This window comes from Myxococcus sp. AM010 (assembly GCF_013372585.1).
Classification (GTDB): Bacteria; Myxococcota; Myxococcia; order Myxococcales; family Myxococcaceae; genus Myxococcus; species Myxococcus vastator.
This window is the reverse complement of the sequence record NZ_JABXEO010000005.1, coordinates 55787-110662: the sequence shown is the minus strand read 5'-3', so window position 1 is coordinate 110662 and position 54876 is coordinate 55787. Positions and strand designations below refer to the sequence as shown.

General features: G+C 70.6%; 54 protein-coding genes (2 of these 54 only partly in view). 30 read left to right on the top strand and 24 right to left on the bottom strand.

Annotation, left to right across the window (positions count from 1 at the left end):
• A protein-coding gene (locus HV826_RS37840) for a DUF4105 domain-containing protein (RefSeq protein ID WP_176415845.1) crosses the window boundary here: on the top strand, positions 1–2760 show its 3' portion. It extends 27 nt beyond the left edge of the window; the window shows 2760 of its 2787 coding nt (coding positions 28–2787); its start codon lies beyond the left edge, outside the window; the stop codon is at positions 2758–2760.
• Here the strand turns inward: HV826_RS37840 and HV826_RS04955 are convergent.
• Positions 2702–3226 carry a hypothetical protein gene (locus HV826_RS04955; RefSeq protein WP_176415844.1) on the bottom strand — a complete coding sequence of 175 codons (525 nt, stop codon included), beginning with the start codon at positions 3224–3226 and terminating at the stop codon, positions 2702–2704. The genes HV826_RS37840 and HV826_RS04955 overlap by 59 nt on opposite strands.
• Before the next feature lie 268 nt (positions 3227–3494).
• On the opposite strand from HV826_RS04955, the gene HV826_RS04950 reads away from it, so the two are divergent.
• On the top strand, positions 3495–3992 hold the full coding sequence (locus tag HV826_RS04950) for a hypothetical protein (RefSeq protein WP_217918501.1): 498 nt from the start codon (positions 3495–3497) through the stop codon (positions 3990–3992).
• A 26-nt stretch (positions 3993–4018) separates the two neighbouring features.
• On the opposite strand, the gene HV826_RS04945 is transcribed toward HV826_RS04950, so the two are convergent.
• Positions 4019–4693: a dienelactone hydrolase family protein gene (locus tag HV826_RS04945; RefSeq protein WP_176415842.1), complete on the bottom strand. Its 675-nt coding sequence runs from the start codon at positions 4691–4693 to the stop codon at positions 4019–4021.
• 50 nt (positions 4694–4743) lie between these two features.
• Entirely contained in the window at positions 4744–5460 is a 717-nt protein-coding gene (locus tag HV826_RS04940; RefSeq protein ID WP_176415841.1) for a class I SAM-dependent methyltransferase, read from the bottom strand.
• A 126-nt stretch (positions 5461–5586) separates the two neighbouring features.
• Between HV826_RS04940 and HV826_RS04935 the strand changes: the two genes are divergently transcribed.
• From HV826_RS04935 to HV826_RS04915, 5 genes are all read left to right on the top strand, one after another.
• Positions 5587–6018 (top strand): hypothetical protein, encoded by a 432-nt coding sequence (locus HV826_RS04935; protein ID WP_255207736.1) that lies wholly within the window; start codon positions 5587–5589, stop codon positions 6016–6018.
• A 121-nt stretch (positions 6019–6139) separates the two neighbouring features.
• On the top strand, positions 6140–6865 hold the full coding sequence (locus tag HV826_RS04930) for an SDR family oxidoreductase (protein WP_176415839.1): 726 nt from the start codon (positions 6140–6142) through the stop codon (positions 6863–6865).
• Positions 6862–7701 carry a dihydroneopterin aldolase gene (locus HV826_RS04925; RefSeq protein ID WP_176415838.1) on the top strand — a complete coding sequence of 280 codons (840 nt, stop codon included), beginning with the start codon at positions 6862–6864 and terminating at the stop codon, positions 7699–7701. The genes HV826_RS04930 and HV826_RS04925 overlap by 4 nt, the downstream gene beginning before the upstream one ends.
• A 30-nt stretch (positions 7702–7731) precedes the next feature.
• Entirely contained in the window at positions 7732–8511 is a 780-nt protein-coding gene (locus HV826_RS04920) for an SDR family NAD(P)-dependent oxidoreductase (protein ID WP_176415837.1), read from the top strand.
• A gap of 40 nt (positions 8512–8551) precedes the next feature.
• Entirely contained in the window at positions 8552–9301 is a 750-nt protein-coding gene (locus HV826_RS04915; RefSeq protein WP_176415836.1) for a queuosine precursor transporter, read from the top strand.
• A gap of 17 nt (positions 9302–9318) precedes the next feature.
• Here the strand turns inward: HV826_RS04915 and HV826_RS04910 are convergent, their stop codons facing one another.
• From HV826_RS04910 to queD, 6 genes are all read right to left on the bottom strand, one after another.
• The gene (locus HV826_RS04910) at positions 9319–10227 is read right to left on the bottom strand and encodes an alpha/beta fold hydrolase (RefSeq protein ID WP_176415835.1); all 909 of its coding nucleotides are present in this window, start codon (positions 10225–10227) and stop codon (positions 9319–9321) included.
• Positions 10224–11348 (bottom strand): alpha/beta fold hydrolase, encoded by a 1125-nt coding sequence (locus tag HV826_RS04905; RefSeq protein WP_176415834.1) that lies wholly within the window; start codon positions 11346–11348, stop codon positions 10224–10226. Before HV826_RS04905 ends, HV826_RS04910 begins: the two co-directional genes overlap by 4 nt.
• Position 11349: 1 nt before the next feature.
• Complete coding sequence (locus HV826_RS04900; protein ID WP_176415833.1) at positions 11350–11787, bottom strand: hypothetical protein; 438 nt, start codon at positions 11785–11787, stop codon at positions 11350–11352.
• Between the two features lie 60 nt (positions 11788–11847).
• Positions 11848–12402, bottom strand: coding sequence for a Uma2 family endonuclease (locus HV826_RS04895; protein WP_255217048.1), 555 nt, complete (start codon positions 12400–12402; stop codon positions 11848–11850).
• A 138-nt stretch (positions 12403–12540) separates the two neighbouring features.
• The gene (ydfG, locus tag HV826_RS04890; RefSeq protein ID WP_176415831.1) at positions 12541–13290 is read right to left on the bottom strand and encodes a bifunctional NADP-dependent 3-hydroxy acid dehydrogenase/3-hydroxypropionate dehydrogenase YdfG; all 750 of its coding nucleotides are present in this window, start codon (positions 13288–13290) and stop codon (positions 12541–12543) included.
• Positions 13291–13332: 42 nt separating this feature from the next.
• Positions 13333–13695: a 6-carboxytetrahydropterin synthase QueD gene (gene queD, locus HV826_RS04885; protein WP_176415830.1), complete on the bottom strand. Its 363-nt coding sequence runs from the start codon at positions 13693–13695 to the stop codon at positions 13333–13335.
• A gap of 400 nt (positions 13696–14095) precedes the next feature.
• Here queD and HV826_RS04880 point away from each other — a divergent pair, with 400 nt between their 5' ends.
• Genes HV826_RS04880 through HV826_RS04870 form a run of 3 tightly spaced genes read left to right on the top strand, consistent with a single transcriptional unit; the run spans position 14096 to position 19712 of the window.
• Positions 14096–15769 carry a nitrous oxide reductase family maturation protein NosD gene (locus HV826_RS04880; RefSeq protein WP_255217044.1) on the top strand — a complete coding sequence of 558 codons (1674 nt, stop codon included), beginning with the start codon at positions 14096–14098 and terminating at the stop codon, positions 15767–15769.
• Positions 15770–15787: 18 nt separating this feature from the next.
• A complete protein-coding gene (locus tag HV826_RS04875; protein ID WP_176415828.1) occupies positions 15788–17806 on the top strand; it encodes a PAS domain S-box protein in 2019 nt (672 codons plus the stop codon).
• Positions 17796–19712 carry an ATP-binding protein gene (locus HV826_RS04870; RefSeq protein WP_217917064.1) on the top strand — a complete coding sequence of 639 codons (1917 nt, stop codon included), beginning with the start codon at positions 17796–17798 and terminating at the stop codon, positions 19710–19712. Before HV826_RS04875 ends, HV826_RS04870 begins: the two co-directional genes overlap by 11 nt.
• An 8-nt stretch (positions 19713–19720) precedes the next feature.
• On the opposite strand, the gene HV826_RS04865 is transcribed toward HV826_RS04870, so the two are convergent.
• Positions 19721–20764, bottom strand: coding sequence for a bifunctional methionine sulfoxide reductase B/A protein (locus tag HV826_RS04865; protein ID WP_176415922.1), 1044 nt, complete (start codon positions 20762–20764; stop codon positions 19721–19723).
• A 121-nt stretch (positions 20765–20885) separates the two neighbouring features.
• Entirely contained in the window at positions 20886–21773 is an 888-nt protein-coding gene (locus HV826_RS04860; RefSeq protein WP_176415827.1) for a general secretion pathway protein GspE, read from the bottom strand.
• 329 nt (positions 21774–22102) lie between these two features.
• Between HV826_RS04860 and HV826_RS04855 the strand changes: the two genes are divergently transcribed.
• From HV826_RS04855 to HV826_RS04825, 7 genes are all read left to right on the top strand, one after another.
• Complete coding sequence (locus tag HV826_RS04855; protein ID WP_140795753.1) at positions 22103–22840, top strand: MotA/TolQ/ExbB proton channel family protein; 738 nt, start codon at positions 22103–22105, stop codon at positions 22838–22840.
• 122 nt (positions 22841–22962) lie between these two features.
• A complete protein-coding gene (locus HV826_RS04850; protein WP_140795752.1) occupies positions 22963–23451 on the top strand; it encodes a biopolymer transporter ExbD in 489 nt (162 codons plus the stop codon).
• 25 nt (positions 23452–23476) lie between these two features.
• Positions 23477–24061, top strand: a complete 585-nt coding sequence (locus HV826_RS04845; RefSeq protein WP_163783763.1) for a biopolymer transporter ExbD — start codon at positions 23477–23479, stop codon at positions 24059–24061.
• Positions 24062–24148: 87 nt separating this feature from the next.
• Positions 24149–24808 (top strand): HAD family hydrolase, encoded by a 660-nt coding sequence (locus HV826_RS04840; protein WP_176415826.1) that lies wholly within the window; start codon positions 24149–24151, stop codon positions 24806–24808.
• A gap of 15 nt (positions 24809–24823) precedes the next feature.
• Positions 24824–25411, top strand: a complete 588-nt coding sequence (locus HV826_RS04835; RefSeq protein WP_176415825.1) for a putative glycolipid-binding domain-containing protein — start codon at positions 24824–24826, stop codon at positions 25409–25411.
• 177 nt (positions 25412–25588) lie between these two features.
• The gene (locus tag HV826_RS04830; RefSeq protein ID WP_368670838.1) at positions 25589–26764 is read left to right on the top strand and encodes a tetratricopeptide repeat protein; all 1176 of its coding nucleotides are present in this window, start codon (positions 25589–25591) and stop codon (positions 26762–26764) included.
• Positions 26761–27876, top strand: a complete 1116-nt coding sequence (locus HV826_RS04825; RefSeq protein WP_176415823.1) for a HupE/UreJ family protein — start codon at positions 26761–26763, stop codon at positions 27874–27876. The genes HV826_RS04830 and HV826_RS04825 overlap by 4 nt, the downstream gene beginning before the upstream one ends.
• Positions 27877–27888: 12 nt before the next feature.
• Here HV826_RS04825 and HV826_RS04820 read toward each other — a convergent pair whose 3' ends face one another.
• The gene (locus tag HV826_RS04820; RefSeq protein ID WP_176415822.1) at positions 27889–28164 is read right to left on the bottom strand and encodes a hypothetical protein; all 276 of its coding nucleotides are present in this window, start codon (positions 28162–28164) and stop codon (positions 27889–27891) included.
• A gap of 77 nt (positions 28165–28241) precedes the next feature.
• On the opposite strand from HV826_RS04820, the gene HV826_RS04815 reads away from it, so the two are divergent.
• Positions 28242–30761 carry an MASE1 domain-containing protein gene (locus HV826_RS04815; protein WP_176415821.1) on the top strand — a complete coding sequence of 840 codons (2520 nt, stop codon included), beginning with the start codon at positions 28242–28244 and terminating at the stop codon, positions 30759–30761.
• A gap of 13 nt (positions 30762–30774) precedes the next feature.
• Here HV826_RS04815 and HV826_RS04810 read toward each other — a convergent pair whose 3' ends face one another.
• Positions 30775–31764: an alpha/beta hydrolase family protein gene (locus tag HV826_RS04810; RefSeq protein WP_176415820.1), complete on the bottom strand. Its 990-nt coding sequence runs from the start codon at positions 31762–31764 to the stop codon at positions 30775–30777.
• A 161-nt stretch (positions 31765–31925) separates the two neighbouring features.
• Here HV826_RS04810 and HV826_RS04805 point away from each other — a divergent pair, with 161 nt between their 5' ends.
• From HV826_RS04805 to HV826_RS04780, 6 genes are all read left to right on the top strand, one after another.
• Positions 31926–32582 carry an LON peptidase substrate-binding domain-containing protein gene (locus HV826_RS04805; protein WP_176415819.1) on the top strand — a complete coding sequence of 219 codons (657 nt, stop codon included), beginning with the start codon at positions 31926–31928 and terminating at the stop codon, positions 32580–32582.
• Between the two features lie 78 nt (positions 32583–32660).
• The gene (gene nadE / locus HV826_RS04800; protein ID WP_176415818.1) at positions 32661–34553 is read left to right on the top strand and encodes an NAD(+) synthase; all 1893 of its coding nucleotides are present in this window, start codon (positions 32661–32663) and stop codon (positions 34551–34553) included.
• Between the two features lie 64 nt (positions 34554–34617).
• Complete coding sequence (locus HV826_RS04795; RefSeq protein WP_176415817.1) at positions 34618–35859, top strand: hypothetical protein; 1242 nt, start codon at positions 34618–34620, stop codon at positions 35857–35859.
• Between the two features lie 154 nt (positions 35860–36013).
• A complete protein-coding gene (locus HV826_RS04790; RefSeq protein ID WP_176415816.1) occupies positions 36014–36337 on the top strand; it encodes an FKBP-type peptidyl-prolyl cis-trans isomerase in 324 nt (107 codons plus the stop codon).
• A gap of 13 nt (positions 36338–36350) precedes the next feature.
• A complete protein-coding gene (gene trxA / locus HV826_RS04785) occupies positions 36351–36728 on the top strand; it encodes a thioredoxin (protein WP_176415815.1) in 378 nt (125 codons plus the stop codon).
• A gap of 186 nt (positions 36729–36914) precedes the next feature.
• Entirely contained in the window at positions 36915–38150 is a 1236-nt protein-coding gene (locus HV826_RS04780) for a hybrid sensor histidine kinase/response regulator (protein ID WP_176415814.1), read from the top strand.
• 7 nt (positions 38151–38157) lie between these two features.
• On the opposite strand, the gene HV826_RS04775 is transcribed toward HV826_RS04780, so the two are convergent.
• Entirely contained in the window at positions 38158–39045 is an 888-nt protein-coding gene (locus tag HV826_RS04775) for a hypothetical protein (RefSeq protein ID WP_176415813.1), read from the bottom strand.
• 116 nt (positions 39046–39161) lie between these two features.
• On the opposite strand from HV826_RS04775, the gene HV826_RS04770 reads away from it, so the two are divergent.
• Both HV826_RS04770 and HV826_RS04765 read left to right on the top strand, forming a co-directional pair.
• The gene (locus tag HV826_RS04770) at positions 39162–41750 is read left to right on the top strand and encodes a TonB family protein (RefSeq protein ID WP_176415812.1); all 2589 of its coding nucleotides are present in this window, start codon (positions 39162–39164) and stop codon (positions 41748–41750) included.
• A complete protein-coding gene (locus HV826_RS04765) occupies positions 41747–42586 on the top strand; it encodes a hypothetical protein (protein ID WP_176415811.1) in 840 nt (279 codons plus the stop codon). Before HV826_RS04770 ends, HV826_RS04765 begins: the two co-directional genes overlap by 4 nt.
• A 7-nt stretch (positions 42587–42593) precedes the next feature.
• Here HV826_RS04765 and HV826_RS04760 read toward each other — a convergent pair whose 3' ends face one another.
• Entirely contained in the window at positions 42594–43868 is a 1275-nt protein-coding gene (locus HV826_RS04760) for a sterol desaturase family protein (protein WP_255208376.1), read from the bottom strand.
• Positions 43869–43906: 38 nt separating this feature from the next.
• On the opposite strand from HV826_RS04760, the gene HV826_RS04755 reads away from it, so the two are divergent.
• Both HV826_RS04755 and HV826_RS04750 read left to right on the top strand, forming a co-directional pair.
• Positions 43907–44494: a Crp/Fnr family transcriptional regulator gene (locus tag HV826_RS04755; protein WP_176415810.1), complete on the top strand. Its 588-nt coding sequence runs from the start codon at positions 43907–43909 to the stop codon at positions 44492–44494.
• A gap of 43 nt (positions 44495–44537) precedes the next feature.
• Positions 44538–45857 (top strand): MFS transporter, encoded by a 1320-nt coding sequence (locus tag HV826_RS04750; RefSeq protein ID WP_176415809.1) that lies wholly within the window; start codon positions 44538–44540, stop codon positions 45855–45857.
• A 1-nt stretch (position 45858) separates the two neighbouring features.
• On the opposite strand, the gene HV826_RS04745 is transcribed toward HV826_RS04750, so the two are convergent.
• The 5 genes from HV826_RS04745 to HV826_RS04725 form a co-directional block, all read right to left on the bottom strand.
• Complete coding sequence (locus HV826_RS04745) at positions 45859–46830, bottom strand: hypothetical protein (protein ID WP_217918500.1); 972 nt, start codon at positions 46828–46830, stop codon at positions 45859–45861.
• Positions 46831–46944: 114 nt separating this feature from the next.
• On the bottom strand, positions 46945–47646 hold the full coding sequence (locus tag HV826_RS04740) for a hypothetical protein (RefSeq protein WP_176415807.1): 702 nt from the start codon (positions 47644–47646) through the stop codon (positions 46945–46947).
• Between the two features lie 115 nt (positions 47647–47761).
• Positions 47762–48397 carry a hypothetical protein gene (locus HV826_RS04735; RefSeq protein WP_176415806.1) on the bottom strand — a complete coding sequence of 212 codons (636 nt, stop codon included), beginning with the start codon at positions 48395–48397 and terminating at the stop codon, positions 47762–47764.
• 134 nt (positions 48398–48531) lie between these two features.
• Positions 48532–49137 carry a hypothetical protein gene (locus HV826_RS04730; protein WP_255217042.1) on the bottom strand — a complete coding sequence of 202 codons (606 nt, stop codon included), beginning with the start codon at positions 49135–49137 and terminating at the stop codon, positions 48532–48534.
• A 45-nt stretch (positions 49138–49182) separates the two neighbouring features.
• Positions 49183–49827 (bottom strand): hypothetical protein, encoded by a 645-nt coding sequence (locus HV826_RS04725; RefSeq protein WP_368670837.1) that lies wholly within the window; start codon positions 49825–49827, stop codon positions 49183–49185.
• Between the two features lie 273 nt (positions 49828–50100).
• On the opposite strand from HV826_RS04725, the gene HV826_RS04720 reads away from it, so the two are divergent.
• Together HV826_RS04720 and HV826_RS04715 are read left to right on the top strand one after the other, a co-directional pair.
• The gene (locus HV826_RS04720) at positions 50101–50964 is read left to right on the top strand and encodes a deoxyribonuclease I (RefSeq protein ID WP_176415804.1); all 864 of its coding nucleotides are present in this window, start codon (positions 50101–50103) and stop codon (positions 50962–50964) included.
• Positions 50965–50969: 5 nt separating this feature from the next.
• Positions 50970–52682: a carboxypeptidase-like regulatory domain-containing protein gene (locus HV826_RS04715; RefSeq protein ID WP_176415803.1), complete on the top strand. Its 1713-nt coding sequence runs from the start codon at positions 50970–50972 to the stop codon at positions 52680–52682.
• A gap of 51 nt (positions 52683–52733) precedes the next feature.
• Here HV826_RS04715 and HV826_RS04710 read toward each other — a convergent pair whose 3' ends face one another.
• From HV826_RS04710 to panD, 4 genes are all read right to left on the bottom strand, one after another.
• Complete coding sequence (locus HV826_RS04710; RefSeq protein ID WP_176415802.1) at positions 52734–53318, bottom strand: MarR family winged helix-turn-helix transcriptional regulator; 585 nt, start codon at positions 53316–53318, stop codon at positions 52734–52736.
• Positions 53319–53472: 154 nt separating this feature from the next.
• Entirely contained in the window at positions 53473–54105 is a 633-nt protein-coding gene (locus HV826_RS04705) for an EcsC family protein (protein WP_176415801.1), read from the bottom strand.
• Between the two features lie 3 nt (positions 54106–54108).
• Positions 54109–54552 (bottom strand): hypothetical protein, encoded by a 444-nt coding sequence (locus tag HV826_RS04700; RefSeq protein WP_176415800.1) that lies wholly within the window; start codon positions 54550–54552, stop codon positions 54109–54111.
• Positions 54553–54654: 102 nt separating this feature from the next.
• Positions 54655–54876, bottom strand: partial view of an aspartate 1-decarboxylase gene (gene panD, locus HV826_RS04695; RefSeq protein ID WP_163781340.1) — the 3' portion only. Its footprint extends 171 nt past the window's final position; 222 of the gene's 393 nt are visible here — the last part of the coding sequence; its start codon lies off the right edge, out of view; it ends in the stop codon at positions 54655–54657.

Here is a 54876-nt window from a genome sequence, read left to right as displayed (position 1 = left end):
GTCTTCGCGCTGCCGGTGCACGCCGAAGAGGCCCTGTCCGCGCGCGTCCATGCGCTGAACCAAGCGGGCGTGGTGCTGCGGGGCGCCGCCGCGACCAGCGCGGACCTGGTGACGGAGGTGGAGGCGGGGCTGGCGGCCCTGCCTCCGGCGATGCGGCGTCCACCCGGTGGCCCCCTGGAGCTGGTGCTGCACGCGGAGGCCGCGCCGCTGGGCCTGGGCGATGGCTCCCCCGCGCGCCCGGACTGGACGGAGGGCCGCGCGCGGTTCCACCTCTACCAGTACGCCCCGTCGGACGAGCGCCGGGCCACGCTGCGCCTGTCTCGGCTGACGGACGCGGAGTCAGCGCGGCTGTGGCGCCGGCGCGCGGTGGTGCACGCGGTGATGCAGCGCTGGGATGACGCGAAGGGCTGGAGCGGCACCCCGGCCTGGCGCCGGCTGTCGGGTTGGCTGAAGCCCTTCGAGCGGCCCCTGGTGTGGAAGGAGGAGGTCCGCCTGCGCTACGCCGGCGCCTTCAGCCGCGCCATGGGCCAGCGCAGCGCCTCGTTGGATTGGGTGACGTTCGCGGAGGAGCTGCTCGTGCCCGTGGAGTCCCTGCGCGCGGACGCGCTGCCGGTGGATGACCACGTCCGCTGCCAGGAGTTCTCCAAGGCCCGCGCGCTGACGGAGCAGTTGGAGGCGTCGGGCCTGGGCACGCTGCCCCCGCGCGGTGACTGCCCCGCCTTCGACGCCTGGGCGGAGCTGGAGTCCCTGTCGCACTTCGAGGTGCTGCTGGTGGCCTCCACCGGCCGCCAGCCGGAGTCCCTCTTCGGACACCTGCTGCTGCGCCCCGTGTGGCGCGAGGGCGAGGTGCCACGCGGGCCCACCTTCGAGCGGGTGGTTCAGCTGGTGGCGCTGACCGGCATGGAGTCCAAGGGCCTGGGCTACGTGGTGAAGGGAATGACGGGGGCCTACGACACCGTCTTCCTCACGGGGACGATGGGCGACCTGTCCCACGAGGCGCTGGAGCTGGAGCAGCGCTCCATCCGCCGCTTCCGCCTGCGCCTGAAGCCCGGCGAGGACGCGCGGATGCTGGAGCGGGTGTGGGAGCTCGAGCGCCGTGGGTACATGGGCTACTACTTCTTCACGGACAACTGCGCGAGCGCGCTCGTCTTCCTGCTCAACGGCGCGCTGGAGGGCGGGCGGCAGCTTCGTCCTCCCGGCACGCTCTGGGTCCTGCCCACCGCGACGCTGGACACCCTGGCCCGGGTGCAGGTGGAGGGACCAGGGGGCGAGACCTCCTCCCTCCTGGAGCACATCCCGGATGCGTTCGAGTCCACGGGGGACCGCGCGGTGCGCGCGCACTCGGCGCAGCAGGAGGCCCTGGACGCGCTGGCCGGGCATGTCGGCGCCGATGAACTCGCGCGTCTTGGGGGCGTGCATGCCCGGCTGGCGTCGCCGGAGCCACAGGTTCGCGCCCGGGCCTATGACGACCTGCCCGGCGTGGTGGCCGCGATGATGCACTCGGCGAAGACGGCGTCTCGCGACACGGTCCGCGCGCACCTGCATGCCTTCGTGGCGCACGCGGTGCGGGTGGAGCGTGCCGCGGTGGACCGGGCCGACGGCGAGCGGCTGCGTATCGAGCGCGAGCGGCTGCTCGCGGTGAAGGTGCCGGTGGCGGGCTCCGCGCGGGCCGGTATCGCCGAGCGCCAGCGCGTCTTCGAGACCGAGGACGCGCTCCAGCGGCGGCTCGCGGTGCTGGACCGCGTCACCCTGCTGAAGGACGCGCTGGCCTCCGCGGAGCGCCGTCCACCCACGCCCGAGGAGCTGCGGACGCTGGTGTGGGCCGAGCGCACCGAGGCCACCTTCCACCGGGCCACGGAGGTGCAGGGCACGCTCAATGATGGCGTGCTGGCGACCGTGGACCCGGTGGCCTTCCTGCACGAGGACCGGCGCCGCAAGGTGGCGGCGGAGGCGGCGTGGGCGGAAGGCGCGCTGAGGGAGTCCGGGGCGGGGCGGATGATGGTGGCCCTGGGCGTGGACTTTCCCGAAGGGGCCGCGGCCCGGCCCCTGGTGGGGCTGCGCACGGCGGGCATGGCCGAGGCCCTGGGCGATGCGCGGCTCCACGGCTTCCAGCCGAGCAGTGAGCTGCGGGTGCTCGATGGCGAGCTGTTCCTCCTCCCGCGCTGGGGGCTGCCGAAGGTGGTGGCCTCGGACCTGACGCTGTTGGGCTACCGCACGCTGCTGCGCGAGCTCCCCCAGTTCCGTGACTCCGTCTGGGATTCGCTCGGCTGGGGTGCCGAGGCCCGCGTGGCGTCGAGCGACGCGCGCCTGCTGCGCTATCGCGCATCGGTGCAGGCGGAGGCGTTGATGGTGCTGGACGAGGACGCGCGCTTCTCTCGCTTCACCACGGTGGGCGTGGGCGGCCTGGCCGCGGTGCACTGGAACCGGGAGGGGCTGACGCCGGCCGCGGGGCCGCGCCTGTCCCTGGCGCATCGGATGGGGCTGTTCGGCTCGGGCGCCAACGCGGTGCGGCTGGAGGCGGCCTACGCGCCCACCTGGCGGGTGGGGGACACACACTTCACCCATGAGGCGGGCGCGGCGCTTCAATTGGAGGTGTGGTTGGGCCGCGCGGGGCCCTTCGGCGTGCTCCTCACGCCCCGCGCGCAGGTCCGGTGGGAGGGGGCGATTGCGCCCACGCCCCACTGGGAAGCCCTGTCGCCTTCTACGTGGTTGGCCGGCTCGGCGGAGCGGCGTCTGGCGCTCGGGTTCGAGGTGCGCTGACGGAGGCGGGCTCGCCGATGCTGTAGCGCGTCCAGAACGGGTGGCTGATGGCCCCCGTCACCGCGCCGATGAAGAGTCCGATGACGTAGAGCGCCGTGTACCCCCAGAAGCCCAGGCCATAGAAGAGGTGGCTCTGGGTCGCCATACCGATGAAGATCAAGAAGGCGAGGGCGGTGGGCACCGCGACGGCGGAGAGGGCGGCCGCGCCGAGCGCGCGCGGCAGCCTGCGCGCGTGGAAGCCGCCGAAGGTGCCGGCCATGAGCCCGTTGAACAGGGGCAGGAAGAACAGGGCCAGGCTGGTGAGCGCCATCACCAGCGTGCTCACGATGAACCGGTTGTGGACCGGATTGATGGTGTCTGGCTTGAAGGTCAGGTCCGCCGGTATCTCCCGGTAGATGTATTCGTAGCGCGGCTTGGGACCGGCGAGGGCCTTCTCCGGGTCCTGTGTCAGGATGCGCTCGGGCATGTCTGGCTCCCTTCCTCGGGGGCGAATCAACGTGTGCCTGATGGTCATGAGGTTGTGACGCCAGCGGGGATGCGGAAGGGCCGCTGGCCGCATCGAGGGGCGGGCCACCTGCCGGGCGCTGGAATCCCCCCCTCCGGAATACTCGCGGAGTCCCTGGATACCGGAGCCAAGGGGAGCCGAAGATGCGCGCCGGACTTGGCGGACGGTGGCCTCCGGCTATGCTGCCGCGCCCGGCTGCACCCCCATCCCTGCCCGTACGGAATTTCCCATGAGCTTTCGCCGCAAACTGCTGACCCTCGCCCTTGCCTCTTCCTCCCTGCTGGCCGCCTGCGTCGTGCAGCGTCCGTTCTATCGCGACGTCGTCCAGCCCGCGGGCTCCTCGGTGACGGCCGGCACCCCGGTGGACCTCATCGTCCTGGACTCGGACACCAACCAGCCCGTGAAGGGCGCCAAGGTGCTCTGGGGCGAGGACTACCGTTCGCGCGAGTCCTACGTCACGGACGAGGAGGGCCGGGTGTCCTTCGACGTGACGCCGGAGCTCCTGAAGGAGAACCCGCTGGTGGAGGTGGTGCTGCCCAAGGGCGTTCAGGGCTACCGCCTGCAGGTGGTACCGGCGGTGGATGCCGCCGCGCCCGAGGCGCCGGAGGCCCCTGCTGCTCCCGCGGCCCCTGCTGCTCCCGCGGCCCCTGTCGCTCCCGAGGCTCCCGCCGTGCCGGAGACGCCGGCGACGGAGGCTCCCGCCGCGGCGCCTGAAGCCGGCAACTGAGTCCGTTCCCTCCTTCCGCGCGAGGCTCAGCCGAGCTTCGCGTGGAGGAAGTCCACGGTGCGCTGCCACGCCTTCGCGGCGTTGTCCGGTGAGTAGACCTCCGGACGCGTGTCATTGAAGAAGGCGTGCTGGGCGTCGTAGCGGTGAAGCTCCACGGGGACGCCGCCGCTCTTCAGCTTCTTCTCCAGCGCGTCCACCCGCTCCGGCGAGCACCAGTCGTCATTCGTCGCGAAGTGCCCCAGCACGGGCGCGCGGATGCGCGACACGTCCGCTGCCTCCTCCGGTGGAATGCCGTAGAAGGGCACGGCGGCGTCGAGCCCCGGCTCATTCGCGGCGGCCAGCAACGTCAGCGCGCCGCCCATGCAGAAGCCCATGATGGCCACCTTGGTCCCGGGCTTTCGCGCGCGCAGCGCCTCCACCGCGGCGCGCAGGTCCGCCGTGGCCTTGCCCCAGTCCAGGGACTTCAGCATCGCATTCGCCTCGTTGGCGTCCTTCGTCACGCGGCCTTCGTAGAGGTCCACCGCGAAGACGGTGAACCCTTCGCGCGCCAGCCGGTCCGCCACGTCGCGCGTGTGCCCGTTGAGGCCCCAGTACTCGTGGATGAGCACCACCGCTCCGGGCGCGTCGCCCTTCGGGGCTTCACTCAGATAGCCCGCCAGTGACTGGCCCTGCTTGCCGGTGAGCTGCGTCTGTCCTGTCATGGCTTCATCCTCGCGAGAGAGTGGAAGGGGGGCGCAGCTTAACGGCCGATTCAGCGTTTGGTGGCGATGACGGTGCTCAGCACGGAGAAGGGCTCTGGCATCAGGCCGTCGCGCACCTCGACGGTGAAGCCCTCCGCTTCGAGCAGCGCGCGGGCCCGGGGCACCAGGAACGTCAGGTAGTACATGACGAAGGGCGGCTTCCACAGCGCGTTGCGCGCGCGCATGGCGGCGTTGAAGCCCTTGGCCATCCAGTAGCCCGGGCGGAGCTTCGACGGCGGGTGCGCGGTGACGAAGAGGAAGCGGCCTCCGGGACGCAGCGCGCGGGCGATGCCACGCACGAGCCTGGGCTCGTCCTCTTCGAGGATGTGCCCGAAGGCGCCGAAGCTGGTGACGACGTCGAACACGCCGTCGAAGGGAAGCGCCAGCGCGTCGCCCTGGATGAACTCCAACGCAGCGGTGCCCGGCGCCTGCGCGAGCTGCAGGCGGGCCTCGTCGAGCATGCCCTGGCTGAGGTCGAAGCCCACCACGCGCTCCCGCGCGAGCGGGCGCAAGAAGCGCATGGCCGCGCCGGTGCCGCAGCACACGTCCAGCGCGCTGCCGACGCTGCCGGGCGCGCCCAGCTGGGCCATGGCGGCCTCGAGCACCGCATCTGGCGTTCGAAAGGGCGTGTACTCGAACTTGGGCGCGAGCAGGTCGTAGCCGTGCTCGATGGACGTGAGGGCCTGCGCGGCCAGCTCCCGGAGGGTGGGGCCCTTGCGGTGGAACATGGTGTCTGGGGGTGTATCGCACCCACACCGGCCCCTCCCTCTGAAAATGCGGCTGGTATCGGGCATTGAATGTTCCGCCGGGTGCCCCGTCAGAAGGTTCAAGCAGGACGACGGAGGAGGACGACAATGGCGCTCAAGACGGGTCTCGCGGTGCTGGCTTTCGGAATGATGTTCCTCGGCTCCACGGCCGCGCATGCGAAGGACGACCACGAGAAGTCGCGGTTCTCCCAGCAGCACCGGCATGACGGCCGCGGCGGCAACTTCGGTGTCCACGTCGACGTCCGCCGCCACCCGGGGCCCGCGCCGCTGCCGCCGCCGCACGCTCGGGGCCGCTACGAACTGCAGACGGTGAACCGCTGGGTGCAGGGCCGCAACGAGCGCGTGTGGGTCCCCCAGGTGTGCCGCGAGCGCAACAACCGCCGCTCGCGGGTGACCCGGTGCACCGGTGGCTTCTACGAGCAGCGCTGGGTGCCGGCCCGCTACGAGCCGGTCCAGGAGTGGGTGTGGGTGGCCTACGCGCCGGGCCGGGTGCACATGGCCAGCGCCGGCCGCCGCTAGACGCTTCGAGTATCGGGGGACCGCGCCGCGGGCGCGCCGGGATACGGGGGTAGCCCGGCGCGCTTCGCGGCAGCAGGTCCGCAGTGCCTTTCCTCGCAGGGCCTGTTAGTGAATGCGCCGCATGGCGACCGCATTCATCACCGGGGCTGGCATCCGCATCGGCGGCGCGGTGGCTCGGGCGCTTGGGTGCGCGGGCTATGACCTGGCGCTCCATGCGAACCGCTCCCTTGAGCCGCTGGAAACACTGGCGGATGAACTCCGAGGCCTCGGCCGCCGCGTCACCCTGCACGCCGCCGACCTGAGCCGCCCGGAGGCCGTGGACTCCCTGGCCGCGCAAGTGCGTGAAGCGTGGCCCGCGCTGGACGTGGTGGTCCACAACGCGGGCCTCTTCGAGCGCACCGACTTCGCCGCCATCTCCCGTGACCAGTACCGCGCCATGATGGCGGTGAACCTGGACGCGCCCTTCTTCCTCACCCAGGCCCTGCTCCCCGCGCTGCGCGCTGGCAAGGACCCGTTGGTGGTGCACCTCACCGACGTCGGTGGGGAGCGGCCGGTGAGCCACTACGCGCACTATTCGGTGAGCAAGGCGGGCCTCATCATGCTCACCCGCGCGCTGGCGGTGGAGCTGGCCCCGCACATCCGCGTCAACGCCGTGTCACCCGGCACCGTGGCCTTCCCCGAGGACTTCGACGCCGAGGCCCGCGACGCGGTGCTGCGCCGCATCCCCATGGGGCGCGAGGGCACCGTCGAGGACATCGCCCGCACCGTCGTCTTCCTCGCCCGCGAGGCGCCGTACATCACCGGGCAGGTCATCGCCGTCGATGGCGGCAGGAGCGCACAGCTATGAGCGCGGAGCACGCATTCCATCCTCCCGTCGTCACGACGCCGGACGGCCGGCCGCTGGACGTCATCGAGATGCGGGGACTCACGGTGGACTGCATCGTGGGCATCTTCAACCGGGAGCGCCTCGCGGCCCAGCCGCTGCGGCTGGACGTGGCCCTGTTCCTGGACACCCGCGCCGCCGCGGTGGGCGGCAGGCTGGCGCACACGGTGAACTACGGCCGGCTCGCGGGGGAGCTGCGCTTCCTTCTAGAGGCTTGTCGCTTCGAGCTGCTGGAGTCCGCCGTCGAGACGGTGTGCCGCTACGTGCTGGCGCCGCCCACCGACGATGTCCCGCGCGCGCAGGTCCACGCGGCCACGGTGCGGGTGACGAAGCCGCTGGCGCTGGGGGGGCTGGCGGTGCCGTCGCTCCAGATTCACCGCACGGCCGCGGAGATGGTGTACGGCCGGGAGGAGAAGGGCTTTGGCCGCGTGGACATCATCCATGAGGGCGCGGGCTATGGCGTCTACCGGCTGCGGGTGAAGCCGGGAGGCTGCATCCCCACGCACGTGCACCAGCAGATGGAGGAGAGCGAGCTGGTGCTGGGCTCGGGGCTGCTGCTCCAGTTCAAGCCGGTGGTCCGGGGCATGGCCTTCAACTGGCCGCGCGGCTTCCTGCACCGCTACGACAATCCATCATCCACGGAGCAGACGGTGCTCTGTGTGGACAGGCCGGGCTTCATCCCGTCGGACGAGGTGGAGACCGAGCCGCCGCCGGAGGGGCTGCTGCCCATCACCGGCCACTCCTATTACCCGCTGGATGAGCCCGCGGCGCCGGGCTCTCCCGCGGAGCGCCAGCCGTGAGCGGGGCGGTGCCTCCTGGGAGCGCCCGCCATGAGTGAGGTGGGCACGCGCAAGGTGCTCGTCACGGGCGGCGGGACAGGCATTGGCCGCGCGGTGGCGGAGGCCCTGCTTCGCGCGGGGGGCCAGGTGGTGGTGTCGGGCCGGCGCGCGGAGGTGCTGGAGTCGCTGACGCGGGCGTGGCCGGGACAGGCCTTCGCGCTGCCGTGTGATTTGGCCTCGTCGGAGGCCCGCGAGGGGCTGCTGCGCCGTGCCGCAGGACTGCTGGGGGGGCTGGACGGCTTCGTCCACAGCGCGGGGCAGGTGGTGCACCAGCCGCCGGGCCACATCGGCGAGGACGCGCTGCGCGCGCAGCTCGAGGTGAACCTCATCGCGCCGCTGCGGCTGGGAGAGCAGGCGCTGGAGGTGTTGGAGGCGGGTGGAGCGCAGGTGTTCATCGCGTCCACGCTGGCCACGCGGCCCGTCGTCACCAGTGCGGTGTACAGCGCGGCGAAGGCGGGGCTCCTTCAGGTGATGAAGGTGCTGGCGTTGGCGGGCGCGGCGCGAGGCGTGCGGGCCAGCGCGGTGCTGCCGGGCGTGGTGGAGACGGACATGGTGCGCGAGGTGCGCCTGGCGCCTGGCGAGGGGCCGCTGTCCGAGCCCGAGTACGCGCGGCGGCAGGAGGCCCAGCTCGCGGGGCTGCGGGCGCTGCATCCACTCGGACGGCTGGGGCGCCCCGAGGACGTGGCCGAGGCGGTGCGCTACCTGCTGGGCGCGACGTGGATTTCCGGTACCGAATTGGTGCTGGATGGGGGGCTACTGCTGCGGGAGTGAGGCGCGGTAAGACGCGGCCTCGGCTCACAAGGACGATGGAATGCTCATCGACAGACGGCTTCAGCTCTTCGTGGTGTTGGCGGGGGTGTTCGTCACCTCGCTGGTGGTGGGCGACATCATCGGCGTGAAGCTGTTCGAGGCGAAGGTGGGGCCGGTGGTGGCGGTGATGTCCATCGGCATGCTGCCCTTCCCGGTGACGTTCCTCCTCACGGACATCCTCAACGAGTTCTACGGGAAGAGGGCGGCCCGCTTCGTGACGTGGGTGGGCTTCTTCATGGCCATCTTCGCGTTCGTGGTGATTGCCATCGCCGTGCAGGTTCCGTGGGCGCCGCTGACGCGTGCGCCGGACTTCACGGGCGCGGTGGAGGGCTCGTTCAACAACGTCTTCGCCGGCTCGCAGCGCATCCTCGTCGCGTCGATGATTGCGTACCTGGTGGGCCAGTTCTGCGACATCGCCATCTTCAACGGGCTCAAGCGCCTGACGCGCAACCGGCTCTTGTGGGTGCGGGCGACGGGCTCCACGCTGGTGTCGCAGCTCATCGACACGGTGGTGGTGCAGTACGTGGCGTGGACGGGCGTGCTGCCCAACTCCACCATCGTCGACATCATCTACACGTCCTACGTGGTGAAGCTGCTGGTCGCGGTGGGCCTGACGCCCTTCATCTACCTGGGCCACGCCTTCGTCGAGCGCAAGCTGGGCATCGCCCCCGTGGTCCTGGGTGAGAATGGCGAACCCATTGTGCCGCCCGCGCAGCCTGTCACTCCGGAGGAGCAGCCCCGCGCCGCCTGAGCGCGGGGCTCAGCGGCTCAGCTTCCCTGCCGCGCCAGCGGCGTGAGGATGTCCGTCCAGTGGGAGAAGAGGGAGAAGTGCCCGCCGCCCGGGAAGAAGCGGGGCACCGCGCGCGGGAGCCGGTTCGCCAGGTACCGTCCCATCTGCGGCGGGACGATGCTGTCTCCTTCCCAGTACCAGAGGTCCACCTCCGTCCGAATCTCCTCCAGGGGGACGTTCCACGGCTGCGCGAGGATGTGGGCCTCGCGCCGCATGCCCGCCACCCCGTTGCGCGTGGCCTCGTACCGCCAGCCCTGCACCTGCGCGGCGATGCGCGGGTCCGCGAGCACCGCGCGGTCATCCGCCGACGCCTGGGCGCGCAGGCCCGCCAGCGCCCGCGCGGGATTGGCGCGCACCTGCCGGTCATGCATGGCCATCAGCGGATGCAGCAGCCACTCCGGCCACGCGGCCATGGTGTACGCGTTGCGATAGTCCCGGTTCACCCCCGCCATGGCGCCCGGCCGAGCCAGCGGCGCCGCGCCAGAGACCACCGCCGCGCGGGTGATGCGCTCGCCCAGCTTCCAGGCGGACGCGGCGACGTAGGGCCCGCCCGCGGACACGCCGAAGAGGGCGAAGCGGCCAATCCTCAGCGTGTTGGCCAGCTGCTCCAAATCATCGGGGAAGTCGAGCAGCGTGCGCCCGGGCTGGTAGTCCGACAGGCCATAGCCCGGCCGGTCCGGAGTGATGAGGCGCACGCCCAGCGCGTGGGTGAGCCGGTCATCCGGGTGGCGCATGTGGCGCGAGCCCGGGTTGCCGTGGATGAAGAGGACGGGGAGGCCGCTCAAGTCTCCAGACTCGACGTACGCGAGCCGCCGGCCGTCCCGCAGGTGGACGGTGCCTTCGCGGACCTGCACGCCCACGGCTTCGGTTTCGGACGAGACGTTCATGGCTCCATCGGCTTCGAGCGCGCGCCAATCCACGCGGAAATGGAGGGCCACACCTTCGTCGCGCCCTTGCTGGAGGCGGACAGGCCGATGTGGCCCACGGGGTAGCGCCGCGTCTCACAGTCCTGCGAGCTGACCAGGGAGGGCAGCGGCTCGCTCATCGCGGGCGGCGCGATGGTGTCGTGCTCGGCGATGACGTTGAGGATGGCGCACTGGATGCGGCGCAGGTCCACGCGCTCGCCGCCCACTTCCATGAGGCCCTGGGCGAAGAGGTTCTGCTGGTAGCAGTCCTTGATGTACTGCCGGTACACCTCGCCCGGGAAGGGCACGGGGTCCGCGCCCCAGCGCTCCATGGCCAGGAACGTGGTGACGAACTCCGGGTCGTCGATGCGGCGGCACACCTCCAGCCAGCGGGTGAGGCGCTGCACCGGCGCGGCCATGAGGAAGCCGCTCTCCAGCACCGGCGTGGGCACGTTGCCGTAGGCGTCCACCAGCGAGTCCACGTCGAAGTGGCTGGCGGACGTCCACAGCGTGTAGAGGCCGCCCTTGCTGAAGTCCACCGGCGTGGCCTGCGCCACCAGGTTGCGAACGCCCTGGGGGTACAGGGCCGTGTACGCCAGGGCCATGGTGCCGCCCATGCAGTAGCCGTAGAGCGTCAAATCCCGGCTCTTGCTCACGCGCAGCGTCCACCGCACCGCCGTCTGGATGAGCCCGCCGAGCAGGTCATCCCAGGTGAGCCGCTCCTCGTCCTGGCCCGGCACCCCCCAGTCGATGGCGTAGACGTCGTAGCCTTCGCGGGTGAGGTGCTCGATGAGGCTGCGCCCCGGCAGGAAGTCGAGGATGTACCAGCGGTTGATGAGCGAATAGACAATGAGGATGGGCGTGCGGTGGCGCCGGCGCGGGGCCGCGTAGCGCAGCAGCCGCATGCTGCCGCGCGTGTACACGACGGTGTGCGGCGTGGCGCTGATGGGCGGCTCGCGCACGCCCGAGGCCCTCTCGATGAAGGGCTTGAGGTACGGATACGGATTGAAGGGCCGCGACTTGAGCGCGTGCGCGACGGCGCGAGTCAATTCGACCTGGCCGGTGACGAAGGAGCGAAGACGCTGGGGCGTGGACGCGGTCATGTCAGCGGCGGCGCTTGGAGGGCGCGCGCTCCTTGGGCGTGGGCGCGGGGGACTCGGGCTCCGCGCCTTCCTGACGGTGGAGCAGGTCCACCACCAGCTCCAACTGGGTGCCGAGCGCCTCCACCTGGTCATTCATCCGGCGGAGCTGGTCGCGCAGGGTCTCCACCTCGGAGGTGGTGGGCAGGCGCAGGGTGCGCAGCGCGCCTTCCACCAGGCCATTGCGGCGGACGCGGGCGTTGAAGCCCTGCCGCATGAGGGAGCCGCTCACGCGCAGGTACGAGGGGCTCTCGGTGAGCCTGGCGGCTGCGCGGGTGAGGCCCTGCTCGGCGCGGGTGAACACCTTGCCGGTGCGCGTGCCTGGGTGGGTGAGGTGGCCCAGCAGCTTCAGGCCGCGGGCCAGGAGCCCCTGGGACGGCGGCGGTCGTTCCGGATGACTCATGGGCGGACAGGTTAGCCCAACACGCGGCGTTGGGGACGCCGCGGCCAGGGCTCAGCGCTGTCAAAGTGAACCGAGATTCAACTTTTGTGCCTCGAAAGGTTCGGCATGGACAGTGGCGTCGCCGGTGTAGGCGCCCAGCCGCTGCCAGCGCTCGCCCTCCCGCCGGTAGATTTCGAGGAGCTGGATGCGCGGGTCCACGAGCCACAGATGGTTCACGCCCTCGCGGGCGTAGAGCGTCATCTTCCTGGAGCGGTCCATGGCCTCGGTGGAGGGGGACAGGACGTCACAGAGCCAGTCGGGGGCGAGTTCCACACCCGTTACGTCTGGGAGTTCCGGCATGTGTTCGCGCCGCCACCCGGCGAGGTCTGGCACGAGCACGTTGCCTCCGAGGTGAAGCTCCGGCTCCGGGAGGAAGACCCAGCCTCCGGGCCCCTCTGTGTCAGGCTCCTGGTCGAACGGCCCGAGCTTCTTGCCGAGCCGGAAAGCGGCTCTGCCGTGCATCGTTCGCGGCCGGGGGCTGACGTGCAGCTCACCTTCGATGATTTCCCCGACGACGTTCGGAGGGAGGCGCTCCAACGCCTCGTACACGCGCTCCGGAGGCGACTTGTTACCCATGTCCCCAGAATGCGGCCAGACCGGGGACCTCTCAAGCCGCGCCTCTTCCCGCCCATGGATGGCTTCGCTCATGTGTCGAGCATGCGCCATACCTCTGGCATCATCCGGAGACTAGAGGACCCTGGAGGTTCACCCGGCTCAGCTCTGCCGCTTCACCGGCAGGGGCCCGAAGGACTGGGACACGGGCATCAGCGACATGACGTTGATATTCACATGCGCGGGGCGCGTGGCCACCCAGTGCACCGCGTCCGCGATGTCCTCGGGCGTCAGCGCCTGGGTGTTGGCGTAGACGGACGCGGCGCGCGTGTCGTCACCCTTGAAGCGGACGTTGGAGAACTCCGTGCCGCCCACCAGCCCTGGCTCGATGTCCGTCACGCGCACGGCGGTGCCATGCAGGTCCGCGCGGAGGTTGAGGCTGAACTGGTGCACGAAGGCCTTGGTGGCGCCGTATACGTTGCCGCCCGGGTAGGGCCACTGCGCCGCCACCGAGCCCATGTTGACGACGTGGCCCTGGTTGCGCGCCACCATGCCGGGCAGCACCGCGTGCGTGCAGTACAGGAGGCCCTTCACGTTGGTGTCCACCATTGTGTCCCAGTCCTCCACGCGCGCCGACTGCGCCAGGTCCAACCCCAGCGCCAGGCCCGCGTTGTTGACCAGCACGTCCACCTCGGCGAAGTCCGCTGGCAGCGAGCGGATGGCCCGCTCCACGGCCTCACGGTCCGTGATGTCGAGCGTCAGGGGGAGCACCCGCTCGCCCAGCTCCGCGCGCAGGGCCTCCAGCCGCTCGGTGCGCCGCCCGGAGGCGATGATTCGCGCGCCGTCCTGGATGAAGCGGCGGGCAATGGCCAGGCCGAATCCCGCGGTGGCCCCGGTAATCAGAACGTTCATGGCAGTCCCCTCGTGGAGCCAGCCCCGCGAGGGCTCGGCTCGTCAGTCGTCTTCGCCTTGATAGATGCAGCCGCTGGTGCACGTCTCGCGGACTACTACCCGGCTGAGCTGGGGCAGGCCCGGACGCAGGCGCTTCCAGATCCACCGTGACAGGTTCTCACTGGTGGGGTTCTCCAGGCCCTCCACCTCATTGAGGTAGTAGTGGTCCAGCTTCAGCCGCACGGGCTCGAAGGCCTCCTTGATGTCCGTGAAGTCCATCACCCACCCGGACTGCTCGCCCACCGGGCCACGCACGTGGACCTCCACCCGGTAACTGTGGCCGTGCAGCCGGCTGCACTTGTGCCCGGGCGGCACGTTGGGAAGCCGGTGCGCGGCTTCGAAGGTGAATTCCTTGAAGATGTCCAAGGTGTCTCCTGACAGCGGGTGGAAGCCGGCTCATATCCCGCGCGCTCCTCCCGACGTCAAGGTACGCCCGCCTCCCTGAAACACCGGCATGTCTCGCCCCGCCGCGCGCCCACGCACCCGGGGACGCCCGGCGCGACCCTTCGCTCCGCGTGAAAAATCCCCGGGAATATTCCCGCGCGCGTTGCACACATCACACTTCAGCACCCCGCGAAGGCCCACCTGTCGGTGAAGCGGAGCATCCGTCCCAACCCCGCGAAACCACGTTTCCTGTCTCCTCCCTCTACGTCCCGGCAGGCAGGGGTTGCCGCGCTCGGAGGGAATGAACAGCGCGGGGCTCGGAATTGGCGGCCGTCCTCGCGAGCGCCTCCCGCGCCGCGACCCACACCAGGAGTCCGCCAGGATGCGCAACCGCTCGCCGTGGTCCACGGCCCTCTGCTCCGCTGCCCTGCTGTCCGTGTTGGCCTGCAATGGGAAGGCGGAGCTCACCCAGGAAGGTGGCGCACCTCCGGGCTCCAGCGAGACGCCGTCCACGGGCAACCCCTCCGTTCCCGGCACACCGCCCTCCCACGACGATGACGACACGAACAACCCGGGGCCGTCGGAGCCTCCGCCCGTCATCATCGACATCCCGCCCCCCTTCCCGAATCCGGAGCCGCCGCCTCCCGAGCCGGAGCCTGAGCCCCAACCGGAGCCCGAGCCTCCGCCTCAGTACTCGCGCATCCTCTGGGTGGCGCCCAACGGCAGTGACAGCGCCTCCGCCACGGAGACGGCGCCGCTGCGCACGGTGACGCGCGCGCTGGAGCTGGTGCGGCCGGGCGAGGCCATCTACCTGAAGACGGGCACCTACTCCGAGCGCCTCAAGCTGGAGGAGAAGGGCGGCTCCGCGTCCCACCTGCTCACGCTGCGGGCCGCGCCGGGCGCGAAGCCGGTGCTGAAGCCGTCCGGCAGCGGCTCCTCCATGGTGGACGTGCGCGGCGCGTACTGGAGCCTCGAGGGGCTCACCCTCGACGCTGCGGGCCATGCCTCCTTCGCGGTGATGTTCCGCGGCGCGGGGGCCCACCACGGCGTGCTGCGCGGCTCCACGCTGAAGAACGGCACCGCGGGCGCGGGCGTCAACGTGTGCGAGAAGGCCAGCGACGTCCTCATCGAGGGCAACACCATCTCCCACTTCAACCGCAACGGGGACGACAGCCACGGCGTCATCGTCCAGACGACGGCGCGCAACGTGGTGGTGCGTGGCAACGACATCCACCACAACTCCGGGGACGCGGTGCAGTGCATCGGCCCCGAGGGCGGCGCCACCATCTCCGGCACGCCCTTCGACAACCTGCTGGTGGAGGACAACGAGTTGCACGAGAACCGGGAGAACGGCGTCGACGTGAAGACGTGCACCCGCGTCACGCTGCGCGGCAACATCATCTGGGGCCACAAGATGTCGTCCACCTCGCGCGGCGAGGGCGTGGTGGTGCACCTGTCCGCGAGGGACGTCACCCTGGAGGACAACGTCTTCTACAACAACGGCCGCGCCATCAGCATCGGCGGGGTGCGCCAGGGCGCGCCGCCCACCAACGTCGTCATCCGCCGCAACCTGGTGCGGGACGGCCTGGGCGGCGCGGAGGAAGGCAGCGGCATCCGCGTGGACACGTCCTCGAACGTGAAGGTGCACCACAACACCCTCTGGAACATGCCCGGGCCGTGCCTCACCTTCGGCCAGGGGGACACCGGGGCCAGCGCCAGCCTGGATGTGCGCAACAACGTCTTCTCCGGCTGCGGGGTGGCGGTGCGCGGCGGACCCGGGCGCTCGGGGGCGGTGGTGGACGCCAACCTCTACTTCCGCACCGCGGGCGCGGCCGTCTACCGCCTCAACGGCGTGGACATGGGCTTCTCGCAGTGGCGCTCGCAGAGCGGGCTGGACGGCCGCTCCCAGGAGAAGGCCCCTGGCTTCGTCAACATCGACACCGGGGACTTCCGCCTGGGGTCGGGTTCGCCCGCCCTCAACGCGGGGCTGTCGCTGGGGCTGACCTGGTGCGGGCCAGGCCCGGACCAGGGCGCCTTCGAGTCGGACTGCCCCTGAGCCATCAGGGCGTGTAGAGTGGGGGCCCCTTCTGCCCTGGACCCCACTCCCCACGTGCCGTCCTCGCTGGAATTCGTATCAGGCATCTCGCTGGTGCCCTCGGACTCACCCGCGCGGGACCTGCTCGCCGCGGCCGCCGCGCGTGCGGGTCTCCGCATGGTGGACGGCCTCGAAGAGGCCTCCCTGGCGCTGGTGGACCTCACCGCGCCGGGAGGGCTCGCCGCGGGGCAGGCCCTGCTGGACGCCGCCCTCGCCGCCCACCTCACGTTGGTGGTGCTGGTGGCGCCGGGCGAAGGCCACTTCGCCACGGCGCAGTCCCTCAAGCCCGCGGACGTCCTCACCGCGCCGGTGGCCATGCACGAGCTGGCCTGGCGGCTCCAGTGCGCCGCCGAGCGCCACGTGGAGCGCGAGGAGCAGGCGCGCAGCCAGGAGGACCTGGCGCTCCTGCTGGAGCTGACGGCGGACTACGCGGAGACGTCCGACGTGGAGGTGCTGCTCCACGGCGTCACCCGGCGGCTGGCGGAGAAGCTGGACATCGCGCGCGCCACGCTGGTGATGCTGGGGCGCAGCGCGGAGGAGGGCGTCATCGTCGCCGCCAGTGATGACCCCGCGCTCAAGGACCTGCGCATCGACCTGTCGCGCTACCCCGAGATTCGCGAGGTGATGCGAACGGGCAAGCCGGTGGTGATGCAGGAGGCCTCCACCCACCCGCTGCTGGGGGACGTGGAGCGGCGCGCGGTGGCCGCCCGAGGCATCCACGCCATCGCCGCGTTGCCGCTGCCCATCCGCGGGCAGGTGCGCGGCGTGCTGCTGCTGCGCGCGGCGGGACGGCGGCGCACCTTCACGCCTCGGGAAATCGACTTCCTCACCACCGTGGCGCACGCCACCGCGGTGGCCCTGCGCAACGCGTCTGTGCTCCAGTCGGTGCGCGGGCAGACGGAGGCGGAGAAGACGGCCCGCCTGGCCGCGGAGGAGCAGGCGGCCTCGTTCAAGCCGTACCAGCTCTTCTTCGCGCACGTCAGCGAAGGCGTGGCCATCCTCGACGACAAGGCCTGCGTGCTGTCGCTGAATCCGTCCGGCGCGGCCATGCTGGACGTGGACGCCGCCGACGTGCGGGGCCGCCACCTGCACCAGGTGACTCAGCCGGTGGATGAAAACGTGCTGATGGAGCTGGTGACCACCGCCGCGCGTGGCGAGGCCCGCTCCGGCACGGACGTGGAGGTGCGCACGCGCACGGGCCGCCGCCTGACGCTGTCCATGTCCGCCGCGCCGCTGCGCGACGAGGAGGCGGCCACCATCCTCTCCTTCCGCGACGTCACGGACGCGCGGAGGCTGGAGGACGAGCTGCTCCAGACGAAGGACTTCCTGGAGCGGCTCATCGACTCGTCGGTGGATGGCATCATCGCGGCCGACCTCAAGGGGCGCATCATCCTCTTCAACAAGGGCGCGGAGGCGCTGTGCGGCTACACCGCGCAGGAGGCCCTGGGCGGCGGCTTCTCCGTCCACCAGCTCTATCCGCCGGGCGTGGCGAAGCGGGTGATGGCCATGATTCGGGCGCCCGAGCACGGCGGCAAGGGCCGGCTGTCCCTCATCCGGGAGGAGCTGATGCACCGCTCCGGTGAGCGGGTGCCGGTGAACATGACGGCCTCCATCGTCTACGAAGGGGGCCGCGAGGTGTTCAGCGTGGGCATCTTCACGGACATGCGCGCGCGCATGCAACTGGAGCGCAAGCTGTCCGACGTGGAGACGCGGCTGGAGGAGAGCGAGAAGAGCGCGGTCATCGTCGCGCTCGCCGGCACCGCCGCGCACGAGCTGAACCAGCCGCTCACCTCGGTGATGGGCTATGCCGAGCTGCTGAAGCGGAAGCTGAAGGAAGACGACTTCGCCTGGAAGCCGGTGGACATCATCTACCGCGAGGCGGAGCGCATGGCGGAAATCGTCCGGAAGATTGGCAAGATTACCCGCTACGAGACGAAGTCCTACATGGGGGCGCAACAGATTCTCGACCTGGACAAGGCCACCTCCCATGAAGACTGAGCCCCGCGCCGTGCGCATCGCCGGCGGCCCTGCCCCCGAGTCCTTCCAGGCCCTGTTCGAGGCGCTCGATGCCCCCGCGGCCCTGTGTGACCCGGCCCTGCGGCTGGTGGCCGTCAACGCCGCCTTCCGCCGCTTCTGCGCCGAACAGCACGCGTCCGTGGAAGGGGTGGCGCACACCCTGGCCGGCGCCAGCGTGCCGGCGGATGGCGCCAGCTGCGACGTGGAGCTGCTGCCCGACCTGCCCGGCGTGGTGCTGACGCTGTCCCGCCGGGGCGACGTGGTGGCCGTCCGCGCGCGCAATGAGCCGGAGCTGTCACGCAACCGGCTGGTGGTGGCGGAGCGGGCCCTGCTGGAGCAGGCGCGCACCGAAGGCGTGCTGCTGGATTTGGGCCGCAGCGTGGCCGAGGCCGGCGGCGAGGAGGAACTGGTCGCCGCGGTGGCGCGCGGCGTGAAGGAGCTGTTCCCCGGGCGCTCGTTCTGCATCCGCATCACCGACTCGCGGACGGGCGGCCTCACGTCGCTCTACGCGGAGGGGCGACTGAAGGAAGGCGCGCACGAGCCGCTGGTGCTGATGGCGCGCGCGGTGGACAAGACGAGCCTGGACCGCGCGTCCCTGCCCGTGGACCGCGTGGTGGTGCTGGGCGAAGTCCCGCTGCTGTTCCAGGACAGCACCCATGGCGTGAGCGCGCCGCTGGTGGCCAGCGGGCAGCTCTTCGGCGCCATCAACATGGAGTACCCGGCGGACTTCGTCTCCGACGTGCCGCACGACGAGCGCGTGCTGCTCCAGCTCGCCAACCAGGTGGCGGTGGCGGTGAAGAACGCGAAGCTCATCGACGAGCTGACGTTCGTCCGCAAGTACCTGGAGGACCTGCTGGAGAAGGCCAACGCCCTCATCCTGGTGGCGAACCGGGACAAGCAGGTCGTCGTCTTCAACCAGGCGCTCAGCGCGCTCACCGGCTTCGGCAAGGAAGAGGTGCTGGGCCGCGACTTCTTCTCACTCATCCCGGAGAGCGAGCACCTGCGGCTCAACCAGCTCATCGCCGCGGCCATTCGCGGCGAGCCGGTGAACAGCTTCGAGACGCAGCTGCTGACGAGCAGCGGCGCGGAGGTGCGCGTCTCCTTCGCGACCTCCTCCAAGCTCTCCCAGCACGGGGAGGTGGAGGGCGTCATCGCCATCGGTCAGGACATCACGGTGGTGAAGGAGCTGGAGAAGCGCATCATCCACGCGGAGAAGCTGGCCTCCATCGGGCAGCTCGCCGCCAGCGTGGTGCACGAAATCAACAACCCGATGACGGCGGTGGCCACGTACGCGGACGCGCTGCTCCAGCGCTCGCGCATGACGCCGGGGGCCAACCCGGCGGACCAGGAGAAGCTGCGCAAAATCCTGGAGAGCAGCCACCGCATCCTCCGCTTCACGCGAGATCTGGTCAGCTACGCGCGCCCGGCGCAGGACCGGCCGGAGCGGGTGCAGCTCAACGCCGTCGTGGACATGGCGGTGGGGTTCTGCGAGCACGTGGTGGCCCAGGCGCGCGTCAGCATCCAGCGCGAGTACACCGAGCTGCCGCCCCTGTCCGCCGTGCGCGCCAACCTGGTGCAGGTGTTCGTCAACCTCATCACCAACGCGTGCCACGCGATGCCGCCGGGCGGCTCCGTCATCCTGGCCACGGGCCGTGACGGGCAGGACGCGGTGGTGAAGGTGCGCGACACGGGCACGGGCATCGAACCCAAGCACCTGCAGCGCATCTTCGAGCCCTTCTTCACCACCAAGCCGGAAGGGAGGGGCACCGGCCTGGGCCTCTCCATCTGCCAGGGCATCGTGGAGAATCACGGTGGCCGGCTGACGGTGGAGAGCACCTTGGGCGAAGGCACCACCTTCATCGTCCGCCTGCCGCTGCAGCAGGCCTGAGGCCGCGCTCAGTCCCGCAGGTAGTGGCAGGTGTAGCCGCCCGGGTTCTTCACCAGGTAGTCCTGGTGATAATCCTCGGCGGGGGTGAACGCGCTGGCGGGCACAAGCTGCGTGACGACGGGCCGGGGCCACTTCCTGGAGGCCTCCACCCGTGCCTTCACTTGCTCGGCCACGCGCTTCTGGGCGTCGGACAGATAGAAGATGGCGGAGCGGTACTGCGTGCCCACGTCATTGCCCTGACGGTTGAGCGTCGTCGGGTCGTGCATGCGGAAGAACCACTGCTCCAGCAGCGTCTCGTACGTCAGCCGGGTGGGGTCGAACACGACGCGCACGGCTTCGGCGTGGCCCGTCTTGCCCGAGCTCACGTCGCGATACGTGGGCTTGCGAAAGGCGCTGGAGCCGCCCGTGTAGCCCACCTCCGTCTGGACGACGCCGGGAACCTCGCGCAGCAGGTCCTCCATGCCCCAGAAGCACCCGCCCGCCAGCAGCGCCGTCTCCGTGAAGGGCGAGGACTCCTGGCGCTTGGTGGCGGCCGGGACGGGGCGGCCGAAGAGCGGCAGCCAGGCGCCATAGCCCTCCTTCGCCAAATCGTTCACCGCGACGAAGCGCAGGGCCGCGGAGTTGATGCAGTAGCGCGTCTTCGCGGGCGCGGGCCCGTCCCCGAAGACGTGGCCCAGGTGTGAGCCCGCGGCCTTCGAGCGCACCTCCACGCGCTCCATGCCCTGCGTGCTGTCCCGCTTCTCGACGACGCGGGCGCTGTCCACCGGCCTGGTGAAGCTGGGCCAGCCGGTGCCGGAGTCGAACTTGTCGCGCGAGGAGAAGAGGGGCTCGCCGCTCACCACGTCGACGTAGAGCCCCTCTTCGTGGTGGTTCCACAGGGGGTTGCGGAAGGCGGGCTCCGTGGCTCCCTGCTGCGTCACCTCGTAGGCGAGCGGGGACAAGGTGCGCCGCACCTCGGCGTCCGAGGGCTTCTCGTAGCGGCGGGTGTCCTGGATGGTGGGGCCTGGCGCGGAGGGCGCGGCCCCGCGGGCCTCGGTGCACGCGGCCAGCATGGCGAGCGTGGCAAGGGCCAGCGGCATGAGCCGGCGGGCCAGGGATGAGGATGGGGTGGGCATGGACGCGGTCTCCGGGCTTTTTGTGGGTACGCGCGAGGCCCCGAAGTGGTTTCCACCCTCACGACTCGCTGCGGGCCTTGTCCTCGTCATCCAGCTCGCGGGTGAACTCCTCGTTCGTGAGCAGGCCCTTGCGCGCCATGATGCGCATCAGCGCCCAGAACTTCCGCTCCAGCTCCTCGACGCGATCCGGGTCTTCTCGCGCCTGTCCGAAGAGGTAGTCCAGGTCGTCCAGCACGCCTGCCGCGTTCTCCACGACGGCCTTGGGCTTCGCGGCGCCGCCCTGTCCGCGCTTCTGCTTGCTCTGCGCCTCGCGGGCGCGAATCAGCTCCGCCAGGGACGTGCGCTGCGTCGCCTCGCCGGGCGGCAGCTCTTCGCCGATGATGACCTCCTCGTCGTCCTCTTCGGACGTCGGCGCCGCGGGGTGTGTCACTGGCGGCGCGGCCTTCGCCGGTTTCGCGGCGGGCTTCGCGGGCGCGGGGCGGCTGGTGGTGGGCGAGGCCACCGGCACCTTGTGGTAGTAGCGGAGGATGGCGCCGCGCACGGTGGATAGCGGCGCCACGCGCGGGCTGACCTTGAGCCCGGTGGTGAACTCAATCTCCTCCACCGCCGTCACGTTGAGCGGATCACTCATCGCCACCACGAGCTGCTTGCGCCCGCCCACGCTCTCCAGCGCGATGGGGAACAGGTCATGCTGTTCACAGAAGCGCGCGCGCAGCATGTGCACCGCCGCCCACTCCGGCGTGGTGGCCGCGAGGTCCACTCGCGGCAGCCCCAGGGCCTGGCTCAGCGCGTCCGCGAGCGTGGCCTCCGTGATCGCACCCTGCGCGATGAGGGTGGCCCCCAGCCGCTGTCCTGATTTCCGGTGAGCCGCGAGCCCCGCTTCGAGCTGGGCGACGCTGATCGCCCGCTGCTCCAACAGGAGCTCGCCAATGCGCTTCCTCGCCATGACTCCGGCCTTAACACGCGCGACGAAACCCAGGAAGCAAGCGCGGTGTCACATCCGGAGGCACTTGGGAATACCCCCCAAAATGCCCGCAATGCTGCTTGGAGTACGAGCTGGCAAGAGGGGGCTGGGCGCAAAATTCCTGTGAGATTTCAGCACTTAACGCCGCTGGGCCTGCCTTGACACCCCAGACGCCCATTCCTAAAGTCGGCACACCGTTTTCAACATCCATTCCTGCCGCCCAACCGGGTGGACCGTCCGCTCGGGGGGACGTCAGGTCTGGAAGGTCCGCTACTAAAGCGGGCCAAAGCTGCCTGTGGAGGCAACACTCGATGAACCTGGCGTCTGTGACGAACCTGACCGTGCTGGCGAATGTCGGCGGCCCTCAGCGGGGCTTCTTCGAAGAAGTCGCCATGCGCTGGGAGGCCGGCCAGTGGGGTATGTACCCCATTGCCGCCTGCCTCATCGTGGCACTCGCCATCATGGTCGAGCGAAGCATCATCCTTTTCGGCAAGGCCTCCATCAACAAGGAGGCCTTCCTGCGTGGCCTGAAGAAGCACATCTACGCGGGTGACCTGGACAAGGCCATCAACTACGTGGCCGGCCAGAAGTCCACGCCGCTGACGAACGTCATCAAGGCCGGTCTGATGAACGTTCCGAAGGGCAACGACGAGGTCCAGGCCGCGCTCGACGAGGCCAGCCTCCGCGAGACGCCGAAGATTGAAGCCCGCACCGGCTACCTCGCCATGCTCGGCAACGCGGCGATGCTCGCCGGTCTGCTCGGGACGGTGTCCGGTCTCATCGCCTGCTTCGAGGCCGTGGCCAACGTGAACCCGGCCGACAAGGCGACGATTCTGGCCAACGGTATCTCCGAAGCCATGAACTGCACCGGCTTCGGGCTGCTCACGGCCATCCCGGCGCTCATCTCCTTCTCCGTGCTGACGGGCCGCACGCAGAGCCTCATCAACGACATCAACGAGACCAGCGTCTCCGTCCTCAACCTCATCGTGGCCAACAAGGACAAGTTCAAGAACCTGAACGTCCCCACGTCGGCCCGCGACGAGGAGTAGGAAGTCCTTCGGGAACCCGGAGTCCGGGCGCGCTGTCCTGTCCCCACGGGTGTGGGGACGCGCGGCGCGCTCCCAGCAGTCTCACCGGCGCTCACTGAGCGCGGCCGAAGGAGAAGAACGCCATGGCCGGCGGAATGGACACAGGTGGAGGTAAAGGCGGCAAGAAGTCGCTCGACACCTCTATCAACCTCACGGCTTTCATCGACCTGATGGCGGTGACCATCAGCTTCCTCATCATGACGGCGGTCTGGACCCAGATTGGCCGGCTCCAGGTTTCGCAGGCGGGTGGCCCCTCCACGGAGGAGGAGCAGCAGCAGGAAGAGCAGACCAAGACGGTCCAGCTCAACCTGCTCATCACGCCCACGGAGCTGCGGCTGACCGCGGACCAGAGCGCCTTCGAGCCGATCCCCCTCACCAAGGATGCGAAGGGCAAGACGGACCTGTCCAAGCTGGTGGCGCGCTTCAAGGAACTGAAGGCGCAGCTGCCGGACCAGTCCGCCATCACCCTGCAGCCTGAAGACAAGGTCCGCTACGAGGACCTGGTCCGTATCATCGACGAGTGCATCGGCTCTGGGCTGCCCCAGGTGTCGGTGTCCGCGGCGATGGGCTAGCCGCTCACGGAGCTCACGACACCTCATGGCCATCCAGGTTCCAGGCAAGCGATACGGCAAGCGGCTCCAGCACTCCAAGGTGTTCGGGCACGGCGTGGCCGCGAAGAAGAGCGGTTACTCCGACCTCCTCATCACCCCGCTGGTCGACATGTTCATCATCATCGTGCTCTTCCTCATCGCGAACTTCTCCGCGACGGGCGAGGTGCTGATGATGACCAAGGACATCGAGCTTCCCGAGGCGGTCAACGTCCAGGAAGTGGAGATGCACCCGGTGGTGATGGTCTCCGGTGACCAGATCAGCGTCTCCGGCACCATCATTGGCCGCGTGGAGGACTTCACCAAGGACGAGTACCTCAACATCCCGTCCCTGGAAGAGAAGCTCCGCGACATGAAGAAGCAGTACGAGGACCTCCACTCCATGGCGCAGGACACGGCCAACACCTTCAAGGGCGACATCAACATCCAGGCCCACAAGGACGTGGAGTACTCCATCATCAAGCGGGTGATGTTCAGCTGCGCCACGGCGGGCTACAACAACATCAACTTCGCGGTGATTACGGCCGGTGGTGGCGACGCGGAGAAGGAAGCCAGCGCCAAGGCCACCCCGTAGCTTCGAGATAATCGGGCCGCTGGCCCAACAGGCGCCCTGGTCCTCGTGGCCAGGGCGTTTTCGTTTTTTGAAGAAGGACTCGTCTTCATGCTGCTTCGTGCCGTCATCTTCGACCTGGATGGAACCCTGGTGGACTCGCTGGGGGACATCGCCGACGCGACGAACCACGCGCTGGCCCACCACGGCCTGCCCACTCACCCGGAGTCCGCCTACCTGCGCTTCGTGGGCAGCGGCGTCCGGGAGTTGATTCGCCGGGCGGTGCCTTCGGGGCAGGACGCGCTCATCGAGCCGGTGCTGGCCACCTACAAGGCCTACTACGACGACCACCTCTTCGACCGGACCGCGCACTACCCGGGCATCCCGGAGCTGCTGACGGCGCTGGCCGCGCAGGGCACGAAGCTGGCGGTGCTCAGCAACAAGTCAGACGACTTCGTGAAGCGCCTGGTCACACGCCTGCTGCCGCGGGTGCCCTTCGCGGCCGTGTACGGTGAGCGGCCGGAGCTGCCGCGCAAGCCGGACCCGGCGGCGGCGCTGGCGCTGGCCTCGGAGCTGGGCGTACCGCCCGCGGCCTGCGGCTTCGTGGGGGACACGTCCATCGACATGGACACGGCGCGCGCGGCGGGGATGTACGGCGTGGGCGTGGCCTGGGGCTTCCGCGAGGTGCACGAGCTGCAGGCCCACGGCGCGCGCGCGGTGGCCGCCACCGCGGCGGAGCTGCTGGCGGCGCTGCGGGATGCCAGGCCTTGAACAGGAGGAGGACCCATGAACGCTGATGCCTCGCACCGCCGGCCCCGCGCGCTCGTCTGGCGGCGGTTGCTGTCGCCCGGAAGTGAGTACTTCGAGCTGCGCGCGCGCCCGGAGGGGTGGGAGCTGGCGGGCTCGGTGGTGCTCGTGGACAACGGGCTGCCGCACTTCGTGGAGTACACCATCACCACCAACGCGGCGTGGGAGACCCAGGCGGTCCACGTCCTGCGCAGGAGCGGGGAGGGCGAGGCACGGCTCCAGCTCCGCGTGGACGCGGAGCGGTGCTGGTGGAAGGGCGACGAGGAGGTGGTCCACCTCCGAGGCTGCTCGGACATCGACGTGGCGTGCACGCCCTCGACCAACACCTTGCCCATCCGCCGGATTGGGCTGGACGTGGGGCAGGCGGCGGACGTGCGCGCCGCGTGGCTTCGCATCCCCAGCCTCGCGCTGGAGGTGCTGCCCCAGCGCTACACGCGGCTCACCCAGACGCGCTACCGGTACGAGAGCAACGGCGGCAGCTTCGTCGCCGAGGTGGACGTCGACGCGCACGGGTTGGTGACGAACTATCCCCCTGGCTGGGAGCGCATCGCCGTCGCGGAGGACTGACGCCCGAGGGCGCACTCCAGTCCCGCTTCGCTGTTGAGTGGAGGGCGGCGACCCCGGGCGGTGTGTTGCGCCGGCGACCCATGTCCCCGGACGGCCGCCATTCGAAATGCCGCTGCGTACAGTGCGGAGCCCATGCGAGCTCCAATGTGCCGCCGCCCTTCCGCCGCGAGACGCGCCGTGGTCCTGGCCACGGCGTGGGTGCTTGGCTGTGGGCGCTCACCTTCCTCGGGGGAGCGCGAGCCCTTCATTCCCCGGGACACCGAGGAGGTGCTGGCGCGCGTGCCGGCCGTGGGGGTGGATGCGCGCGCCCGCGAGCGCGCCGCGCTCCGCGAGGCCCTGGCCGGGCACGCCGGACAACTGGACATGGCGCTGCGATTGGCGCGGTTGGAAATCGAGATGAGCCGCGTGCTGGGCGACCCGCGCTACCTGGGCCGCGCGCAGGCGGCGCTGCGTCCGTGGTGGGACCTGGCCACGCCGCCGCCCGGCGTGCGGTGGGTGCGCGCCACCCTCCACCATGCGCGGCGCGACCTTCGGGCGGCCTTGGAGGACCTGGACGCGGTGGTGAAGGAGGACCCCGGCAATGTCGACGCGTGGCTGCTGCGCGCGGAGGTGCTGGGGATTCAAGGCGAGCATGCCGAGGCGGCCCGCAGCTGCGAGCGGCTCACCGCGCTGACGTCTCCGTTGACGATCGCGGTGTGCGAGGCCCGGGTGCGAAGCCTCGCGGGGCATTCGCGCAAGGCGCACGCGCTCCTGTCGGAGGCGTTGAGGCACAGCGGGCGCAGTCAGGAGACGCGGACGCGCGCACTGGCCATGCTGGCGGAGGCCGCCGCGCTGGCGGGGGACTCCGGCCTGGCGGAGCGCTACTTCCTCCGGGTGCTCTCGCTGGAGCCGAAGGACTCCGCCGCGCGCGCGGCCTTCGCGGACCTGTTGCTGGACGCGGGCCGTGCGCGTGAGGCGGTCGCCGTGGTGATGGACCACACGCAGGATGACCGGCTGCTCCTGCGCCACGTGCTGGCGGAGAACGCGCTCGGCTCTTCTCGCGCGCCCGAAGTCACCCAGGCCTTGTCCCGCCGCTTCCAGGCGAGCCGCCTGCGGGGGGACAATCTCCTCGCGCGCGAGGAGGCCCGCTTCGCGCTCCAGGTGGAGAAGGCGCCGGAGAAGGCGCTCCAACTGGCGCAGGCCGCGTGGGCGTCACGGCGTGAGCCGTGGGATGTGCGGTTGTTGCTCGAAGCCGCGCTGGCCGCGGGCAGACCGGAGGCGGCCCGGCCCGCGCTGGACTTCCTTCAGGCTTCGGGCTGCGAGGACCCGGGGCTCGTCTACCTGGCCGAGCGCGTGCGGAGTCTGCTGCCATGAGCCGCGTCGCCGCGCTGGCGCTCTTGTGGGTCTCCCTGGCCGCCCAGGCGCACAAGCCGAGCGACAGCTACTTGCACCTGCGTGAGGCGGACGGCCGCGGCATCTCCGGCCGGTGGGACGTGTCGCTCCAGGACCTGGACGACGTGCTCGGGTTGGACGCGGGCGGAGACGGCGCCATCACCTGGGGGGAGGTGCTGGCGCGCGAGGCGGACATCCAGCGCTATGTGCTCGGCCGGCTGGTGCTCGGGGTGCAAGGTGGACCCTGCGCGCTCGTCTCCCGGGACGGGCTGCGCATCCGGCGGCACTCGGACGGGGCCTACGCGGTGCTGGACTTCGACGCGCGCTGCGCTGGCCCCATCGCGCGGCTGGACGTGGACTACACGCTGCTGTTCGACCGCGACCCGCTGCACCGGGGCATCGTGCTCGTGGGCGCGCGTGAGCCGCTCATCTTCTCCGCGTCCCAGCACTTCGCGCGGGTGCGCCTGCGGGACGAGTCTCCCTGGCGCACCGCGGCGCGCATGACGGTGGAGGGGGCGCTGCACGTCGTGACTCGGGCGGACCACCTGCTCTTCCTCTTCGCGCTGCTGCTGCCCTCCGCGCTGCGCCGGGACGCGGACGGGCGCTGGGTGGCCATCGCGGACTTCGGCACGGCGCTGTGGGACGTGGTGAAGGTGGTGTCCGCCTTCACCGTGGCGCACGCGCTGACGTTGGTGGCCGCCACGCTGGGCTGGGCGTCGCTGCCGCCGCGCTTCGTGTCGGCCGCCATCACGCTGGGCATCCTGGTGGCGGCGCTCGACAACGTCCGCCCGCTGGGGCGGGGGGCTCGCTGGATGGTGGCCTTCATGCTGGGGCTGCTGCACGGCTTCGGCTTCGCGTCGGTGCTGGCGGGAATGGGGCTGTCCGCGGGGCGCCTCGCGTCCGCGCTGATGGGCTTCAACCTGGGCGTGGAGCTGGGACAGGTGGCCTTCGTGGCCGCGCTGCTGCCCCTGGCCTTCCTCCTGCGCGAGGCGCCGCTCTACCGCCGCGCCGTCGTGGTGGGCGGCTCGGTGGCCGTCGCGCTGCTGGCGTGCCTTGGGTTGGCGGAGCGCGCCCTGGGCGTGTCGGTTACATGACACGCGGGCGCGTCACACGACCGTGACCCTGTACTTGTCCTTGTCCTCCGCCCGGTTGTGGGCGGTGACAGCGGCGATGATGTGGCACACCCAGCCCAGGCACCCACCGGTGCCAATCCAGAAGCCTGGGGTGATGATGAGCCAGAACAGGCCCCGGAGCAGGTCCCCGTTGTAGATCTGCCCCACGCCAGGGATGAGAAAAGACAGCAGGGCTGCGATTGCGGGACGCGACATGGTTCGGGTGACCTCCGTGTCTTCCCCTACGGGCGAGTTCCGGAGCCATTGCATTTCGCCTATCGGCTCCTGGACGGTTGCCTTCCAGTCAGCCGGGGGGAAGGTGCAATGGCGACGGTGCCCCGGCTAGCATGGCCCTCATGGATACCTGCCGGGTCGGCGCGCGGGTGTCGGGGGGAAGGGTCATCTTCGGGCTGCTCCGAGCCAGTGCACGTGGAGTTCAAGGCCGGCATCTGATGGAGATGCTGGGCCTGGTCGTCGTGTATCTCCTCGCGGGAGGCCTGGGTCAGAAGGTGGCCACCGTGGGCAACATCAGCCCGGCCTGGCCTCCGGCGGGAGTGTCCCTGGCGGCGCTGGTGGTGCTGGGGGTGTCACGCTGGCCCGGTGTCTTCGTGGGCGCGTCGGTCATGTCCGTCCTGGTGGAGGTGCCTGTCGTGGCGTCGCTCGGCGTGGGCGTGGGCAACACGCTGGCGGCGGTGCTCGGCGTGGGCCTGCTGCGGCGGGTGGGGTTCGACAAGGGGCTGGAGCGGATCCGCGACGTCGTCGCGCTGTGCGCGGGGGCGGGCGCGCTGTGCCTGGGCGTGAGCGCGCTGGTGGGCGCGGCGAGCCTCGTGCTGGGCGGGCGGCTTCCGTGGACGTCCCTGGCCACGGGCCTGCGCGTGTGGTGGGTGGGGGACTTGATGGGCGTGCTGGTGGTGGCGCCGGCGCTGATGCTGTTCAAGCGGTGGTCCTGGCCGCGGCGGGGCGGCGAGGCGGTGGTGCTCGCGGGGCTCACCACGGTGCTGGGCGGCGCCATCTTCTTCGTGCCGGAGCTGCCGCACAGCGCGGCGCACGCGGCCGCCTTCCTCCTCTTCCCCATGTCCGCCTGGGCCGCGCTTCGCTTCGGTCCTCGGGGCGCGGCGGCGGCCACGCTGTGCATCGCCGCCGCATCCATCGTGGGCACCGCGCGCGGGCAGGGGCCCTTCGCCACGGATGACCTGACGCAGGACCTGCTGGTGCTGCAGCTCTTCATCGCCGCCAACGCCGTCACCGGGCTGCTGCTGGCGGCGGCGAGCACCGAGCGTCAGCGCGCCGTTGGCCAGCTCCAGCTGCTGGGCACCACCGTGCGCAGCGTGCACGAAGGTGTCCTCATCGCGGAGGTCCGCACGGGAGGCGCGCTGCGCACCGTGTTCGCCAACGAGGCCCTGTGCTCGCTCCTGGGATACCAGCTGGCGGAGCTGGTGGGCCAGGACCCGTGTTCGCTCTACGGCGCGCAGGAGCCGGAGTTCCGCCAGCGCACGCGGCAGTCGCTGCTCGCGGGCGAGCCGGTGTTCGCGGAGGTGAAGCTGACGCACAAGCAGGGCGGCCTCGTGTGGAGCGAGGTGCTGCTGTCCCCGGTGCGCGCCACGGGCGAGGACATCACCCACTTCGTGGCCACCCACCGCGATATCTCCGCGACCAAGGAGCTCCAGGCCCGGCTGGTGGCGGCCGAGCGCGTGGCCGCGGTGGGCACGCTCGCGGCCGGCGTGGGGCACGAAATCAACAACCCGCTGGCCTACCTGGTGCTGAACCTGGAGGCCGCCGAGCGCGGCTTGAGCCAGGGCGGCATGTCGGGCATGCGCGACGCGATGGCCAACATGCGGGGCGCGTTGGAAGGCGCCGAGCGCATCCGCCTCATCGTCCGGGACCTCCAGGTGTTCAGCCGCCAGGGGAGCCAGGACCCGGGGCTGGTGGACCTCAACGCGCTGGTGCCGCCCGCGGTGCGCATCATCAGCCACGCGCTGCGCCACCGCGCCCGGTTGGTGGAGGAGTTCGGTCCGGTGCCGCGCGTGTCGGGCAGCGAGGCCCGCCTGGGGCAGGTGCTGCTCAACCTGCTGGTGAACGCGATGCAGGCGATTCCAGAGGGCAACCCGTCCCTGAACGAGGTGCGCGTGCGCACCAGCACGGATGCCTCCGGCCGGGCCCGCGTGGACGTGGTGGACAGCGGCGCGGGGATTCCCGCGCACGTGCTGCCGCGCATCTTCGAGGCCTTCTACACGACCAAGTCCAGCGGCGAGGGCACGGGGCTGGGGCTCGCCATCTGCCAGCAGATTGTCCGCGCCCACGGGGGGGAGCTGGAGGTCCGGAGCGAGCCGGGCCGGGGCTCCGTCTTCAGCGTGCTGCTGCCGCCCGCCCGCGCGCATGCGCCCGCGCCGCCACGGCCACTGCCGCGCGTCAGCCTGCCGCAGCCGCCCGCGGCGCGGCGGGGCCGGGTGCTGGTGGTGGATGATGAGCCGCGCCTGGCGCAGTCCATGCGGCTGCTGCTGGAGCCCTTCCACGACGTCGTCACCACCACGCGGGGCAGCGAGGCGCTGGCGCTGGTGGACGCGGGTCACCGCTTCGACGTCATCCTGTGTGACTTGCAGATGCCGGAGACGGACGGCGCCGCCGTCTACCAGCACCTGTGCGCCCACGCGCCGGACCTGGCCGCGAGGGTGGTGTTCATCTCCGGCGGCGCCTATACGCCAGAGTCCCGCGCGTTCATCGACTCCGTGCCCACCCGCGTGCTGGAGAAGCCCGTCCGGCCGGAGCTGCTCATGGGCACGGTGGCCACGGCCCTGGCCGCGGTGGAGCCGGAGCCGCGCGTGGGTGAGGCGTCTGCCGTGGCGGCCGTTGGAGGCGTGCGGCACTGAGGCACGCACGCGCTCACGCCGTGGCGTCCACCCGCGCCAGCGCATCCCGGATGGCGGCGCACAGCGCGGCCCGCTCCGTGAAGAGCGCGGTGACGTGCCCGGCGTCCACCCACCGCAGCTCGCTTCTGGGCCAGTGCGCGTGCAGCGCGAGCGCTTCGTCACCGGGCACGAAGCCGTCACGCCGGCAGGCCACCAGGACGGCCGCCTCGGGCTGCCGCGGCGGCGCAAAGCGCGTGAGGTTCGCCAGGTCGAAAATCCGCCCCAGCCGGCTCCGGGCCTGCTCCGCGTCGCGCCGGGGGCCATCCAGCAACGCGAAGGCAATGGACCAGGACAGCAGCCCCTGCGTGAAGACGGGGACCGGAGATGCTCCGGCCGCGAGCGCCGCCACGGCGAGCGGCTCCGGGACGACGGCCGCCGTCAGCGCCGCCATGTAGCCACCCATGCTGTAGCCCGCCACGCCCAGCCGCGCGTGGCCCTGGCCGCGCAGCCACGCGAGCAGCGCGCGGGCCTCGTCGACCATGCCCAGGTTCATCAAGACGTGGTCGCTGACGGTGCGCAGCGCGCCGCCCTTCTGCCCCACGGGGCGGCGCAGGCCGTAATAGGGGTTCTCCAGCAGGAACAGGTCGATGCCTTCCCGCGCCAGCGGCGCGTACATGCGCTCGCGCAGGGAGAAGCCCTCCTCGCGGGACGCCGCGAGCACGACGCAGGCGCCGCGTGAGCGCCCTGGCCCCGCGCTCAGCCACCGGACATGGGCCGTGCGCGCCGCCGCGTCGAGCCGGGCCAGCGGGGACGGAAAGGTGCCATCCCGGACCTGGAGGCCACGCTGGAGCCGGGGCGCGCTCCACTCGGGCGCGATGGACGCAAGCCGCTGCTGGAACGGCGCGGCCGCCGCGACCTCTTCGAGGAACTGCTCGTCACCCCAGCCTTGGGAGAAGAGCCGGGTGCGGCGGGAGAGGCCCGCGAAGAGGACGTCCACCGGATGGGTTCTCAGCACCCGCGCCATCCTACGCCCGTGCAGGGAAGGGTGGGGGTGTGGGATTCCCGGGATTCCATCTGCCCTCCGAGGCGGGGTGTGGGCCCGCCGATGGAACAGGGCGTATCATTCCAGGGCTCGTTTGGAATGCGGCTGGGGGGAGCCGGGCTTATCACACCAAGGTGCCCCCCATGACCGCTCAAGAACGCATCGAGCGTGCCGCCAGCGCGCTGAAGGTCTTCCCCCTCCCGTCGGCGGTGCTGTTCCCGCACACCGTCATTCCGCTGCACATCTTCGAGCCGCGCTACCGGGCGCTCCTCCGGGACGCGCTCGCGGGAGACCGCGTCCTGGCGCTGTCCCAGCTCGAGCCGGGTTGGGAAGGCAACTACGGCGGCAAGCCGCCCATGCTGCCCATGATGTGCGCGGGCGTCATCGTCTGGGACGAACAGGTGGAGGAGGGGCGCTACAACATCCTCCTCCAAGGCGTGAGCCGCATCCGCATGACGTCCGAGCTGACGACGGAGAAGGCCTACCGGGAGGTGCTCGCGGAGGTGCTGCCGGACTTGCCCTTCGAGGGCCCGGAGGAGGAGCAGCTGCGGCAGGCCGTCTTCGAGCTGGCCGGCCGTGTCCCGCCGTCCTTCGCGGAGAACCTGCTGCCAGTGGCGGCGCGGGCCCAGGGCGGCATGCTCGCGGACGTGGTGGCGTCCGCCGTCATCCCAGAGCCCGAGCGGCGGCAGGAGTTGCTGGCGGAACTGGACGTGCGCAGGCGCCTGGAGGGTGTGCTGGAGGACGTGGGGGCGCTCATCGGCAGGCTCCAGCCCCTGCGGCCCACCGGCCCCTTGAACTGAGCGGGTTGCGCTTGCCTTGTCCGGCGGCCCGCGCATTGCTGCGCGCCGGACGCGTCATCGAAAGGGACGGGAGCAACCATGCGGCTCGTGAAGCTCGGGCTTGCCAGCGTGAACACCACCGTGGGGTCCTTCACCCGGAACACGGACAAGGCGCTGGCGTTGGCGGGGAAGATGGCGGCGGAGGGCGTCACGCTGGGCGTCTTCCAGGAGCAGGTCATCGCCGGCTACCCGGCCGAGGACATGGTGCAGTGGCAGGGCTTCATGGACCGCCAGTGGCCGGAGCTGGAGCGCTTCGCGCGTGAGACGGCGGCGCTGCCGACGGTCTTCGTGGTGGGCGTGGGCGTGGCCCACCAGGGCCTGCGCCTCAACTGCGCGGCGGTGGTGGCCGGTGGCCGCATCCTGGGCCTGGTCCCCAAGGAGAAGCTGCCCACCTACAGCGTCTTCTACGAGGCGCGCACCTTCGGCCGCGGTCAGCCGGGCATGGCGGAGGTCCACCGGGGCGTGCCGCTGGGGGACTACCTGTTCCGCTTCGACTTCGGCGTGGTGTCCCCGGAGGTGTGCGAGGACATCTGGAGCGCGGACGGCCCCATGCGGCGGCGCACGTACTCCGGCGCGGAGCTGGTGGTGAACCTGTCCGCGTCGCCCTTCCGGCTGGGCTTCGTGGAGACGCGGCGCGAGCTCATCGCCACCCGCGCGGCGGACCACCAGTGCACCATTGCCTACTGCAACGCGGTGGGCAGCAACGACGGCCTCATCTTCGACGGCGGCGGCTTCCTCAACCAGAACGGCCGCCACGTCATGGAGACGCCGCGCTTCCAGGAAGGCTACGCGGCGGCGGTGGTGGACCTGGACCGCACCCTGCGCCTGCGCGCCGAGGCCACCACCTGGCGCGTGGACCGCGAGTCGTGGCTGGCGCAAGGCGGCCAGGCGACGGCGGTGCTGGACTGCACCCAGGCGGTGCACACGCGGCGCGACGCGCTGACGTACCCGGTGCCTCCCCACCGCAGCTTCTTCCTGCCGCCCCCGGACACGCGCCGCACCGCGCGGGAGGCGCTGTGCGAGGACCTCCTGGACGCGCTCTGCCTGGGCGTGGGCGACTACTTCGAGAAGACGCGCGCCTTCAAGGTGCTGGGCATCGCGCTGTCGGGCGGGCGGGACTCGCTGCTGACGCTGCTCATCGCGCACCGGTACGCGAAGCGCGCGCGGCCGGAGAACCCCGGCTCGCTCATCCAGGCGTTCTACATGCCCAGCCGCTACTCCAGCGACGCCACGCGCGACGCGGCGGAGACGATTGCGCGCGAGCTGGGCGTGGCCTTCCAGGTGGTGTCCATCGACGAGGCCTTCGAGCGCGAGCGCGCCGTCGCGAAGACGATGCTGGGCGGCAAGGACGTCACGCCGATTACCGAGCAGAACATCCAGGCCCGCCTGCGCGCCCAGCGCATGTGGAACTGGAGCAACTCCTGCGGCGGGCTCTTCCTGCAGACGGGCAACATGAGCGAGAAGTCCGTGGGCTACACCACCATCGGCGGGGACCTCATGGGCGCGCTGGCCGTCATCGCCAACGTCCCGAAGACGGTGGTGATGTACCTGCTCGACTACCTCCAGGACACCACGGGCCACGAGGGCATTCGCAAGGTGCTCGCCAAGCCCGCGGGGCCGGAGCTGGCGCATGACCAGGTGGGCGAAGAGGAGCTGATGCCCTTCCCCATCCTGGACGCCTGCTTCTACCTGTACGGCAGTGAGAAGCTGACGCCCGCCGAAATCCTCCATGCGCTCACCGCCATGTTCCCGGAGGTGGAGGCCTCCCGGCTGAGCGGCTACGTGGAGAAGTTCGTCCGCCTCTTCCAGCAGTCCATCTACAAGTGGGTGCAGTCACCGCTGTCGCTCCACATCGGCAACCTGGACCTGGACCGGGAGCGCGCGTTGCAACTGCCCGTCGTCACCGGCACGGAGTGGATGCGGCAGGGGTAGCACGCCTGTGGGCCGTCCACCACGCCCGGTGGCCTGCTCCCCGGGCAATTACCCCCGGGGGTGAGTGCCGTCGCCGAGCCTTGCCGGATGTCGCGCGGGAAACAACCTTCATGTCTGCCACTCGACGATGGAGGCATGGATGAAAGCGAAGATCCTGGCGGGCGCCGTTGCGGCGCTCATGTACGGAGGCGTTGCCGTTGCCGATGACGGCGACTGCCCGCCACCTCAGGCCAGCACCAGCCAGAGCCAGCAAGACGCAATGGTGGCCCAGGGACAGCAGGACGACCTGAGCGGCGATGACATGCTGCAGGAGGACGACACCATCATCCTGGAGATGGAGCCCGTTCCCGACGTCTCCGGCCAGCAGTCGCAGGACAGCATGGGCATCGGCGGCAGCGGCCAGGAGGGCATGGACGACGCGGCCCTCGGCGGCAGCGGCCAGCAGCCCTCGGGCGCCCAGGGCGAGGTCTACATGAACGTGCCCGTCCGCTGCGAGCCGGTGGGCCAGCAGGGCACGGGCGGCAGCGGCCAGGAGTCCATGACGCCGCCTCCCGCCGCGCCCCAGGGCACGCATGACAGCGAGCAGCTCGTGGTGCCGCCGGCGCCGCCGATGGGCACGGGCGGCAGCGGGCAGCCCGTCTACCCGGAGCCGGAGTCCGCTTACCCTCCCCCGGAGGAGGACGCCATGGGGGGGAGTGGCATCGCCACGACGCCGCCTCCCTCCAGCTTCCAGCCTTCGGCCGAGCGCGCCGAGCCGATGGACGTGGAGCAGCGTGAGGACAAGAACAAAATCAAGGGCCTCTCGGTGATGCTGGGCGGCGGTGTGGAGGGCTACACCGGCGCGCTGGCTCCACAGCTCAGCCCCGGTGCCACCGCGGGCGTTCGCGCGGCCATCAAGCCGTCCAAGGTGCTGGGCATCGAGCTGGGCTACACGGGCGCGCTCAACAACATCCGCAACGCGGAGACGGGCGCGAGCGGCCCGGACCTCGTGCGTAACGGCGGTCAGGCCGTCCTGACGCTGGGCATCGTGCCCACGGCGTGGCAGCCGTACCTGCTGGGCGGCATTGGTATCAACGACTACAACTTCCGGGGCGGCGAGTCCCTGGGGTACCGCGACGACACCGTGGGCAACGTGCCCGCGGGCCTGGGGCTGCGAGGTCACGTCGGCCAGTTCGTCGTGGACGCGCGCGCCAACTACAACTTCCTCTTCGACAAGGACTTCGCTCCGGGCATCGACCCGGGCGGCGGTGACTTCGAGGGGGGCGGCAGCTACCAGGGCACGGTCAGCGTCGGCGGTACCTTCTGACTGACGCGAGGACGAAGCCCCAGGCGGCTTGAGCAGGAATCGGTGGCGCGGTGCCCGGTAGCCAACGGGCCCGCGCCGCCGTGCTTTCCAGGGGCGCACAGGCGCTGAGGTCGCGCTAAGGTGCCGTCCTTTCACGCGGTCAGAGGAGCGTTGGATGGGTTTGAACATGGAAGACGTGAAGGTGGGCACCGGCACCGAGGCGACAGCCGGCAAGTCCGTCACCGTGCACTACGTGGGGACGCTGACCAGCGGCTCCAAGTTCGATAGCAGCCGGGACCGGGGCCAGGGCTTCACGTTCAGCCTGGGCGCCGGGCAGGTCATCGAGGGTTGGGACAAGGGGGTGGCCGGCATGAAGGTGGGCGGCGTGCGCAAGCTCACCATCCCGCCGGAGATGGGATATGGCGCGCGAGGGTTCCCGCCCGTTATTCCCCCCAACTCCACCCTGCTTTTCGAGGTGGAGCTCCTGGACGTTCGTTGAAAGCGAGGACCTGATGGCAGCGGTCGAAATCACCAAGGACAACTTCAAGGAGACGGTGTCCAAGGAGGGCATCGTCATCCTGGACTGGTGGGCGACGTGGTGCGGCCCCTGCCGTGCCTTCGCGCCCATCTTCGAGCAGACCTCGAACAAGCATCCGGACGTCGTCTTCGGGAAGATTGATACGGATGCCCAGCAGGAGCTGTCCGGGGCGTTCGAGATTCGCTCCATCCCCACGCTCATGGTGTTTCGTGACGGGATTCTCCTGTTCGAGCAGCCCGGGGCGCTGCCGGCCGCCGCGCTGGAGGACCTGCTCAAGCAGGTGAAGGCGCTGGACATGGAGCAGGTCCGCAAGGAAGTCGCCGCTAGGCGCGAGGAGCCGCCGCGGGCCTGACGGCCGCCTCCAGGTACCGGGCGGGGGGCCGGTGGCATGTCCGCCGCTGGCCACCCGCCGCGCTCCAGGAACCGGGGGGCTGGAACGTGAGGGCCCCGGAAGGTGTTGTCGGAGCGTGGCTCGCAGCGGTCAGGCCCGGATGGGTCGACCAGCGGGCCGCCTTCCTCCACCCGACACCTGGATTCGATGCCGCACTCCGTTTTTCGAGACCCCCCGGGTGAGGACACGCCGCGCGCGCGCATCCTCCTGGTGGACGACACGCCCGCCAACCTGCTGTCCCTGGAAGCCATCCTGGAGCCGCTCGGCCAGGAGCTGGTGCTGGCCCGCTCTGGCGAGGAGGCGCTGCGCGAGCTGCTGCGCGGAGAGTTCGCCTGCATCCTCATGGACGTGCAGATGCCAGGGCTGGATGGGCTGGAGACGGCGCGCCTCATCCGAGCGCGCGAGCGGACAACCCACCTGCCCATCCTCTTCATCACCGCGCTGAGCCGCGAGGCGGCCTTCGTCACCCGGGGCTATGCCCAGGGCGCCGTGGACTACCTGCTCAAGCCCGTGGACCCGGACATCCTGCGCGCCAAGGTGCGGGTCTTCGTGATGCTGCATCTTCGCGGCGAGCAGGTGAAGCGGCAGGCGGTGGAGCTCGCGGAGCGGCGCCGGGCCGAGGAGGCGGCGCAGCGGGCCTCCGAGCTGGAGCAGCAGCTCATGGGCATCGTCGGCCATGACATCCGCACGCCCTTGTCCGTCGTCCTGACGACGGCGAAGAGTCAGCTCTCCGGTGGCGCGTTGGCGCCGGCGCAGCAGAAGGCGTTCGAGCGTGTGGCGCGCAGCGGCGAGCGCATCCAGCACATCGTGGAGCTGCTCATGGACTTCACGCGTTCGCGCCTGGGGGGAGGCATCTCCGTCATGCCACGGGCGGGCGACCTCAACGCGCTGTGCCGCGAGGTGGTGGACGAGCTGCAGGTGGCCCGGCCGGGTCGCGTCATCCGGTGCGACTTCTCACGCGACAGCCTGCACGGCGTCTGGGACCTGGAGCGCATGGGGCAGGTGGTGGCCAACCTGCTGGACAACGCCTTGAAGTACAGCCCGGAGCCGTCCGCCGTCCGCCTCTCCACCTGGGAGAAGCCGGACGCCGTCTTCCTGGAGGTCCACAACGAGGGCGCGCCCATTCCCCGCTCGCTGCTGCCGCACCTGTTCGAGCCCTTTCGGCGGGGCGAGGACTCGCGGGAGCTGGACCGCTCCAGCCTGGGCCTGGGGCTCTACATCGCCCGGGCCGTCGTGGAGTCGCACCGGGGGCGGCTGACGGTCCGCTCCTCGGAAGGCGAGGGCACTTCCTTCCGACTCTGCCTGCCCCGGCGGGCGGAGGCGCGGTTGCTCGACGACGGTGCGAGCGACGTGGGGAAGTCCCTCGTGCCCATGATGGCGTGACGCGGCGTCACTTCACCACGGTGCAGACGCCGCCTCCGTTGAGGTGGGCCTGATCCACCACGCTCTGGGTGATGAACTCCTGGAGCGTGCGCACGTCGAACGCGCCGGGCTGGTAGATGACGGGCTGGCCCTGGGCGTCGCGCAGCTCGTCGCCGTCGCGGCCCCGGAGGTCGGTGAGCGCCTGCGTGGCGAGCCCCTCGGGGGTGATGACGTGGTCCTCGCCCGCGGTGGCCGCGATGGCCTCGAAGCGCAGCTGCACGCCCCGGTGCGTGCCCAGCCTGTCATAGAACATGTGCTCGGCGTGGATGGTGACCTCGGGCCGGGCCACGGAGCCCTCCGGAACGATGATGCCCTGCGTCCCGTCCGCGCCGTTGATGCAGTTGTTCATCAGCGCGTTGACGGGGAAGCCCATGCGGAAGCGCAGCACGGGCTCGTTCTGCTTCGTCGCGTGACCTTCCACGAAGTAGCTGAAGCCGCGCTCGCGCATCATCGCGAGGTCCTCCGCGGAGACCTGCCCGTCCGCCAGCTCGGTGCGCGCCTCGGGGGGACTCACCCGGAAGCCCACGTCCCAGCGGCCCGCCGGAACACCCGTCAAGTCCACCAGGGGGATGTCGCCCTTCTGCACGTCCACCAGCACGTGGCGGCTGCTGCTGTGCGTCTCGCCGGACGCGGAGGTGAGGGTGACGTCGCCCAGCGACACCAGGTAGCGGGTGAACTGGACGGACCAGCCATCCTGGAAGAGCGTGTCCGGGAGCCCACGCTGCGTGCCATCACCCCCACTCATCGTGACCTTTACGTCGCCCGTGGCCACGTTGTCACAGGCCGTGCCCGCCAGGCCCCACACCACCAGGGCCGCGCACCACCACTTCCGGGACTGCCGCCGCTCCGTGTTCATGCAATAAGTAGTTAATTGCAACGTGGTTGCGAGTCAATCCGGGCGTGGTGTATCTGGGGTGTGGATGCAACCCGGATGCATGAGTTCCGTCCCAGGGCGGGTCGCTCCGGAACCTAGTGAGGTCATCACCCGTGTGGATTCCGACTCTGGTGCTCTGCGTGCTGAGCGCCACGGGCGAGCTGCCTGTGACTCCACCCGTGCCGCTGGAGGCGCCAGGGCCCGTGCTGCCCTCGGAGGTGTCCCCGCCCGAGGTGCCCGCCACCGTCCTGCTGCGGCTCACCATCGACCGCGCGGGCGAGGTGTCCCGGGTGGAGGTGCGGCAGTCCGCTGGCGTTGCGTTGGACCGCGCCGCGATGAATGCCGCGCTGCGCTGGCGGTTCCAGCCGGCTCGGCGCGGCGAAGAAGCCATCGACGTGCGGGTGGATGTGCCCGTCACCTTCGTGCCGCCGGTGCATGGCCACCACGTCGAGCCCGTGGCTTCTGGGCATGACGGGGCGGAGGAGCCTCCAGGGGCGGCGATAGGGCAGGGCGCGGGAGCGCAGCCGGGCGCTTCGTCCCCTGGAGGCGAAGCGGCGCGTCCGGAGACTCCGTCCGCGGATGCTCCCGTGGCGCCCAAGCCACCGTCCTTCTCCACCACGGTCCGCGGCGCCTCCCAGGCACCGCCGCCGGTCGCCGTGGGCGACTTCCACATCCCGGTGGGGCAGCTCGCGGACGTGCCGCGCCGCTCCGCGTCGGACCTGATGTTGCTGGCACCCGGCGTCATGCTGGCCAACCACGGCGGCGAGGGCCACGCGGAGAGCATCTACATCCGGGGCTTCGACGCGGGAGAGGGCAAGGACGTGGAGCTGCGCCTCAACGGCGTCCCCCTCAACGAGGTGTCCCACGCGCACGGCCACGGCTACGCGGACACGTACTTCATCATCCCGGAGCTGGTGGAGTCCCTGCGCGTCACCGAGGGGCCCTACGACGCATCCCAGGGCGACTTCGGCGTGGCGGGCACGGTGGAGTACCAGCTCGGACTGGCGCGGCGCGGCCTGACCGCGTCCCTCTCCACGGGCAGCTACGCCGCGCGCCGGCTGTCCCTGGTCTGGGGACCGCCGGAGGCCAGTGAAGCCACCTTCGTGGGACTGCTGCTGCGCCAGGGCCACGGCTTCGGCCCCAACCGCTCCTACGCCAACGCGGGGCTCATGGCGCAGGTGGAGCTGCGCGTGGGCGACGAGTCGCGGCTGCGCCTGTTCGGCACCAGCTATGGCATGCGCTTCGCGTCGCCGGGCGTGGTGCGGGAGACGGACGTGGTGGACGCCCGGATGCCGTGCGCTCCGGATGCGGACTCGCAGTTCTTCTGCTCCTACGACCCCAACCAGGGCGGTGCCGGGCAGCGCCACCTCCTCTCCGCTGAGCTCCAGTCACGGCTGAAGCGCGGCGGGCGCTTCGTCCAGCAGGGCTACGTCATCCTCCGGCAGACGCGCATCCGCGACAACTTCACGGGCTTCCTGCTGGACACCACCCCGCCGGACGGCCAAAGCCAGCGCGGTGACAACACGGAAGGGTACTACCGCGGCTCTACCCTGGGCCTGCGGGGCCGCTACGTCCCGGGGCTCACGTTGCTGGGGCAGCCGCAGCCGCTGGAGCTCGGCTACGTGGCCCGCTACGACGACGTGCGCACGCGCTCGCGCCGGCTGAGGGACAGCGGCGGCGTGCCCTACGCCACCGTCTTCGACAACCAGGTGCGCACCACGAACCTGGGCGCCTACGCCTCGTTGCGAGTCGCCCCCTTGTCGTGGCTCACCCTGCGCGGTGGCGTGCGCCTGGACACCTTCCTCTTCGGCGTGGATGACTTCAACCGGCCCACCCAGGACCGCGATGGTCCCCGCCTCCCCGACGAGTCCCTGGAGGCCTACGGCTTCTTCGCCAGCCCGCGCGCGTCGGCGGAGCTTCGCCTGACGCCCCGGCTCACCTGGCTCACCAGCGCGGGCCTGGGCGCGCGCTCCAGCGACGCCGCCGCGCTGTCCGACGCGGAGCTGGCGCCCTACGCCCGCGTGGCCTCGGGCGAGACGGGCCTGGGCTGGCGGCTGGACGGGCCCCTGGCGTTGGAGGCCCGCGGCGCCTTCTTCGCCACGCGCGTGTCGCAGGACTTCGTGTTCGACGAGACGGTGGGCCGCAACCAGCCCGTGGGCGCCTCGCAGCGGCTGGGCGCCTTCGTCAGCGCGCGCGGGACGTTGAGGGACAGGGTGGACGTCCAGGCCTCGCTGGCCTGGGCGCGCGCCACGCTGCCCGCGCCCGGGGCCTCGGCGTGGAAGCTGTGGGACGGGACGGTGATGCCCTACATCCCGGAGCTGCTGGGCCGCGTGGATGCCTCGCTGCGAGGCACCACCCGCGTCGCGGGGCAGCAGGTGGACTGGAACGTGGCCCTGGGACACAGCGCCATCGGCCCCAGGCCCCTGCCGCTGGACCGCTACAGCGCGCCCATCTTCCTGTTCGACGTGGGCACGCGGGCCCGCTGGAAGGCGGTGGAGGTGGGCCTGTCGGTGGAGAACCTGCTCGACACGCGCTGGCGCGAGTCGGAGTTCAACTACGTGTCAAACTTCCGCGGCCCGGACGCGCCTCCGTCGCTGATGGCCACCCGGCACTTCACCGCGGGCGCGCCCCGCATGTTCATGGGCACGCTCACCCTTCACCTGGACCTCCAGGAGGACTCGCCATGACGTCCCCGCCGCACACCACCCGCCGCGCCTTCACGTGGATGTTGGGCACCGCGCTCGTGGGAGGCGCGTCCGCTTGTGGCCTCTCTGGCACGGGAGGCCGTAGCGTCACCTTCCGCATGGGCCTGCGCACCGCGAAGGCCCCCGGGGAGGACGCGCTCGGCGAGTTCACCACCGACGCGGGCTGGCGCGTCCGCTTGTCGTCCGGGGTGATGGTGCTGGGCCCCATCTACATCTTCGAGAATGCCTCGCCGCTGGAGCCCACGGCCTCGGCGCCGCGCGTCCTGCGACGGCTGGGACAGTGGTTGCTGCCCACCGCGCACGCCCACGACGGGCACTTCTTCTCCGGTGGCACGGTGCTGGGGGAGTGGGACCGCGAGGTGGTGTTCGACCTGCTGGCGGAGGTGGGCGAGGTGCGGGAGCTGGGGCGCTCGCCGGGCATCGCCGGGCTGGCGCGCTCCTTCTCGCTGCTGCTCCAGCCGCCGTCCCGGGCCCTGGGCGCGGAGGGCGCGGCGCTGGGCGGCCGGTCGATGATTCTGGAAGGAACCGCGTCCCGGCAGGAGGCGCACGTCCCGTTCCGGGTGGCCCTGGACTTCCCGCCGCCCGTGGAGCTGCAGCGCGTGGACTTCGTGCCCATCGCGGCGGAGCTCGACGAAGGCGGCCGCTTCGTCGTGGAGGTGCAGCCCCACCGCTGGTTCGAAGGCGCGCACTTCGACCGCGTGACGGTGCCCGAGGGTGGCGGGGTGGTGGAGCTGACGCCCGACACGCAGGTGTACCGGGCGCTGACGCTCAACGTGCGCCGCTACACCGCCTTCGCCGGGACGTGGGAGCCCGCCTGACGCGCGTTCAGCGCGAGCCCTGCGGCACGGGCGTGGCGCCCTGACTGGCGCCGCGCACCACCACCAGCCAGACGAGCGACACGCCCATCCACGCCGCGCACAGCGCGGTCCAGCTCCGCGGCGCGGAGGCGTGCACCAGCCACCACGTCACCGCCGCCCCCATGGCGAGCACCCGCCCCAGCTCCAGCGGCAGGCTCCAGCGCCGTGACTCCAGCATCCCGCTCCACGCGGTGGCCATGGCCCAGAAGAGCAGGCTGAGCACCAGCTTCTGCCAGCCGGTCAGCGGCGAGGCGTGGTGGCTCACCAGCAGCATGAAGGGCATCGCCGCCAGCAGCTGGAACACGAGGTAGCCCCGGGTGCCGGGCAGCTCGGTGGACTGGAACTTCAGCTCCACGCCGTCCTTCTTCCAGCCCAGGGAAGGGCGCGGCGGAAGGTCCGCGGGCCGCCAGCCGGTGGGCATCACCCAGATGCGCAGCCGGTCCCAGTGGCTCCGGGTGGCCACCGCGTCACCGACGAGCTTCCCCCACGCCTGGAAGTTGATGACGGTGGGGTCCCAGGTGTTGGGCGGGGAGGTGAGGCCGTAGGAGCACGCCTCCTTCTCCTCCTGGAAGGTGCCGAACAGCTTGTCCCAGATGATGAGGAAGCCCGCGTAGTTCTTGTCGATGTAGACGTCATTGCGCGCGTGGTGGACGCGGTGGTGCGACGGCGTGTTGAGCCAGGACTCAATCCACCGGGGCAGCTTCGGGATGACGCGCGTGTGCGGAATGAATTGGAGCACCAGGTGGAAGGCCACCATGGCCAGCACGGCCTCGGGCGGGAAGCCCACCAGCACCAGCGGCCAGTAGAAGAGGAACGAGAAGAGGCGCTGCGTCACGCTCGCGCGCAGGGCCACCGCGTAGTTCAGCTCCTCGGTGGAGTGGTGCGGCGAATGGGCGGCCCAGCCGATGTTGGTGCGGTGGCCGAAGCGATGGAACCAGTAGAAGAGGAAGTCCACGCCCAGGAAGAGCGCCACCAGCTCCAGCGGGGACGACACCCCCAGTTGCCAGGGGGCGAACTGTCCCAACTGGATGAAGAGCGGGAGCACCAGCAGCGCCACCGCCACGTTGACGCACTGGTTGAGCACCGCGGTGCCCATGCTCGCGATGGAGTCCTGGAAGGCGTAGTACCCGTTGCGCCGGATGACGCAGTAGGCGAACTCCCCCAGCGCCAGGACGATGACGAAGGGCGTGGCCACGGCGTAGACGTTGATGCTCATGCCGCCGGTGTATGGCGCCCGGAGCAAGGCCGCCTTAACCTGGGTTAAGCCCAGGTGCCCTCCGCTTGAGATACCCGAAGCTCTTCGAGCACATCGCCGCGCTCGCGCCGCTCCCCGCCAGCGAATGGCTGAAGGCGGAGGCGCTGGCGCGGGAGCAGGCGCTGGACAAGCGCGCGCTCTTCCTGCGGCCAGGGGACTCCGCGGACCGCTTCGGGCTGGTGCTCCAGGGCGTCTTCCGCGCGGTGCGCGTCTCCGCTCGGGGGGAGGAGTCCATCAAGGCCTTCCGCGCCGAGGGGGAGCTCATCGGCGCCTACGCGGAGATGTTGCAGGGCCAGCCCTCCATGACGTCCATTGAAGCGCTGGAGCCGGGCCGCGTGCTGGCCTTCCAGGCGCGGGACCTCCAGGCGCTGGAGGCCGGCCACGCCTGCTGGGCCCAACTCGCCCGGCGGGTGGCGGAGCAGCACTACATCTTGAAGGAGCGCCGCGAGCAGGAGTTCCTCGACCTGTCCGCGGAGGAGCGCCTGGAGCGCTTCTGGCAGGAACACCCCCACCTGCACGGGCGTGTCCCTCAGCGGGACGTCGCGGCCTACCTGGGCATCACCGAGGTGGCCTTGAGCCGCATCGTGTCACGCCGCCGCAAGCGGGCGGAGTGAGCGCGGCGGCGCGGTCCATGGTTTCATCGAACGCCGACCCGCCATGTCCTCCCTCCCATCCTCGCAGGACCTCCCGCAGCGGCCCCTGACTCGTGAAGACGCCCGGACGCTCACGCTGGCGGCGCTGGGTGGGGCGCTGGAGTTCTACGACTTCATCATCTTCGTCTTCTTCACCAAGGTCATCGGCGAGCGCTTCTTCCCGCCCGACACGCCGGAGTGGCTGCGTCAGTTGCAGGCCTTCGGGCTGTTCGCGGCGGGCTACCTGGCGCGCCCGCTGGGCGGCATCGTCATGGCCCACTTCGGGGACCGGGCGGGCCGCAAGCGCATGTTCACGTTGAGCGTGTTCATGATGTCGGTGCCCACGCTGCTGATAGGCCTGCTGCCCACCTATGAGACGGCGGGCTACGCGGCGCCCCTGGCGCTGCTCCTGCTGCGGGCGGTGCAGGGCGCGGCGGTGGGCGGCGAAGTCCCAGGGGCCTGGGTCTTCGTGTCGGAGCATGTCCCGTCGCGCAGGGTGGGGCTGGCGTGTGGGACGCTCACCGCGGGCCTCACGTTCGGAATCCTGCTGGGCTCGCTGGTGGCCACGGCGGTGAACTCGCTGCTGGGCCCCGCGCAGGTGAGCGCCTACGGCTGGCGAGCGCCCTTCCTCATCGGCGGCGTGTTCGGCTTCCTGGCGGTGTTCCTGCGCCGCTGGCTGGCGGAGACGCCCGTCTTCGAGGAGCTGCGGCGGCGCAAGGCGCTGGTGAAGGAGCTGCCGCTCAAGGCCGTGCTGCGAGGCCATGGCGGCGCCGTGGTGATGTCCATGCTGCTCACCTGGGTGCTCACCGCAGGCATCGTCGTGGTCATCCTGATGACGCCCACGTTGATGCAGAGCCTGCACGCCGTCACCGCCACGCACGCGCTGGTGTCCAGCAGCGTGGCCACGCTGAGCCTCACGTTCGGCTGCGTGGCCTATGGCCTGCTCGCGGACCGGGTGGGGGTGGGCCCGTCATTGGGGCTGGGCTGTGCGTTGATGCTGGCGGCGGCGTATGCGCTGTACCTGGGCGCGGCGGCATCCCCGGAGGCGCTGGTGCCGCTGTCCGCGCTGGCGGGCTTCAGCGTCGGCGTGGTGGGCGTGGTCCCCACCGCCATCGTGCGCGCCTTCCCCGCTCCGGTGCGCTTCTCGGGGCTGTCCTTCTCCTACAACATGGCCTACGCCCTCTTCGGTGGGCTCACGCCCCTGGTCGTCACCTTGCTGATGAAGGTGTCGCCCCTGGCCTCCGCGCACTACGTGGCCGCGGTGAGCGTCATGGGCGTGGGGCTCGCGCTCCACCTGCTGCGCGCGGGGCGGGGCGCGGCGCTGCACCCCGCCACCGAGCCCTGACTCAGTAGCGCTCGAAGACGAAGTTGAACGTCTCCTGCTCCGTCGGCCCGAAGGTGAGCCGGAGGAAGCGGTCGCCGCCGGGGGCGGTGAACTTCAGCGTGTGGCTGATGGCGGGCAGGCAGACGGGCCGGGCGGGCTCCAGCGCGGAGGCGACGGCGTCCTCGCCCTCCGTCGTGTCGTGCACCGTCACGGGGATGGGGCGGTCGAGGTACAGGACGACGGGCTCGTCCCGGCTCTCTCCCGAAACGACCTCCGTGTAGCCCAGGAAGGACGCGCCGCTGGCGGGGAGCGTCAGGGCGTAGAACTCGTGGGAGGCGTCCGTCGCGGGGTAGATGGTGGGGGAGGCGCTCGCGGTGACGGGCGTCGGGCTCTCCAGCAGCGCGTGGGCGCAGGCGTGCTCGGTGGTGCCGTCGCGCCGGCCGGTGGTGAAGTCCAGCCGTCCATCACCGAGTCCCGCGTGGGACGTGTCCACCGCGTGGCCCTCGGCGCTCCGCAGTCCGCCGAGCTCCAGGGTGTACGCCGTCTCCTCCTCGAGCGGGGGCAGGTCGGATTCGGGCCGGGGGATGTCGACCAGCAGCATGTGGCCGTACTCGAGCCAGGTGCCCGTCAGGGTGCGAGGCGCATTGGCCGGAGTCGTCCGGTCGACGAGCGTGACCTCCGCCGCCGTGGTGTCCATGGACGTGTCGAAGACGAGCGTGACGCGCTTGCGCGCCGCGGTGGTCATCGCGTCCGTCTTGAACAGCTCCACGGGCAGCACGTTGGTCTCTCCCTCCGAGGGAGTTGAGCCGATGACCGCGGGGCCCTGGACCGAACCAGCGTCGGGCTGCGTGCCGGCGTCGGGCTGGGTGCCGGCGTCGGGCTGGGTGCCCGCGTCCGGCAACGGATTGGGCGGCGTGGGGTCGTCGTTGTCACAGCCGGCCAGGGCCAGCAGGGCGCACGTGGCGAGCAGGGTGGTGGTGGCGGCGGTTCGCATCGGAGGGCCTTGGTGGGGATGGTGCGAGGAGGAGAGCCGGGGCGCCCCCGTGGTGAGCGGAGCGCCCCGGTGGAGGGGCCGAGGTGCGGCCCAGGTCACCCAGTGGGTGACGGGCTAGCAGTTGAAGATGGTGGGGTCGGTGTCGTCGCAGTCGAAGCGCTGGGTGACGTAGCCCGCGGGCGCCTCACACGCGAAGCGGTAGAGCGGGCTGCTCGCGCCGTAGCCATCTCCGTCCGCGTCCCGGTAGTAGCGGCCGCGGTTGTCATACAGGTACTCGGGCACGATGCCGACCGAGGTGGTGGGCGCGCTGATGTTGATTTCATAGGTGTGGCCGACCGTCAGGTCGAACACCCGCGCGTGGTGCAGCGCGCAGGTGCCCTCGGTGATGCCGTCGGTGCTCACCAGCGCGTTCAGCGTGACGTTGGGCGTGACGCTCGTGTCCACCGCGGTGATGGTGACGTTCTGCGTGGCGTAGAACGCCACGGACTCCACGGTGGAGCCCGCCGAGGCCCTGGCCACGGGGATGTACGTCACCGTGCCCGCGCCGCCGCCGGACAGCGTCACGGTGTAGTGCTTGTGCTGGGTGCTGATGTTGGGCGCGCCGCTGGTGCCGTTCACGTTCACGTTGTCGCCAGGGTTGGACGCGTGGGCGCACGCGTGCGTCGTCATGGCCGTGTTGTCCACGCTGGTGCAGGTGGCCTCCAGGGGCTGCTCCTGCTCCGACGTGAAGTCCTGCCCCGCGTCGTCCATGGGGCCGCAGGCGGCCAGCGACAGGCCGAGGAATGCACTGAAAAGGGTCCGCTGGGTCAGCTTCATGATGAGGCTTCCTTTCGTGAGCCGGGCTCAAAGCCGTGAGCGCCGGTAATCGCCACTCATGACGTATTGGCAACTTGGTTGCAATAACGCGGAAGGTCGGTTCGCCCCGGACGCGCTACTGCAGGTGCTCGATGACCATGTGGAGCTCGGGCAGGGACGTGGGGCCGAGCTGGAGCGTGTACTGGACGCGGTCGGTCAGCTCGTAGCCGACCATGTGCTTCAGCCCGTCGCAGAAGCCGCCGGTGGCCTGGGTGCCGGCCTGGGGCACGGTGGTGCTGATGGCCGTCTCGGTGAGGGTGACGGGCACGTCCGGGCTGCTCAGGTAGACGACGAAGTTGCCGGTGGCGAAGGCCTTGTAGCTGAAGGTCCCCACGTACTGGCCGTCCTCCGGGAGGAGCTTCACCGTGTAGTAGGTGTGGAAGTCGTCCACGCGCGGATGACGGGCGGTCGTGGCGTTGACGGTGACGAAGGGGCCGTTCGTGACGTGCCAGCACGCGTGCTCGCCGTCGTCGCCGAAGTCGAAGCCGTCACTGGGGACGTAGTCCGGGTCCGGCACGCAGGCCAGGCCATCCTCGGCGGCAAGGTAGCCCTTGTTGCAGTGGCACCAGTCACCGGTGGGCTCCCGGTGGATGTGGCCGTTGGGCTCGCAGGGGTCGCCTTGCTCGACAGGGGGTGGGTCTTCGTCTCCGCCACAGGCGATGGCCACCGTGGCACACGCGGTCAGGAAGAGGACTCGGAGGGTCGGGCGCATGGGGTGCTTCCTACATGCTTCATGGATTCAAATGCAACTCAGGTGCATGTGTTGCAGTGGCGCGAACGCGCGAAGGCCCACGGTGGGAGGAGGAAGCTCCCGCCGTGGGCCCGAAAGACGCTCAGCAGGTCAGGTCAGTGGTGGTGACCCGCCTCCTCGATGATGAGGGTGAACGAGGCGTTGCTGGGGCGAATGGAGCGGAACTCCAGGTAGTACTCGGTGTCGGCCTCGAGGTCCGCGACGGTGGCCTTCTTCAGGCTGGAGCAGACCTCGGTGGGGACGGTGTAGCGGCACTCGCGGGCCACCTCGGTGCCGGTGGCGGCCTCGAAGATGCGCAGGCCGCGGTTGCGCGATAGGATGAAGGCGAACTCACCCGACTCGTCCGGGAGGAACGAGACGCGCCCGGCGTAGTTCCACGGCATGTGCTGCGGCAGGGTGACCTGGTAGGCGGTGTGCGCCTGGCTGACGTCCACGAGGACAGGCGCGCCCAGGGCGGCGGCGGTGACGGGCTCGAAGGGGCCGTACTCGGCGTGGTAGCACGCGTGCTCGACGATGTGCTCCAGCTCCTCGGGCTCCTCGCAGGAGGGGAGGGCGTTGAACAGGGCCTCCTCGCTGCTTTCCAGGGCGGCGGCCTCGGGAGCAGTGGGGGCATCCTCGTCGACGGGGGTGCCGCAGCCGGCGAGCAGGACGGCCACGCTGGTGGCGAGCAGGGACTGCTTGAAGGGGAATTGCAGCTTCATGGTGATTGCTCCTTGGAGGGGTACTGCGGGGTGACACAGGGGTGGTCAGGGCGTGGCGGGGCGCAGGACGAGCCACGCGGCCACGACCTCTCCCGAGGGTTTGCGCTCGGGAGGCAGTTGCATGTGCGTGGTGCGCTCGCCGAGCTGCAGGTCGGCGGTGCGGCGGAAGGCCTCCTGGAAGGAGTCGCCGTCCGGGAAGGTGACGCGCGCGACGCAGCCCGCCGCGAAGCAGCGAGGTGGCTCGGCCTGGACGGGCAGCACATCGGCCTCCACCTGGGCGTGCCACTTCGCCAGCGCCGCCCGGGCTTGCTCCGTCCAGGGCTCGTGGCTCACACCGGACGCCCTCAGCTCCGCCAGCACCGCGTCCCGGCGGGCCTCGGGCGCGGCGTAGGTTCCGCGCAGGGCCTTCACCAGCGGCAGGCGCGAGGCGGGAGGCGCGCGCCGGGAGCGCGAGGCGGGCGCCAAGGTGGGTTCGTCGCTGGGACGCACGCCCGGCAGCGCCTGGGGGACCGGGCCGGCGGGACGGCGCGCGACGGCGATTGGGCGCGGCGTGGGGGCCGGGGCGAGCGGAGCGGCGGCATCGGGCTCAGGAGCCCGCCGTGGAAGCTCCACCGGCCGGTGAAGCCAGGAGGCAGTGGCGCAGGCCAGCGCGAGTCCCGTGAATCCCAGGCTCCAGATGATTCGGCTCACGATGACGCGCCCTCCTTCGTGGCAGGACAAAGCTCCGCCGTCCCCGCCAGGTCCCCATTCCAGGAACGCTCGCGATAATCTGCCATCTAGATTCACATGCAATCAAGTTGCATTTAATGGACGGAGGCGTGGCGTTGCGTGTCACGCGGACGGCGAGTCACGCCGCGATGTAGGTCTCCGAGGACCCTGTATTTCTTGTGTTTCAGGAAAGTGGGTTGCCGGTCACGGACTTCATCCACTAGGACAGTTGCCCTCTCACGCCGAGGTCACTCCATGGGAATGCCGTCCTTGTTGCTGCGCGTGGTGGTGCTGGTCGTCCTGGCTGTGCCCACGCTGGCCCATGCGGGCTCTTATCTGCGCGTCGTCAGTTGGAACCTGCGTCACGAGGGGTGGACCGCGGAGCAGACGTATCGCGAGGACGCGGAGCAGATCTGGCGGCAGTACGGCGCGAACAGCAATTCGAACAACGGCTGTGACGTGGTGTTCCTGCAGGAGGTGATGAACACCAGCGTGGTTCCGGCGGTCGTCGCGGAGCTCAACGCCGTCTCTGGCGTGAAGTGGCGCTATGCGCAGACGCCGCTCATCGGGCGCTCGTCGTACAAGGAAATCTACGCGGTGCTGTACCGGGAGGACACGGTGTCGCTGCTGTCCTCCAGCGTGTACGGCGACGCGGGGGATGTGTTCGAGCGCGAGCCGCAAATCGTCCGCGTGCGGCACAATCCCACGGGCGCTGACTACACGTTCATCAACTGGCACACCGTCTGGGGCAACCCCGCGGACCGCGACGCCGAGGTGAAGCGCATCGGCGCGGTGTTCAAGTCGGTGCAGGACGCCAGCTCCACCGACCAGGACGTCATCCTGGTGGGGGACCACAACATGGCGTGCACGGCGTCGTCGTGGGCGAACCTGGTGGCGCTGTCTCCCACGGTGACCTGCACGCTGAACGTGGCCACCACCATCAACCTCAGTGGCAGCTACGTGAATGCCTATGACCACTTCTGGATGCAGCCGACCTACGTGACGGAGTTCTCCTCGGCGGGGCGCGACTACATCGGGAACACGCGGGACTTCGTCACCCGCCTGTCGGACCACGCGCCCATCTACCTGACGCTGTATTCCAACAGCGATACGGACTGAGTCTCTTGAGACGTCGCGCATGGGGTGTGGGGGGCGCCGCGCTGGTATTGGCGGCGCTCGCGATGTGGTGGCTGTGGCCCGCGGACGTCGCCGCGCCGGGGGCACCTCCCCGCGCACCCGCCGCGCGCATGGAAGCCGCGACCCCGGTGAAGCCGCCGCCGCCCGTGGCGCCGGAGCCCCCGCGTCCCGAGGGGCTGCGTCTGCGCGTGGTGCTGCGAGGGGATGTGCCCTTCCAGGGAGAGGCCCGCGTGGGCGTGGCCTCCATCACCGACGCGGACCGGCACCTGTGGGAGGTGTCGAAGCGCGAGGGGCGCGAGGGCGCCGGGCCCGAGCGGCTGGAGGACCTGGCCAACGTGTCGGAGTGGCGGCCCGTGGAGGTGACGCCGTCGCTGGCGGGTGGGGTGCTGGGGCCGGTGCTCGTGCCTGTGGCGCCGCTCTACCGGGTGGTGGCCTGGGCAGCGGATGGAACGTTCTGGCTGGGAGACGTGGTGCCCGAGGAGGGGGCCGCCACCGGCGTCGTGGAGGCCGTCCTGTCTGCCCGGGCGCCCACCGGTGTGCGGGTGCGGCTCGCGGGAGTGCGACCCGAGCATGGCCCGTTCTCACTGCGTGTGGTGCGTGGCGTGTCCCGGGATGCCCGTGACGCGGAGCGCGCGAGCGAGCTGTTGCCCGTGATTCGGCAGGTCGCGCCGGACCTCGCCTCCGCGCTCGCGGACGGAGTGGCGCTCCCGCTTCCCGTGGGGAATCCGCTGGAGCTGCTGCCCTTGCCCACGGACCCATCGGTGGGGTTGGTGCTCCGGAGCGCGGCGGGGCGGGAGAGCGGCTGGGTGGAGGTGCCGCTGCGCGAGGGGCGGTTGGAGTCGGTGGTGTTGGACGTGGACTCGCTCTTCCCTGAGGGATTGGGTGAAGCGGTGACGCTGCGGGGGAAGCTGGAGCTGGAAGGAACGTTCCGTCCACCGGAGGGCGCGAGGTTGTTGGGGCCGGAGGACGTGGAGGTTCCGCTCGCGCCGGATGGGCGTTTTGTCGTGTCGGGGCTGCCGTCCTGGGCGCCGTCCCGCTTCCGCGTCGAGGTGGCGTCGCCGGTCTCCGGACGCCCGGTGGCCGCGACGGAGCAGGCTTTCGACTTCAGCCCCGAGCCGGGGGTGCGCGATGCCGAGGTGACGTGGCGCGTGAAGCCCTACCGGTGGCTCGTGTTGCGCATGGATGGCGCGATGCGGGCACAGCTAGAGGCGCGGACCCAGAAGCCCTATCCCGTGTTCATCCTCCAGCGGTGGCGCGATGGGACGCGGTGGGAGCTGGCCTCCGCCGGCGCCTTCATCCAGGAGGAGGATGGGATGGCCGTGTCCATCCTGGCGCCGGGGCGCTACCGGGTGCTGGTTTCCTTCTCCGTTCACGAGGTCTACAGCAGCACCGCCGCGGACATGGGCGAGGACCGGGTGGACGGCGCCGTCACCTTCCAGGTGGACGTGGAGGGGAGGGACTGCGAGGTGCTCGTCACGGCCGGGCGCAAGCCGGTGTTCGGCGCGCGGGTCACCGCCTCCAGCGACGTGGGCTCACTGCCTCCCGCGTGGGGCCTCACGGATGCGCGGGGCCGTTGGCGGTTGGGGCGCGTGAGGCCGTTCGGCCTTCACCTGGAGGTGGAGGCGGAGGGCTACGCGCCTTGGACAGGGGACGTTGCCGAGGCTTGCCGGCGAGCGGGCGAGGTGCGCGTTCAGCTCTAGGGAAGACCCCGCTCGCGGCGCTGGCCACGAGCAGGGCCGGGGCCGCGCATGTCAGGCCGCGTTGGCGGTGAGGGCGATCAACTCCGCGCGAGTGCGCCTGGGCGCCGCGGCGGGCTCCAGCGCATCGGCCACCGGGGCGTCCGCATCGCCCTCCTCGGCTGCCAGCTCAGGCGCGCGATTCTTGCCGCCCAGGGCCTCCACCCAGCCCTCCAGCAGGTCCATCAGCGCGCTGCGCTGCTCGCCTTCCAACGGCATCAGCAGCCGCGCCATGCGCTCCTGGACCACCGAGTCGGCCTGCTCCGCCAGCGCGCGCCCCTGCTCGGTGAGCCGCACCCGCACGCGGCGCCGGTCATGCCGCACGGAGCGCTCGCGCTGGACGAGCTGCGCGGCCTCCAGCCTGTCCAACAGCCGGCTCAGGCGCGGCGGAGCGATGCCACCCAGCCGCTCCGCGAGGATGTTCACGGGAAGGAGGCTCTCCGCCTTCAGCCACCAGATGGCCTGGACCTCCATCGGGTCCAGCTCGGTATGCGGTAGGGCCCCCAGGGGACTGCCCAGCGCACCGCAGCGCGCTACGTCGATGAGCAGGTTCTTCAACCGCGCCACCTGCACCCGCACTTCCGCCGAGAGCTCGGACATCCTGGTCGTCTCCGTCTCTCGGGCGTCATCGCTCCTCCATCCGAGGGAGCCCGATGACCGCCCGTCTCCATGGGGGGAAAAGCCCCCGACGGGGTCATCAACGGCCCGGCACGGAAGGCATATCGGACCCACGGAGGGAAATGAGCGGGGTGCGTCAGGCGCCGCTGGCCTTCTTGCGCTGGGCCTTCGCCTTGGTGTGCGCCTTGTCGAAGCCCTCGTAGAAGCGCACGGCCTGCTCGCCCACCATCTGGATGTGCTGGTTGTTGAAGTAGGCGGTGACGGGCGCGGCCACCAGCGGCATGGCCCGCCCCAGCGTCTGCATGCCACCCTTCTCCAGCAGCATGGCGGCCAGCTTCCCCAGCACCTTCGGCCCCGCGCGGGGCAGCGGGCCCAGGCCGTTGGCGTAGCCGAACAAATCCAGCATCTCCCCGCGCGCCCGCTCCGTCTTGAGGTTCACCTTGTAGAGGGTGGCCACGTCCGTGAGCAGGAGGATTTGCAGGTACGCCATGAAGAGCAGGTCCGCCGGCAACGCCACCAGCCCGAACACCCCGCTCACCCCGCCCACCATGCTGGCGAGGTTCTTCTTCTCGTCCACGATGCGCTGGGCCAGCTCCCGCGGCGACGCCTGCGGGTAGCGCTTCTCCAGCGTGGCGATGCGCACGCGCGAGCGCGCCACCTCCTGCAGGACGATGTCCGACAGCCGCGCCGAGCCGAGCTTCTTCAGCTCCGCCGGTGTCATCTTCTTCATGAAGGCCAGCCGCTCGGCCACGCTGTCGTAGATGCCCATCCCTCAATAACCCCGCTCGGACAGGTAGAGGTCCACCAGCGCGCCTTCTTCGTACCAGGCGTGCCGCATCTCCACGTTGAACCAGCGCGAGTCTGGCTTCGGCCCGCGCACCTCCAGCTTCACCTGGTTGGGAGAGGTGTCGATGATGGCCGCGCGCGCCTTGCACGCGGAGCCCGGGTCTTCGCCGTAGCCGCCTTCAAGGCAGATTTCATCACCCACCGAGAGCCGACGGGTGTACTCGGTGGCCAGGTAGAGGGCGTCGTCACACGAGCCCCGCGGGGACGACGTGCCCAGCGCCTCACACCGGTTCTGCGGCGGCGCCTTCACGACGGGGATGACCCCGTAGAGCGGGTCGTCGTTGTTCGGATCCGGACGGAAGGCCCCCGTGCCCGTACAACCTGTCAGCACCAGCGAGAGCGCGCCAGCGCTCACCCACGACCGCCTCATCGTATCGACTCCTTCGGGGCCCATGATCCCACCCTCTAAGAAAGGGTGGAGCATGGCAAAAGGCGTTCGATGGGGCAAAGCAGCCCGCGGTCAGCGGAGCCGTCAGGCCGAGCGACGCTGCGGGCCCGGAATCTCGGTCGTCTGCCCGGGCACCACGCGGTTGTCCTTGTCCACGAACACCACGGTGGGCTTCCAGGTCGCCACCTCGGCCTCCTCCACTTCCGCGAAGGTGGCCAGGATGACCAGGTCGCCCGGCTTGTTCAGGTGCGCCGCCGCGCCGTTGATGCAGATGACGCCGCTGCCGGCCTCACCTTCCAGCGCGTA

Excerpts from the sequence above, each read along its gene's own strand:
- HV826_RS04845 (WP_163783763.1), top strand. The coding sequence starts at position 23,477 with ATGGCCATCCAGGTTCCAGGCAAGCGATACGGCAAGCGGCTCCAGCAC.
- HV826_RS04920 (WP_176415837.1), top strand. The coding sequence starts at position 7,732 with ATGAGTGAGGTGGGCACGCGCAAGGTGCTCGTCACGGGCGGCGGGACA.
- ydfG (WP_176415831.1), bottom strand. The coding sequence starts at position 13,290 with ATGAACGTTCTGATTACCGGGGCCACCGCGGGATTCGGCCTGGCCATT.
- HV826_RS04745 (WP_217918500.1), bottom strand. The coding sequence starts at position 46,830 with ATGCGAACCGCCGCCACCACCACCCTGCTCGCCACGTGCGCCCTGCTG.
- HV826_RS04820 (WP_176415822.1), bottom strand. The coding sequence starts at position 28,164 with ATGCAATGGCTCCGGAACTCGCCCGTAGGGGAAGACACGGAGGTCACC.
- HV826_RS04905 (WP_176415834.1), bottom strand. The coding sequence starts at position 11,348 with ATGACCGCGTCCACGCCCCAGCGTCTTCGCTCCTTCGTCACCGGCCAG.
- HV826_RS04860 (WP_176415827.1), bottom strand. The coding sequence starts at position 21,773 with ATGGCGAGGAAGCGCATTGGCGAGCTCCTGTTGGAGCAGCGGGCGATC.
- HV826_RS04730 (WP_255217042.1), bottom strand. The coding sequence starts at position 49,137 with ATGAAGCTGCAATTCCCCTTCAAGCAGTCCCTGCTCGCCACCAGCGTG.
- HV826_RS04935 (WP_255207736.1), top strand. The coding sequence starts at position 5,587 with ATGGCGCTCAAGACGGGTCTCGCGGTGCTGGCTTTCGGAATGATGTTC.
- HV826_RS04950 (WP_217918501.1), top strand. The coding sequence starts at position 3,495 with ATGAGCTTTCGCCGCAAACTGCTGACCCTCGCCCTTGCCTCTTCCTCC.
- HV826_RS04900 (WP_176415833.1), bottom strand. The coding sequence starts at position 11,787 with ATGAGTCATCCGGAACGACCGCCGCCGTCCCAGGGGCTCCTGGCCCGC.
- HV826_RS04765 (WP_176415811.1), top strand. The coding sequence starts at position 41,747 with ATGACGTCCCCGCCGCACACCACCCGCCGCGCCTTCACGTGGATGTTG.
- HV826_RS04955 (WP_176415844.1), bottom strand. The coding sequence starts at position 3,226 with ATGCCCGAGCGCATCCTGACACAGGACCCGGAGAAGGCCCTCGCCGGT.
- HV826_RS04735 (WP_176415806.1), bottom strand. The coding sequence starts at position 48,397 with ATGCGCCCGACCCTCCGAGTCCTCTTCCTGACCGCGTGTGCCACGGTG.
- HV826_RS04780 (WP_176415814.1), top strand. The coding sequence starts at position 36,915 with ATGCCGCACTCCGTTTTTCGAGACCCCCCGGGTGAGGACACGCCGCGC.
- HV826_RS04835 (WP_176415825.1), top strand. The coding sequence starts at position 24,824 with ATGAACGCTGATGCCTCGCACCGCCGGCCCCGCGCGCTCGTCTGGCGG.
- HV826_RS04705 (WP_176415801.1), bottom strand. The coding sequence starts at position 54,105 with ATGGGCATCTACGACAGCGTGGCCGAGCGGCTGGCCTTCATGAAGAAG.
- trxA (WP_176415815.1), top strand. The coding sequence starts at position 36,351 with ATGGCAGCGGTCGAAATCACCAAGGACAACTTCAAGGAGACGGTGTCC.
- HV826_RS04915 (WP_176415836.1), top strand. The coding sequence starts at position 8,552 with ATGCTCATCGACAGACGGCTTCAGCTCTTCGTGGTGTTGGCGGGGGTG.
- HV826_RS04825 (WP_176415823.1), top strand. The coding sequence starts at position 26,761 with ATGAGCCGCGTCGCCGCGCTGGCGCTCTTGTGGGTCTCCCTGGCCGCC.
- HV826_RS04840 (WP_176415826.1), top strand. The coding sequence starts at position 24,149 with ATGCTGCTTCGTGCCGTCATCTTCGACCTGGATGGAACCCTGGTGGAC.
- HV826_RS04945 (WP_176415842.1), bottom strand. The coding sequence starts at position 4,693 with ATGACAGGACAGACGCAGCTCACCGGCAAGCAGGGCCAGTCACTGGCG.
- HV826_RS04805 (WP_176415819.1), top strand. The coding sequence starts at position 31,926 with ATGACCGCTCAAGAACGCATCGAGCGTGCCGCCAGCGCGCTGAAGGTC.
- HV826_RS04880 (WP_255217044.1), top strand. The coding sequence starts at position 14,096 with ATGCGCAACCGCTCGCCGTGGTCCACGGCCCTCTGCTCCGCTGCCCTG.
- HV826_RS04750 (WP_176415809.1), top strand. The coding sequence starts at position 44,538 with ATGTCCTCCCTCCCATCCTCGCAGGACCTCCCGCAGCGGCCCCTGACT.
- HV826_RS04930 (WP_176415839.1), top strand. The coding sequence starts at position 6,140 with ATGGCGACCGCATTCATCACCGGGGCTGGCATCCGCATCGGCGGCGCG.
- HV826_RS04720 (WP_176415804.1), top strand. The coding sequence starts at position 50,101 with ATGGGAATGCCGTCCTTGTTGCTGCGCGTGGTGGTGCTGGTCGTCCTG.
- HV826_RS04775 (WP_176415813.1), bottom strand. The coding sequence starts at position 39,045 with ATGAACACGGAGCGGCGGCAGTCCCGGAAGTGGTGGTGCGCGGCCCTG.
- HV826_RS04870 (WP_217917064.1), top strand. The coding sequence starts at position 17,796 with ATGAAGACTGAGCCCCGCGCCGTGCGCATCGCCGGCGGCCCTGCCCCC.
- HV826_RS04815 (WP_176415821.1), top strand. The coding sequence starts at position 28,242 with ATGGCCCTCATGGATACCTGCCGGGTCGGCGCGCGGGTGTCGGGGGGA.
- HV826_RS04700 (WP_176415800.1), bottom strand. The coding sequence starts at position 54,552 with ATGAGGCGGTCGTGGGTGAGCGCTGGCGCGCTCTCGCTGGTGCTGACA.
- HV826_RS04865 (WP_176415922.1), bottom strand. The coding sequence starts at position 20,764 with ATGCTGGCCGCGTGCACCGAGGCCCGCGGGGCCGCGCCCTCCGCGCCA.
- HV826_RS04940 (WP_176415841.1), bottom strand. The coding sequence starts at position 5,460 with ATGTTCCACCGCAAGGGCCCCACCCTCCGGGAGCTGGCCGCGCAGGCC.
- HV826_RS04910 (WP_176415835.1), bottom strand. The coding sequence starts at position 10,227 with ATGAACGTCTCGTCCGAAACCGAAGCCGTGGGCGTGCAGGTCCGCGAA.
- HV826_RS04855 (WP_140795753.1), top strand. The coding sequence starts at position 22,103 with ATGAACCTGGCGTCTGTGACGAACCTGACCGTGCTGGCGAATGTCGGC.
- HV826_RS04710 (WP_176415802.1), bottom strand. The coding sequence starts at position 53,318 with ATGTCCGAGCTCTCGGCGGAAGTGCGGGTGCAGGTGGCGCGGTTGAAG.
- HV826_RS04925 (WP_176415838.1), top strand. The coding sequence starts at position 6,862 with ATGAGCGCGGAGCACGCATTCCATCCTCCCGTCGTCACGACGCCGGAC.
- HV826_RS04740 (WP_176415807.1), bottom strand. The coding sequence starts at position 47,646 with ATGAAGCTGACCCAGCGGACCCTTTTCAGTGCATTCCTCGGCCTGTCG.
- HV826_RS04895 (WP_255217048.1), bottom strand. The coding sequence starts at position 12,402 with ATGGGTAACAAGTCGCCTCCGGAGCGCGTGTACGAGGCGTTGGAGCGC.
- HV826_RS04810 (WP_176415820.1), bottom strand. The coding sequence starts at position 31,764 with ATGGCGCGGGTGCTGAGAACCCATCCGGTGGACGTCCTCTTCGCGGGC.
- HV826_RS04790 (WP_176415816.1), top strand. The coding sequence starts at position 36,014 with ATGGGTTTGAACATGGAAGACGTGAAGGTGGGCACCGGCACCGAGGCG.
- HV826_RS04850 (WP_140795752.1), top strand. The coding sequence starts at position 22,963 with ATGGCCGGCGGAATGGACACAGGTGGAGGTAAAGGCGGCAAGAAGTCG.
- nadE (WP_176415818.1), top strand. The coding sequence starts at position 32,661 with ATGCGGCTCGTGAAGCTCGGGCTTGCCAGCGTGAACACCACCGTGGGG.